Here is a 48,647-nt window from a genome sequence, read left to right as displayed (position 1 = left end):
TTGTCGATGGACGTGTTCGCCATGCCCGGCTAGTTCTCCGAGGGCTTCTCGTACTCGTGCATGTGCTACATCGGCCTCGTCATGACGGGCAACAACAACGTCGGCATGGGCAACCTGGGCAATAGCAACCTCGGCTTCGGCAGTACCGGCAATCATGACGTCGGTGTTGGGCTGACCGGCAATAACCAGGTCGGTTTCGGCGGCTTCAATTCCGGTAGCGGCAACATCGGCTTCGGCAACTCCGGCACCGGCAACATCGGCTTTTTCAACTCCGGCAACGGAAACCTGGGAATCGGCAACTCGGGCTTCCTCAACAACGGGTTTGGGAACTCGGGAAACATCAACACCGGCTTCGGCAACGGCGCCATGAGCGCGGGCCTGTGGCAATCAGTGCTGCAGAACAACGTGCCGGGCACGGCCGGCCTGGACGCCGGCTTGGCCAACTCCGCGAGCTACGCAACCGGTGGCACGGCAACCTTGAGCTCGAGCATTCTCAGCTCCGCCCTCGGTCAGACGGGCGGCGTGCACCCGGGTCTGGCAAACGCGCTCAACCCGGCCCCGGCCACACCCCCGGCGGCGACGCCGATCACTCCTCCCGCGGCAGTTGACCCCGGGGCCGCGAACAGCGGCGGCGCCACTGCCGGCACCGGCTCGCCGGCGAATGCCGGGCTGCGCAACCCGGGTAGCGGGTACACCGGTTTCTACAACTCGGGCAGCAACGACTCGGGTGTGCGCAACGCCCCGGTCCGTGAGCCGGTCAGCGGCGCTCCGGGCGTTCCCGGGTCGGGCATCCCCAAGTCGACCTTCTACCCCAGCCGCGAACCTGCCGACCCCGGCACCGGCATCAAGCTGCCGGTTCGGTCCGACTAGCCCGACTAGCCCAGCAGCGCCCATCGGCCCGTCTTTACCGGCGCCTATCCTCGATTGCATGGGCGCCAAAAAGGTAGACCTCACGCGGCTGGCCGCCGCCTTGGCCGATTATCCCTTCGCCTACCTGATCACCGTCGATGACGACTACCGCGCGCACACCGTGACCGTCGAGCCGGTACTGCGCGGGGTCGTCCTCGACGTGGGGCTGGTCGGCGGAGGAACCCGCAAGAACCTGGCGCAGCGCCGCGACGTGACGCTGCTATGGCCCGCGCGTGAGCCCGGCGGCTATTCGCTGATCGTTGACGGCAGCGCTGAAGTAGCACAAGCCGGTGAGGAGACCGTCCGTCTGGGGGTGGTGCCCACCCGCGCGCTGCTGCACCGCGAGGCCGACCCCGACTCCCCCGCAGCGGCCAAAGGCTGCCGCCACGACTGTGTGGTGTTCTCGGCGCCGTAGCGTGCCCTGCGCGCGTGTCCAGTCTGCGGCCATTGCGTCGAAACTGCGGTGGGCGTCTAGGTTGGCCCGGTCCTGCAGCCGGGTACGCAGTCTCGGCGCGCGAAAAAGCCCGGCCTGCAAAAGCAGGCCGGGCTTTTCGTACCGGGACTTAGAAGTCCATGCCTCCCATGTCGCCGCCACCGGGCATGGCGGCCTTTTCCTTCTCGGGCTTGTCGGCGACGACGGCCTCGGTGGTCAGGAACAGCCCCGCGATGGACGCCGCGTTCTGCAGCGCCGAACGGGTTACCTTGACCGGGTCGGCAACGCCGGCCTTGAGCAGGTCCTCGTACACACCGGTCGCGGCGTTGAGGCCATGCCCCGCGGGCAGGTTACGGACCTTCTCGGCGACCACGCCGGGCTCCAGGCCCGAGTTGAACGCGATCTGCTTCAGCGGGGCCTCCAGCGCCACCTTGACGATGTTTGCCCCGGTGGCTTCGTCGCCCTCGAGCTTGAGCTCGTCCAGCGTGGGCGCGGCCTGCAGCAGGGTTACGCCGCCGCCGGCGACGATGCCCTCCTCGACGGCCGCCTTGGCGTTGCGCACCGCGTCCTCGATGCGGTGCTTGCGCTCCTTGAGCTCCACCTCGGTGGCGGCACCGGCCTTGATCACCGCAACACCGCCGGCCAGCTTGGCCAGGCGCTCCTGCAGCTTCTCGCGGTCGTAGTCGGAGTCGCTGTTCTCGATCTCGGCGCGGATCTGCGCCACCCGCCCGGCGATGGCGTCGGAGTCACCGGCGCCCTCGACGATGGTGGTCTCGTCCTTGGTGACGACGACCTTGCGAGCCTTACCAAGCAGGCTCAGGTCGGCGTTCTCCAGGGTCAGGCCGACCTCCTCGCTGATCACCTGACCGCCGGTGAGGATCGCCATGTCCTGCAGCATCGCCTTGCGGCGGTCACCGAAGCCGGGCGCCTTGACCGCCACCGACTTGAAGGTGCCGCGGATCTTGTTGACGACCAGGGTGGACAGCGCCTCGCCCTCGACGTCCTCGGCGATGATCAGCAGCGGCTTGCCGGCCTGGATGACCTTCTCCAGCAGCGGCAGCAGGTCCTTGACGGTGGACACCTTGGAGCTGACCAGCAGGATGTAGGGGTCCTCCAGAACTGCTTCCTGACGCTCGGCGTCGGTGACGAAGTAGCCGGAGATGTAGCCCTTGTCGAACCGCATACCCTCGGTGAGCTCGAGCTGCAGGCCGAAGGTGTTGGACTCCTCGACGGTGATGACACCCTCGTTGCCCACCTTGTCCATCGCCTCGGCGATCAGGTCGCCGATCGACTGGTCACCCGCGGAGATGGCCGCGGTGGCAGCGATCTGCTCCTTGGTCTCGACCTCCTTGGCGCCCTTGAGCAGCGTCTCGGTGACCTTCTCGACTGCCTTCTCGATGCCGCGCTTCAGGCCCAGTGGGTTGGCGCCGGCCGCGACGTTGCGCAGGCCCTCTTTGACCAACGCCTGCGCGAGCACAGTGGCCGTGGTGGTGCCGTCGCCGGCGACGTCGTCGGTCTTCTTGGCGACTTCCTTGACCAGCTCGGCGCCGATCTTCTCGTACGGGTCCTCCAGTTCGATCTCCTTGGCGATGGAAACCCCATCGTTGGTGATCGTGGGGGCGCCCCACTTCTTCTCCAGGACGACGTTGCGACCCTTGGGTCCCAACGTCACCTTTACCGCGTCGGCGAGGGCATTGAGGCCCCGCTCGAGGCCGCGACGGGCCTCTTCGTCGTACGCAATTGTCTTGGCCATTGCGAAGTGATTCCTCCGGATTGGGAATGAAACTGGGGCCGCCGGGTGACGACCACCCCGTTACTTACGCTGGCCGGGCGCAGTGCCCGCGACGGACGATCGCAGCTGTTGCGGCTGGACCTCACCGTCCCGACCTAGCACTCGCCGGTGGAGAGTGCCAACGTCATTCTTAGCACTCGCCCATGCCGAGTGCAAGGAAGGGGTCGGTGATCGATTCCGGCAGCCTTCGCGCCCCGCATCACCTACTGGATCCAGTAGTCGCCGGGCACCATGGCGCGGGTGCGCTCGAAGAACGTCCGGCCGCTGTAGGGCAGTTGGGTGACGACCTTCCCGCTGGGATGCCGGAAGTAGTTGGCACACGCCAGCCACACCTTGCCTTCCATGGCGGCCTGGATCTCGTCGTTGTAGCGCCGCTGCGCCGCGGGCGTCACCTCGACGGTGCGCGCCCGGCGGCCGGTCAGCACGTCGAGGATGTGGCGGATGAAGGTCGTCTGCGCCTCGTGGATGTAGATGATCGAGTTGACCCCATTGGTGTTGGGGCCGTAGAGCATGAAGAAGTTCGGATACCCGGCGACCAGGGTGCCCAGATACGCCTCCGCGCCGTCGCGCCAATCCTCGCGGAGCCGACGGCCGCCGGTCCCGTAGACGTCGATGCTGGCCAGGTAGTCGGCGGCGTGAAACCCGGTGCCGTAGATGACGGTGTCGACGCGATGTTCGACGCCGTCGACGGTGCGCACGCCGTGTTCGGTCAGTTCGGCGATAGCGGTGGTTTCCAGGCTGACGTTGGGCAGCGAAAACGTGGGGTACCAGTCGCGCGACATCAGTGGCCGTTTACAGCCGACCGGATAGTCCGGAGTCAGCTTGGCGCGCAGTTCGGGGTCGGCCACCTTGCGCAGCAGGTAGCCGCGGGCCAGTTCGGTTGCCTCCCTGGTCTGCGCCGCGTCGATGTCGAAGCTGGACGACTCGTAGGAGTCGAAGGCCTCGTCGCGAAGTTTCCGGGCGGTGGCCGGGTCGCGCTCGAACAGCTCCTGCTGCTCGGCGGTGAACGGGATGTCGAATCGCGGGGAAATCCAGATCGGGGTCCGCTGGAACACGGTCAGGTGCGCGGCCTGCGCGGCGATCGCCGGCACGTACTGGATTGCGCTGGCGCCGGTGCCGATGGACGCCACCCGCTCGCCCGCCGTCGACTTGGTGTGATCCCAGCGCGCCGAATGGAACTGCCGGCCGCGAAACCGTTGCGCCCCTGGGATATCCGGGATGTTGGGCACGTCGAGCATCCCGACGGCGCTGATGAGGACGTCGGATTCATGCCGGCGGCCGTCGTCGGTGGTCAGCATCCAGCGCTTGCGGGCATCTGACCAGCGTGCCGTGGTGACCGCGGTGTTGGGCCGCAGCTGGGCCTGCAGTCCGTAGTCGGCAGCGACCTTCTCCAGATAGGCCAGGATCTCCGGCTGGTTCGCGTACGTCTTACTCCAGCGCGGGTTGGGCGCGAACGAATACGAGTACAGGTGCGACGGCACGTCACAGGCCGCGCCCGGGAACGTGTTGTGCCGCCAAGTGCCGCCGAAGCCTTCGGCGCGGTCGAAGATGGTGAAGTCGTACCCGCCGCCGGCGAGTTGGATGCCCATCGCGATGCCGCCGGCGCCGGCTCCGATCACCGCGACCCGCGGCTTCAGTGCCATTGCGCGAAATAGGGTCGTTCCGGCCGGCTCTTCTCGACCAGAATGAACACCACTCCCCACGGGTCGGCGAACCACGTGGTGCGGACCCGCGCCACCTCGGCGATCCCGTCGACCAGAAAGCGCACCCCTTTGCTTTCCAGGTCGGCGCGGGTGGCGTCGAGATCGTCGCAGATCAACGCGACGTGCGTCAGGCCGTGATCGCTCAGGGCCGCCGCGGCCCGTTGATCGGAACCTTCGACGTTGAGGTACTCGATGACCTCGAGGACGCGGTCGCCGTCGCCGGGCAGGCCGACGATCGCCGCCTTCATCGTGGGGTCGGACACCAGCTCGCCCATGTCGTCGCGAATGGCGTTACCGCCGATGACGAACGGTGGCGAGAGCACTTGCAGGCCCAGTACCTCGCGATAGAACGCCACCGCGGCCGCACAGTCGGGTACGCAGATGCCGGTGTGCGCCAAACCGGTAATCACGTTCTCAACTTTACTCAGGCCGTAGCGCCGGGCGCCGCCGTTGACGCCACTGAGTATCTTGTGCCCCATGACCTCTGACGTCTCGAAAAACGCCACGGCGAACCGCAAGTGGTCGCGAGCCGACATCCCGGATCAAAGCGGCCGGGTGGCCGTCGTCACCGGCGCCAACACCGGCCTGGGCTACCACACCGCCGCGGCGCTGGCCTTCCGTGGCGCGCACGTGGTGCTGGCGGTACGCAACCTGGAGAAGGGCAACGCCGCCCTGGCGCGCATCGTCGCCGCCGCGGGCCGAAATGCCCAGAAAGTAGACGTCACGCTGCAGCAGCTCGACCTGGGCTCGCTGGGTTCGGTGCGCGCCGCCGCCGAGGCGCTGCGTTCGGCGTATTCCCGGATCGACCTGCTGGTCAACAACGCCGGGGTGATGTGGACGCCCCGGCAGGTCACCGAGGACGGGTTCGAGATGCAGTTCGGCACCAACCATCTCGGTCACTTCGCGCTGACCGGCCTGCTGCTCGACCGGCTGCTGCCGGTGCGCGGTTCGCGGGTGGTGACGGTCAGCAGTCTGGGCCACCGGATTCGCGCCGCGATCCACTTCGACGACCTGCAATGGGAACAACGCTACGACCGCATCGCCGCCTACGGCCAGTCCAAACTGGCCAACCTGCTGTTCACCTACGAGTTGCAGCGCCGGCTGGCGGCAGATCCCAAGGCCGCCACCATCGCCGTCGCCGCCCACCCGGGCGGCTCCAACACCGAATTGGCGCGCCACCTGCCGCGGATTGTGCGACCGCTGTCCAACATCTTCGGGCCGGTGCTGTTCCAGAGCGCGGAGATGGGTGCGCTGCCGACACTGCGGGCCGCCGCCGACCCGTCCGTCAAGGGCGGGCAGTACTACGGTCCCGACGGTTTCGCCGAGCAACGCGGCCACCCCAAGCTGGTGCAGTCCAGCGCTGCCTCACACGACGAGGAGCTGCAACGCCGGCTGTGGGCGGTCTCCGAGGAACTGACCGGCGTCCACTTCCCGGTCTAGCGACCATAATGGCCGGGTGCGATCAGTAGCAGAACACCAGTTCATCGTCACCGACATGATCCGAGCACGTCCGGCGGTGACGGTTGCGCTCAGCGAAGCCCAGGGCCTGGTCCTGGCCGGCGACGTGATCGCTCCGCTGTCGCTGCCGGTGTTCGACAACTCGGCGATGGACGGGTACGCGGTTCGCGCCGAGGACACCGCGGGCGCGACGGCCGAGCATCCGGTGACGTTGCCGGTGGCCGAGGACATCCCAGCCGGGCGCACCGACGAACTGCGGCTGGCACGCGGCACCGCGCACCGCATCATGACGGGCGCGCCAATGCCGTCCGGTGCCACGGCTGTCGTCCCCGTCGAAGTCACCGACGGCGGGGTGCAGACGGTGGCGATCCGACAGCGGGCCATGCTGGGTAAGCACATCCGGCGCGCCGGCGAAGACGTCGCCGCCGGCACCACCGTGCTGCACGCCGGCCAACATGCGACGCCGGCCGCGCTCGGTTTGGCCGCGGCCCTGGGACTGCCCGAACTGACCGTGATTCCGCGCCAACGGGTGCTGGTGATCTCCACCGGATCCGAACTGGTGCCGCCGGGCAACCCGCTGCGGCCGGGGCAGATCTATGAGTCCAACGCCGTCATGCTGGCCGCCGCGGTGCGCGACGCGGGTGCCATGGTGGCGGCCACCGAGACCGCCGGCGACGACGTCGCGCAGTTCGCCGCGATCATCGAGCGCCGCGCGGCTGACGCCGACCTGATCATCACCAGCGGCGGCGTCAGCGCCGGGGCGTACGAAGTGGTCAAAGACGCCTTCGGGCGGGCCGGCGACCAGGGCGTGGAATTCGTCAAGGTGGCGATGCAGCCCGGGATGCCGCAGGGCGTCGGCGTGGTGGCGGGCACACCGATCGTGACCCTCCCGGGCAATCCGGTGAGCGCGCTGGTGTCCTTCGAGGTGTTCATCCGGCCGGCATTGCGCATGGCCATGGGTTTTCCCGATGCGTTCCGGCCGCGGCGGGCCGCGATGCTGACCGAGTCGGTGACCTCGCCGCGCGGCAAACGGCAGTTCCGGAGGGCGGTGCTGGACGCCGACAGCGGACAGGTCACCAGTTACGGCCCGCCGGCCTCCCACCATCTGCGCTGGCTGGCGTCGGCCAACGCGCTGCTGGACATACCGGAGGACGTCGTCGAGGTGTTCGCCGGAACCGAGGTGCAGGTCTGGGATCTGTCCTGATCTCAGTCCGCCGATCAGCGGCGGTCCCATCAGTTAGCCAGGGCCACCGGATCGACTCGGACACACCGCACGCCCGCCTTCCGTAAGATGACCGCGTGGCACGACGCCCCCGCCCTTCCGCTCAGGAGGGCACCTCCTTTCCGGAACCGACGTTGAGCCCGCAGCACCTGCTGGCGTTGGTGCGATCCACCGTTCCGCCGATCCACCCGGCGGGGCGGCCGTTCATCGCTGCCGGCCTGGCAGCGGCGTCGGCCGCGATTCTGGGTCAGGCCGCCACCGGACGTGATCTTCGCTGGCTGCGCCGGACGGGTCTGCTGGCCGCGGGTGCGTCTGCGGGCTTTTTCCGGCACCCCTCCCGGGTATCGCCGACCCGGCCGGGCGTCATCGTCGCGCCGGCGGACGGCGTGATTTGCGTGATCGACTCCGCGGCACCGCCCGCCGAACTCAGCATGGGCGCCGCACCGCTGCCCCGGGTCAGCATCTTCTTGTCGATTTTCGACGTCCACGTGCAGCGGTCACCGGTGAGCGGCGAAGTGATCGCCGTGCAACACCGGCCCGGTCGCTTCGGATCCGCTGACCTGCCCTCGGCCAGCGCCGACAACGAACGCACCAGTGTGCGGATCCGCACCTCTAGCGGCTCGCAGGTCTCAGAGGTCATAGTCGTGCAGATCGCCGGGTTGGTGGCACGCCGCATCGTGTGCGACGCACACGTCGGGGACAAGCTGTCGATCGGTGACACCTACGGCCTGATCCGGTTCGGCTCGCGGCTGGACACCTACCTGCCGCCCGGCGCGGAGCCCGTGGTCAGGGAGGGTCAGCGGGCGATCGCCGGCGAGACTGTACTGGCCGAGCTGCCATGACCACCAAGCCTCGGATCAGACGAGGGGTGAACCTGCATCTGTTGCCCAGTGCGATGACGGTGCTGTCCATCTGCGCGGGTTTGACCTCGATCAAGTTCGCCCTCGACCACAAGCCGATACCCGCGATGGCACTGATCGCCGTGGCCGCCATCCTCGACGCCCTCGACGGCCGGGTGGCCCGCATCCTGGACGCCCAGTCGCGGATGGGCGCCGAAATCGACTCCCTGGCCGATGCGGTCAACTTCGGCGTGACACCTGCGCTGGTGGTCTACGTAACGATGCTGTCCAAGTGGCCGGTCGGCTGGATGGTGGTGTTGCTGTATGCGGTATGTGTGGTGTTGCGGTTGGCCAGGTACAACGCGCAGCTAGACGACGGCACCTTGCCCCCCTACGCCAAGGAATTCTTCGTCGGAATGCCCGCACCGGCGGGCGCGGTGTCGATGATCGGTCTTATCGGCCTCAAATTGCAGTTCGGCGAGGGCTGGTGGACGTCGGTGTATTTTCTGGCCTTCTGGATCACCGGCACGTCGCTGCTCATGGTCAGTGCGATCCCCATGAAGAAGATCCACACCGTCGCGGTGCCGCCCAACCTGGCGGCCCCGCTGTTGGCGGTGCTGGCCATCGTGGCGGCCGCCTCCGTCCTGGCTCCTTACATCCTGATCTGGGTCATCATCATCTCGTACGTGTGCCACATCCCGTTCGCGGTACGCAGCAAGCGCTGGCTGGCCGAACATCCCGAGGTGTGGGGCGAAAAACCCAAGCAACGACGTGCCGCCCGGCGCGCGATCCGCCGAGCGCAACCGCACCGGCGGTCGATGGCGCGGCTGGGGCTGCGTAAGCCGGGCCGGCGGTTGTGACTCGTCCCGGTGATGCGTCGGCAACGCAGCTCACGCTGACTGCGCGGCTGAATACCTCGGCCGTCGACTCGCGCCGGGGTGTGGTGCGGCTGCACCCGAGCGCGATTGCCGCCCTGGGCATTCGGGAGTGGGACGCGGTATCGCTGACCGGGTCCCGAACCAGCGCAGCGGTGGCCGGCATGGCCGGCCCGCAGATTCCGGTCGGCACCATCCTGCTGGACGACGTCACGCTGTCCAACGCGGGAGTCCGAGAGGGCACCGCGGTGCTCGTCAACGCGGTCACCGTCTACGGCGCGCGAACGGTGACGCTGAGCGGCTCGACGCTGGCCTCTCAGTCGATCTCGCCGCTCACCTTGCGCCAAGCCCTGCTCGGCAAGGTGCTGACGGTCGGCGACGCGGTGTCACTGCTTCCCCGCGACCTGGGTCCTGGAACCTCCACGTCGACGGCCACCCGGGCATTGGCGGCTTCGGTCGGGATCAGCTGGACTTCGGAGCTGTTAACGGTGACCGGCGTCGATCCCGAAGGGCCGGTCAGCGTGCAGCCGAACTCCCTGGTGACCTGGGGCTCCGGGGTGCCCTACCGGGCGTCGACGGCCGCGGAGAAAGCCAGCGTCGCCACCCCGGAGATCCTGGTCGAAGAGCTCAAGGGCACCCAGCCGCAGGCCGCCAAGCTCACCGAATGGCTCAAGCTGGCGCTCGACGAGCCCCACCTGCTCAAGACTCTGGGGGCGGGCCCCAACCTGGGGGTGCTGGTGTCGGGTCCGGCCGGCGTCGGCAAGGTGACGTTGGTGCGCGCGGTGTGCGCCGGGCGCCGGCTGGTGGAGCTGGACGGACCGGAGGTCGGCGCGCTGGCTGCCGAAGACCGGCTCAAAGCCGTCGCCGCTGCCGTGAAGGCAGTCACGGCGGTGCGGGACGGCGGCGGGGTGCTGCTGATCATCGACGTCGACGCGTTGTTGCCGGCGACCGCCGAGCCGGTGGCCTCGCTGATCCTGGCCGAGTTGCGCACCGCGGTGGCCACCGACGGCGTGGCGGTGATCGCCACCACCGCCCGGCCCGACCAGATCGATGCGCGGCTGCGCGCACCCGAGCTGCTGGACCGGGAACTCGGTCTGCCGCTGCCCGACGCCGGCACCCGCAGGGCATTGCTGGAAGCGCTGCTCAAGCACGTCCCCACCGGCGACCTTGATCTCGACGAAATTGCCAGCCGCACACCGGGTTTCGTAGTTGCCGACCTGGCGGCGCTGCTGCGCGAGGGGGCATTGCGGGCCGCCTCGCGGGCCAGCGCGGACGGCCAGTCGCCGACGCTGAACCAGGAAGACCTGGTCGGCGCGCTGACCGTCATCCGGCCGCTGTCCCGCTCGGCCAGCGAAGAGGTCGCCGTCGGCAGCATCACGCTCGACGACGTCGGCGACATGGTCGAGGCCAAGCAGGCGCTGACCGAGTCGGTGTTGTGGCCGTTGCAGCACCCGGATACCTTCGCCCGGTTGGGGGTCGAGCCGCCCCGCGGGGTGTTGCTCTACGGCCCGCCCGGGTGTGGCAAGACCTTTGTGGTGCGTGCGCTGGCCAGTACCGGGCAGCTGAGCGTGCACGCGGTCAAGGGTTCCGAGCTGATGGACAAGTGGGTGGGCTCGTCGGAAAAGGCAGTGCGCGAATTGTTTCGGCGCGCCCGCGACTCCGCGCCGTCCCTGGTGTTTCTCGACGAAGTCGACGCGCTCGCACCTCGGCGCGGCCAAAGCTTCGACTCCGGAGTGAGCGACCGGGTGGTGGCGGCCCTGCTGACCGAGCTCGACGGCATCAACCCGCTGCGCGACGTCGTGGTGCTCGGCGCCACCAACCGGCCCGACCTGATCGACCCCGCGCTGCTGCGCCCGGGGCGGCTGGAACGCCTGGTGTTCGTCGAACCACCCGACGCGGCGGCGCGGCGCGAAATTCTGCGCACCGCCGGCAGATCGGTCCCGCTGGCCGCCGACGTCGACCTGGACGAGGTGGCCGCCGGGCTCGACGGGTACAGCGCCGCCGACTGCGTGGCCCTGCTCCGCGAGGCCGCCCTGACCGCGATGCGGCGTTCCATCGATGCCGCCGACGTCACCGCCGCGGACCTGGCCGCTGCCCGGGGAATCGTCCGGCCGTCGCTGGATCCGCTGCAGGTGCAGTCTTTGCGCGCGTTCGCCAAGACGTTGTGACGCCGCCCGGGGCCGGATGTTCGTCCTGCCCACCGCACTCGGAAATTCAGGGTGACCAGTGACCGGGAATGCCTGTCGACAAGTCGACTTGCGCAAGCCTTGGCTCTGTTCTCGGCCACACCACGCTCACCGAATCGATTGTCATGTCGCAGCATCGAGCGTGCGATGACGGCGTCGACTGTGCGCCCAGGGCGTCGACTGTGTATCCAGGGCGTCGACTGTGTATCCAGGGCGGAAGAAGTGCCCGATCACCGCCCTGGATGCAATATCGATGCCATAGACACACACTCGAAAACCCTCATGGCACACTCGGCGGCGCCAGGCTCCGACCCAACCGCGTCAGCAGGTGACAAAGGCGTTGCGCGCCTCAACTTGTCGCTCGAAGGCGGCTCGGCCAGGACTGCGCTGCGCGCGGTAACTGAATCAGCACCGCGCTACTCGGACAATTGAAATTCGACCATCGCGGCAATGGAATCCACCGCCTCCAGCATTGCGGTCAGCCGGTTGGCGGCCGTTGGCGCCGACAACACGGCGTAACGGTCGGCCGGTCCCATCGGTACTCGAGACGCCAACGTATACAAGAGTTTTCCAACCTCACCAGTGTCGTCGTACGTATAGCCCAGCACCACATCGCGATCCGGCAGGCGGACGCCGCGGACGGCCGCGATGCGCTGGAACAAATCCATGACCCGATTTTCAGCGTTGCGGAATTGGCTTTCCGTCACGCGATCTCCCGGTTCGTCCGGCCAAAGCACTACCCTCGCCCGCGGATAGGGATCGTCGGGTAGCCAGTCACACACCCGGATCCGCTCTCCTGTCCGGCAACGCAGTTGATAGCGACCCGCACCCTGATCGATGCATTCGCTGATGCTGGCCAGCGTTCCGACGTCATACCGGGAATCGCCGCCCCCCACTTCCCGCCCCCGCACGATGAGCACCACGCCAAACGGATCACCGGTGTCGATGCAGTGCCGCACCAGCGCGCTGTAACGCGGTTCGAAGATGCGTAACGGCAGCTCTTCGTCGGGCAGTAGCGCCGACTCGAGCGGGAACATCGCCAACTCGAACGGTTTTGTCGCCGTCATCCGACAGCCTCAAATGTCTAGTTCGGCAACCAGCGCATCGACGACGGCGCGCAGGTCGCCGTCATGGTCCTCGGCCACCCGCCGCTGCCGCTGATAGGAAGCACCCACCCGGGGGATATCGGCCACCGCGGCAAGCTCGTCGGCACAATTCAGCGACTTGGCGACCGGCTCCAGCCGGGTCAGCAGATCGTCGAGGTCCTCGGTGACCAGCCGCTCGTTACTGTCGGCGTCCAAGATGATCACAGCGTCCAGGCCGTAACGGGCGGCGCGCCACTTGTTTTCCTGGACATGCCAGGGGGGCATGGTGGGCAGCGTCTCACCGGCGTCGAGTCGGCGGTCCAGGTCGACCACCAGGCAATGGGTGAAGGCGACCAGCGCGCCGAGCTCACGCAAGTTGGAGATCCCGTCGCACACCCGCACCTCGATGGTACCGAGATGTGGTGAAGGTCTTATGTCCCAACGGATTTCGTCCATGTGGTCGATGATGCCGGTCTTCTTCTGGTCGTAGACGAAGCCTTCGAACTCGGCCCAGGTCTGGAACTGGAACGGCAACCCGGCGGTGGGCAGCTGCTGAAACATCATCGCCCGGTTACTGGCATAGCCGGTGTCTTCGCCGCCCCACCAGGGTGAGGACGCCGACAGCGCCAGCAGATGGGGGTAGTAGTTGAGCAGCGACGAGATGATCGGCATCACCTTGTTGGCCGACGAGATCCCGACGTGGACGTGCACGCCCCAGATCAGCATCTGGCGGCCCCACCATTGGGTGCGCTTGATCAGCTCGGCGTAGCGTGGCGCGTCGGTGAGCTTCTGGGTCGACCACCGCGCGAACGGGTGAGTGCCGGCGCAGAACAGCTCCATACCGCGGTCCCGGACGATCCGGCGCGCTGAGCCCAGGGTGTCACGCAGATCCTGCATCGCCTCGGCGGCACAGTCACAGATACCGCTGACCACCTCGACGGTGTTGCGCAGCAGTTCCTTGTGGACGCGCGGGTTTTCACCGATCTCGGCGATGACCGCGGTGGCTTCGTTGCTCAGATCTCGGGTATGCGCGTCGACCAGCGCGAACTCCCATTCGACACCGACAGTCGGCCGCGGTGACGGGGCGAAATCGATGCGGGCATCACCTTTACCGGGCGCCCTGTTGACCGGCGAGCTAGCCGGCACCGATGACACCACACGCCACCCGCTTGCCGGCGTCACCGGTGGTCATCGTGGTCTGATCGGGCCCCGGGGTTCCGTTGGCCTGGGTGTAACGGTCCGCCGGGATGTTGGCGAAGTTGTCGGCACCGGCGTGGATGATGATCGCGGTTTTCTCGCCGCTCACCAGGTCGTCCATCGTGAAGGCATCGGTGGTGGTCACCAGCATGCCGCTGCCGTCACCGCGCACCTGCAGCGACGTCAAGTCACCATTGGATTGACCGGCCTTGGCACGCCCGGGCACCTGAAAGTGCCCGCCGGCGGATAGGAAGTCGCCGGGAGCGCCGCCGGACGGAGCGACCGAATTGGGCTCGCACTTGCCCGCCTGGTGGATGTGCACGCCGTGGAAGCCGGGCGCGAGGCGGCCGGTGCCGGTTGTCGCGATCGTGATGGTCGCGAACCCGTTGGCGAACTCGAACTTGGCGGTCGCCACCTCGGTGCCGTCGGGCGCCCGCAGCTGAGTGGTCAAGCCCTGTGCGCCGGGCACCCCCTCCTGATGGCCCCGGCCCTCCGACGGCGCGGGTGATCCGGTCCAGATCGACGGCGTGGTACCCGGTGTCGTCGAGGCGTGTTGCGGTGATGAGCACGCGCTTACCAGCGCGACGCAAACGGCCGCGGACAGGGTGGACAGGGTGGTGGCTACGACGTGGCGGTGACCGGCGGGCATAGACATAGCGGAGAGCCTAGCCTGGCGCCCCCCTTACTACCGAGCGGGTCGAAACGACCCGCTGGGAAGTCGGGCTCAACCCGTGACGAGGACGATGACGCCGGGCGGTTGGTCGGCAACTTCGGCGATGCGCCGCTCGACGGGCGCTCCCAGTTTCTGTCCCACCGCGTCCGCGGTGGCCCGCTCGCCCTCGGCGTCGCCGTAGTAAACGGTGGTGACGGAGACTTCCGACACGGCGAGGTTGGTGACCTCGGTCACTTTGAAACCGGCCGCCTTGAGTTGGTCCGCGGTACGCCCGGCGACTCCCTCTTTGCCGGAGATGTTGTATACCCGCACCTCGGCCTGGTTCGCCGCGGGCTTGGCGCTGGTCGAGGTGGGCGCGGTGCTGGTGGTCGTCATGCCGGCCACCGTCGACGAGTCGTCATCGGATTTCCCGGACGAACCCAGAGCCTGCCAGCCAAGCAGCAGGAAGATGATGCCCAAGAACAGCAGCACCATCACCATGGCCCGCAGGGGAAGCCCCGTAGAGTCGGGTACGCGCTCGTTCATCGAGCCCACTGTAGCCAGGAGTGGCCCGAAACCTGTAACGGCGCGTCAAAAAGGTGGACGGGTGTCAGGTCACCTCGAAGCCGAGGCGACGCGCCGCCCGCGCCTTCTGACGGCTAGCTCGCAGCCGCCGCAGCCGTTTCACCAGCATGGGGTCCGCGGCCAGCGCCTCGGGTCGGTCAACCAGCGCGTTGAGCACTTGGTAATAGCGTGTCGCCGACATGGAGAACAGCTCTTTGATCGCTTCTTCCTTGGCGCCGGCGAACTTCCACCATTGACGTTCGAAAGCCAGGATGTCGTGCTCGCGACGGGTCAGACCTTCGGCAATGTCAGAGTCGTCCCCCGCTCGATTTGCCCGCGCCATAGCGCCGTCCATATTGCTTCCCCTGGGCCCTTCCGGCGAATGCTCACTTAGCTCGAATGACTTGACCTACAAAGGCGCATGTTCCGGCGAATATTGAACCACGCCCGGAACTGTTGCCCGGTTACCCTGACCCGCGAGTCGGCCGATTGGGTGCATTGTCCTGCTTCCCGCCGCGCTGGCCGCATCGACCCGGTCACCGGCTCCGGGACGTCGTCGACCGCTGCGTCACATCGCCACACCAGCCACCGGCGGCACCGGTACCCCGCGCCGGCCCGCCTAAGCTAGCCGACCATGGCAGTCGTTCCTATTCGCATCGTGGGCGATCCCGTCTTGCACACTCCGACGAAGCCGATACCGGTCGGCGCCGACGGATCGCTGCCGGCCGATCTGCCGCAGCTGATCACCGACATGTACGACACCATGGACGCCGCGTACGGCGTCGGCCTGGCCGCCAACCAGATCGGCTACGGACTGCGGGTGTTCGTCTACGACTGCGCCGAGGACCGCGGCAAAACCGCGCGCCGCCGAGGGGTGGTCATCAACCCGGTGCTCGAGACGTCCGAAATCCCCGAAACCATGCCCGACCCGGATAACGACGAGGAGGGTTGCCTGTCGGTTCCCGGCGAATCGTTTCCCACCGGGCGGGCCAAGTGGGCGCGGGTCACCGGCCTCGGCGCCGACGGCACGCCGGTCGACATCGAGGGCACCGGCCTGTTCGCGCGGATGCTGCAGCACGAAACCGGGCACCTGGATGGCTTCCTGTACCTGGACTGTCTCATCGGCCGGTATGCCCGCAGCGCCAAACGGGCGGTCAAGTCACACGGCTGGGGCGTACCCGGGCTGTCGTGGCTGCCGGGCGAGGGGCCCGACCCGTTCGGTCACTGATGGCGATCTCGTGGCCGGACGCCGGGACGCGGGTGACGGTTCGCTACCGCCGGCCGCCCGGGTCTGTCCCGCCGCTGACCGACGCGGTGGGCCAGCTGCTGACCGTCGCCCCGACGGTGCGGGTGCGGACCAAGACCGGCGCGACGGTCGACATCGCCCCCACCGATGTCGTGGCGGTGCGGGTTCTCACCGATGCTCCGGTGCGCACCGCGGAGATCCGGGCCGTCGAGCACGCGGCCGCCAAGGCCTGGCCCGGTGCGCAACGCTGCTGGCTGGACGGCTGGCTGCTGCGGGCCAGCCACGAAGCCACTCCCGCCGATTCGGCAGTGCCGCTGGACATCTCGGCCCGAGCGGGTACCGTCCCCGCGATCGCCGACTGGTACCGGGCCCGCGGGCGCACGCCTCGGCTGGCCATCCCGGACCGGCTGCTGCGCCAGCCGACCGGATGGGTGCCCGAACACACCGAACGCCTCCTGGTGCGCGACCTGATGCGCGATGTCGGCGACGCGAGCACCCGCCCGACCGACCGCTTGATCATCGTGTCCGCCCGTCCCGACGACACCTGGCTGCGGCTCGACGACCGCCGGATACCCGTTGACGTCTTAACCGCCGTCGACGACGGTGAACTTGCTTTCGGCAGCTACCCCGGGGTGGCCGCGCGCGCGGCCGTCACCGACGCGCCGGACGGCACTCGGTGGGTGGGGCTGTGGGCAACCGGCGACCAGTCCCGCGCCGCGCCACTGTATGAAGCGCTGCTGGCTTGGGGCGCTCGGCGCGGCGCGACCCGCGCCTACCTGAGCGTGCCGGGCGCCGGCCCGGCCCAACCCCTGGGTTTCGGGCTGCACCATCGCCGCCGCTACCTGCGGCCACCCGATAGCCTCTAGCCATGCCCGAGGGCACCATCCGGCTGGCCACTTGGAACGTGAATTCGATTCGCACCCGCCTGGACCGCGTCCTGGACTGGCTTGCCCGCGCCGAGGTCGACGTATTGGCCATGCAGGAGACCAAGTGCGCCGACGGACAGTTCCCCGCGCTGCCACTGTTCGAACTCGGCTACGAGGTCGCACATGTCGGTTTCGATCAATGGAACGGCGTGGCAATCGCATCGCGGGTCGGTATCGACGATGTCCGGATCGGCTTCGACGGCCAACCCACCTGGAGCCGTAAGCCGGAGGTGGCGGCCACGGCGGAAGCCCGCGCCCTGGGCGCCACCTGCGGCGGTGTCCGGGTGTGGAGCCTGTACGTGCCCAACGGTCGCGCCCTGGGTGATCCGCATTACACCTACAAGTTGGATTGGCTTGCGGCGCTAAAGAATACGGCTGAAGGCTGGTTACGCGACGATCCCGCCGCCGCCATCGCGCTGGCCGGTGACTGGAACATCGCCCCGACCGACGACGACGTGTGGAGCACCGAGTTCTATGCCGGGGCCACGCATGTCTCGGCACCGGAGCGCAAGGCGTTCAATGCCATAGTCGAGGCCCAATTCGCTGACCTGGTAAGGCCTTTCGCCCCCGGACCGGGGGTCTACACCTACTGGGACTACACCCAGCTGCGCTTTCCGAAGCGGCAGGGAATGCGGATCGACTTCATCCTCGGCTCCCCCGCACTGGCGCGCCGCGTCGTCGACGCGCAGATCGTCCGCGAGGAGCGCAAGGGTAAGGCGCCCAGTGACCACGCGCCGGTCTTCGTCGATATACGCGACGACTCGACTACATAACCGGCAGACACTCTCCAGTCACTCTTCGTTGTCCTGGCGTTGGTAACGTGGCAGGCTTTTAGTAGACATGCGTGCTGTGAAGTGTGCGGCCCAGAGTAGATAAACGATTACAAGCCAGGGAGTCATCATGGGAGTCGTCGGCGGAGCGGTCCGCAGCGTTGGTCGAACGGTGAGTCAGGCCGCCACGGTGACCACGGCTGCCGCGGGCGCCGTCGGCGGCGCGGCGGTCAACGGCGTTGTCGGCGGCGTAAAAGGAGTCGCGGAGGGCGTGCAGCGCGGACTCAGCACCGGCACCAAGTCGACGCCGGCGGCCGCGTTGGCCATCGGCGCGCTCGGCGTCACCGGAATTGTCGAGTGGCCGATCCTGTTGGCCGTCGGGGGCGGCGCGTTGTTGTTGCGCCGGATGAACAAGAAACCCGGGGACTCCGGGCCGCCGGTGAAGGCGAAACTGACCTCGGTACCTAGCGAGTCCGAGCCGGAAAAAGCTCCACCACAGAAGACAACCGCCAAGGCACCGGCCAAGAAGGCGAGCGGGCGCCGGGCAGGTAGCACCGAGCTGCGCAGCACCAACTGACGGCGGTGTTGAGCACCCGTTGAGCATTGCCAAGTCCATAACACGGTCTCTGCCGCTGCGCGCCCTCGCGACTGGCATTCAGGCGACCACCGCGCTTACCGTCGCATCGGTCACGGTCGCCGCGGACGTCGCCGAAACGTTGGGTAAGACGGCGGGTTCGGTCACCAAGGTGTGTTTCGAGGCGTGTTTGGAGGCCGGCACGGCGCCGCTGCGCGACGGGGCCAAGGCGGTTTCCGGCGAGCTGTCCCGCGAAACACTGAGCCGGCACTGCTGGCGCGGTGACGACCGCGCCTGGATCGAAGTGCGGGGCCTCGGCGACGACGGCGAACTCGGCCGCCTCGTGCTCGAATCGATACGGGCCCACCCCGGCGTGGCGTCGGCCGGCCTGAACTACCCGTTATCCCGTGTCGTCGTCGACATCGACGGGCCGGCGACAACGCTGCGGGAGCTGTGCCGCGTCGTCGCCGACGCTGAAAATCGTTACCGCTCAACGCAAGACAATTACCACCGCACACCCGCGGCCAGCCTGCCGGGCGATGGTGTGGTGCTGGCGACCCGGGCGGTGACCCTGGCCGCCAACGCCGCCGGGCTGGGCCTGGCGGTCGGTGGCCGGGCCCTGCGCTGGCCCCGATTGCCGAGCAGCCTGCTCGCGGGCGTGGTGGCGTTCGACTACCAGCCGCGATTACGCGGCCTGCTCGAAGACCGCATCGGCGCGGCCGCGACCGACACCGTCATGACCTTAGCCGTCGCCGCGGCAGAGACACTCACGCAGGCGCCGGCGTCGTTGTCGGTGGGCCTGGTGATGCAGACGCTCAAAGCCGCCGAATCCCGTGCCGCGGCGCGGGCCTGGCACTACCACGAACCACTGTTGGCGCGGCATGCGGACCAAGCCCCGATCGAGCCCGTCCGCCGGCCCGCGCCTACCGTCGAGCGCGCTACCGGTCGTTTTGCGCTCATCCAGGCGATCAGCGCCGGTCTGGTCGGCGCCAGCACCCGCAACCTGGACATGGCCGCCACCGCCGCGCTGGTGGCCACCCCCAAGGCCAGCCGAACCGCACCAGAGGCGTTCGCCGCCGCGCTCGGGCAAGGGCTGGCCGATCGCCATCGGGTCTTGCCGTTGCGCCCGGAGGGCCTGCGCCGCCTGAGCAAGGTCGACGCGATCGTCGTCGACCCTCGGGTGTTGTGCACCGAAAAGCTGCGGGTGGCCCGCATCGCCGGCGCCGAGCAGGACGAGCTGTCGTCGGCCTGGAACCGCGCACAGCTGCTCCTGGAAAACAACGGTCTTCCTCCCGGCTGGCACCAGGTACCCGGAATGCCTTCCAGCACAAGGGCATCCAGTGTCAGAGCGCTTTTTCTGCCGGCCCACGACCCATTCGCCGCGGCCGTGGTCGCCGAGGCACATCGCACCACAGCGGAGCTGGTCTCGGTGGACGACGGCTCGTTGGGCGAGCTTCGGCCGGCATTCGACGATATCCGGCCGTTGCCGAACGGAGCGCAGAGCAGCTCGATCGACGACGCCCTGGCCGGCGCGGTCGCCGATCTGCAAAAGGCCGGCCGGACCGTTGCGGTGTTGTCTTCGATTGGCGGGCAAGCCATTTCGTCGGCAGATGTGGCATTGGGGGTATTGCCGCACGCCGCGGCGGGCCCGACGTGGCATGCCGACGTATTGCTGCCCGACCTCGCCGCCGCCTGGCGCATGATGCACGCAATTCCAGCGGCCCGGGAAGCACGTCGGCGGGGAATCGAAATCTCCGGTGGCGCATCAGCTTTGGGCGCATTGCTGATGCTGCCCGGGGTCCGTGGGCTGGGCCCGGGACCCGTGACCACCGGAGCGGCGGCGGGGATGCTGTCGGGATACCTGTTGGCGCGCAAGATCGTCGGGGCGCGGCCGCCGCGCCCGGCGGCCTTCCACGAGTGGCACGCGATGTCCCCCGAGCAGGTCCGTAAACTCCTGCCGTCACCGGATGACCCGGAGCAGCCGGCGCCGGAGCGCGCCACACTGGCCACCCGCGCCATCGCCGGCGGCATTCACACGGCACAGCGCGGAGCCCGGCTCACCGTGGGGCCCGCGCAGGCAGTCGGACAGTTCCTCGGCGCGGTGCGTGCGGAGTTGTCCGACCCGCTGACCCCCATGCTGGCGCTGGGCGCCACCGCCAGCGCGGTGCTGGGGTCGCCCGTCGACGCGGTGATGGTCGGCTCGGTGCTCACCGGTAACTCGGTACTCGCCGCGACCCAGCGGTTGCGCGCCGAAAGCCGTCTGAATCGCCTTCTGGCACTACAGGTTCCGCCGGCCAGGAAGGTGGTGGCCGGTCCGGACGGACAGCGGGTGTACCGCGACGTCATCGCCGAGCAATTGCAGCCGGGCGATGTCATCGAGGTGCGAACCCACGAGGTGGTCCCGGCCGACGCCCGGGTGATCGAGGAGGTCGACATCGAGGTTGACGAATCCGCGCTCACCGGCGAATCGCTGTCGGTGACCAAACAGGTCGACGCCACGCCGGGTGCGGACCTGGCCGAGCGCCGCTGCATGTTGTACGCGGGCACTACCGTCGTCGCGGGCACCGCGGTCGCGGTGGTGACCGCCGTCGGCGCCGATACCCAAGAACGGCGCGCGGCCGAACTCGTTTCCAGCGACCTGTCCAATGTCGGTCTGCAATATCAGTTGAGCCAGCTCACCAACCGGGCCTGGCCGGTCAGCATGACCGGCGGCGCCGTGGTCACCGGGCTGGGCCTGCTGCGTCGCCAGGGCCTGCGGCAGGCGGTGGCCAGCGGCATCGCGGTCACGGTCGCCGCCGTCCCGGAAGGCATGCCGCTGGTGGCGACGCTGGCACAGCAGGCGTCGGCGCGGCGGCTGACCCAGTTCGGCGCGCTGGTTCGGATCCCGCGTTCGGTGGAGGCGCTCGGCCGGGTCGACATGGTCTGCTTCGACAAGACCGGGACACTCAGCGAGAACCGGCTGCGGGTGGCCAAGGTGCGCCCGGCGCCCGGGTTCAGCGGCGATGAGGTGCTGCGCTGTGCCGTGCACGCCGCGCCGGCCACCAACGGCGGCCCACAGCTGCATGCCACCGATGTCGCCATCGTCGAGGCGGCGCCGTCCGGCGTGGCCGGCAACGGGGACCCCCCGGATGCTCACCTCCCGTTCCGCTCGGGCAGGTCGTTCTCGGCCTCGGTGTCGGGCACCGAGCTGACCGTCAAAGGTGCGCCCGAGGTGGTGTTGGCCGCCTGCGGCGCCGACGGCCCCGACATGGACCAGACGGTCGCCGGACTGGCCGCCGATGGGCTGCGGGTGATCGCGGTGGCGCGCCGGCAGCTCGACCCGCAGCAGGCCCGGTCGGTTCTCGACGACCCCGACGAGATCGCCCGCTTCTGTCGTGACGGCCTGTCCCTGGTGGGCTTCCTCGGGCTGTCGGACACCCCCCGCGGCCCGGCCGCCCAACTGCTCGCGGACCTGCACGAACACGGGCTCGACGTGCGGCTGATCACCGGCGATCACCCGATCACCGCCGCGGCGATCGCGCAGGAACTGGGTATGTCGGTGGCCCCGGATCAGATCATCAGCGGTGCGCAGTGGGATGCCTTGTCGCGCAAGGACCAGGAACAGGCGGTGGCCGAGCGGACCATCTTCGCCCGGATGACCCCGGAGAACAAGGTGCAGATCGTGCAGACGCTGGAACGCAGCGGGCGGGTCTGCGCGATGGTCGGCGACGGCTCCAACGACGCCGCCGCGATTCGGGCCGCCACCGTCGGGATCGGGGTGGTCTCGCACGGTAGTGACCCTGCGCGGGTCGCCGCCGACATGGTGCTGATCGACGGACGCATCGAATCGCTGCTTCCCGCCATCCTGGAGGGTCGTCAATTGTGGCAGCGGGTCCAGGCGGCGGTGTCGGTGTTGCTGGGCGGCAACGCCGGCGAGGTGGCGTTCGCCATCATCGGCAGTGCCATCAGCGGAACGTCGCCGTTGAACACCCGACAGCTGCTGCTGGTGAACATGCTGACCGACGCGTTGCCCGCCGCGGCGCTGGCGGTCAGCAAACCCCGCGACCCGGCCAGCCCGGACGCCCGCGGCCCGGACCAGCGCGCGCTGTGGCAGGCGGTCGGCGTCCGCGGGGCAACCACGGCTGCCGCGGCCACCGCGGCGTGGACCATGGCGAGGTTCACCGGCCTGCCGCGCCGCGCATCGACGGTGGGACTGGTCGCACTGGTCGCGGCGCAGCTGGGCCAAACCCTGCTGGACTCACATGACTGGCTGGTGGTGCTCACCGCGCTGGGCTCACTGGCCGCGATGGGAACCCTGATCAGCATTCCCCTGGTCAGCCAGCTGCTCGGCTGCACCCCACTCGGCCCGGTCGGGTGGGCACAGGGCCTGGGGTCGGCCGCCGCCGCGACCGCCGCGATGGCCGTTCTGAACCGCATTCTGGACAGTACGGATGCGGAACCGGATCCATCGGACCCGTCGGCACCCGAGCGGCGTACCCCGCCGGCACCGGGCGAGGGGCCGGCTTGCGCTCCACGATCTCCACGAACCCCACCCGCCACAGCAGCGCATAAAGCTCCCGCAACGGCACGCTCAGCACCGCGGCAATCGACGAAACCAGCGGATCGGCCAGGGCGTCGGTCGTCGACATACTCCCGACGGTGACCCTACGACACTGCTCGGCGGCAAACCCTTCGTTACTGAAAGGCAAATGATGGTAGAAAAGAAGGCTCGTCGCGGAACATCGCAGCGTGAAGCCGTGAAGAAAATCAGAGAGGGCGAGACCTTCGTGGTTAATCTTCCGTTGGTGGGACAACTAGAAGTGCCCCGGCCCGAACAACTGGCTTACTACGGCGGCCTGGCCGCGCTGGCCGCCCTCGAACTCATCGACTGGCCGGTCGCCTTGGTGATCGCGACCGGCCACGTCCTGGCGAGCAACCACCACAACCGGCTCCTGGAAGAGCTCGGCGAGGCGATGGAAGAGGCCTGATCACGGCCCAATCAGGCCTGGTCAGTTCCCCGTCAGGGTGCCGCCGCATCGTCGAACTGCAGCGCAACCCGGGTTCCGCCGGCAGTGCGGACGGTGTCGACGCGGTCAGCGAGCCCGCTCATCAGGGTGAGCCCACGTCCGCGCCGCTGGCTGCGCAGGCTGGCCGAGGAATCACCTGCCCATCGGCCGGAGTCGCTGACGGTGACCACGACCCGGTCCCGGTGCAGGAAAGCCTCGATGGAGACGGTTTTGCGGGCATCGCAGCCGCTGCCGTGTTCGATTGCGTTGGTCACCGCTTCTCCCGTGGCCAGCAGGATTTTGTCGCTACCGGCGGGTGCGATGTCGATGGTTGCCAACCAGTCCCGCAGGCGCTGCCGAGCGCCCGGGATTTCCGCCGGGACAGCGTGCAACACGGTGGCGAAACTGTGCGTCCCGACATGGCTGGGCCGAAGCGCCAGCACCACGACGTCGTCGCGGTAGCCATCCAGGGGGCGCATGCGGTGCAGCAACTCGGCGCAGACCGCATCGACGGGCAGCCCGGCGCACGCTGCGGCCGCGGTTTGCAGACGGGCGAATCCCTGGTCGAGCGTCTCCCCGGCCCGCTCGATCAATCCGTCGGTATAGAGCAGAATCAAACTTCCTGCCGGTAGCTCGGCGTGTCCGGTGGCCACGGTCGAGTCTTCTCCGTACGTGGCCACCGGGGGACGCCGGCCCGATCGGAGATAGACCGGGCGACCGTCCGCGGAGACCAACAGCGGATAGGGATGCCCGGCACACAGGTACCTCATGGCGCCGCCCCCGGGTCTGGCGTCCGATGGGGCGTCGATGACGGCGTAGGCAACGGTGGCGCCGCGGGCGCCGGCGATGGTAGCCCCATATTTGTCCAGCGCCGCCAGCACATCCGACGGCTCGGCCGACGTGAGCGCGGAGGCAGCCACCGCCGCACGCAGTCGGCTCATCACGATCGCGGCCGGCAGACCATGCCCGACGACGTCACCCACCGAGATCCCGATCGTGCCGTCGCCATTCAACGGCGTCACCGAATACCAGTCGCCGCCAACCCGCATCGCTTCACCCGCCGGTTGGTACACCGCGGCCACCGCCGCGGCCGTCGACCCGCGATTCAGGTCGAGAAGGTGCTCCTGGAAGGAGACGGCAATCCGATGTTCCTGGGCTCTGAGCAGCACCCGGTCCAGTGCGGATTGAGTGAATTCGGCTATCCGGGTGAACACGTCGAGTTCGGCGGCGTCGAACTGGCGCGGCGTCGGCCAGAGCAGGATCAGCACTCCGATCACACGGCCGGTGCGACCGCGCAACGGGTGGGCGACGCAGGCGCGCACACTGGCCGCGGTGTCCTGCACGGCGTGTTGATAGCGCGGCGGGAGCGCCAGGGTGTCGCTGACGACCATGGGTGTTCCGCGGCGGATGACGTCGGGCCCGACCAGGGGGCTGTTCAGCGAGACCACGTGATAGCGGTCGCGCACTTCGGCGGGAAGCCCGCCGGCGTACTCGAAGCGGGCGTAATCGCCGTCGACAACCCCGATTCCGACGGCGGCCGGGTCCGCACCGAACCGGGAGTCGAGCATTGCCGCCAGTATTCCGGCCACCGAGTCCGTGGCCTGCAGCGCGGCGTCAAGCTCGGCCAGGCCGACGGCCAGCCCCTGCCGCCTGCGCTCGCGGTCGACGGCGGCCAGCCGCGACTTCACCCGCTCGACGAGTTCCTGGGACCGGAACGGCTTGGGCAGGTAGTCGTCGGCACCGCCGGCGAGGCCCTCGCTGACGGCTTCGGCGCCGGCCCGGGCGGACAGCATGATCACCGGCGTGGCCGCCAGGACCGGATCATCGCGGATGGCCGCGACGAATTCGAATCCGTCCAGGGACGGTATCATGACGTCGGTCACGATCACGTCCGGGTGCAGCCGGCGAGTCGCGTCCAGCGCCGCCTCGCCGTCGGCGACCAGAACGGTCTGCCAGTGCGGCGACAACACCCGGTCCAGGTAGGCCCGCATGTCGGCGTTGTCGTCGACGATCAGCACCACCCCGCGCCCCGGGGCACGGCTGACCTCCGGGCGTGGCGTGGTGCTGATCGACGACCCCAACCACTGGCTGGCCTCCTCCACATACGGATTGTTCGCGTCCTTCGGCCGGGTGAACGACGGGTCGACCGCGGTGTCGCCCAGCGACGACGGAAGCCGAATGGTCACGGTGGTACCGCGGCCCGGTTCACTGTCGATCTGCACCGTGCCGCGCTGCAGCTCGACCAGGCCGCGCACCAGGGACAGGCCGATGCCGGTGCCCTCCGCACTGCGCCCGCTGACGTTCGCGGCCCGGTAGAAGCGCTCGAACAGACGGCCCAGGTCGTGTCCGGCAATCCCGACCCCGGTGTCGCGCACCGCAAAGCGGCAGTGCGTGCCTTCGCTGCGCACCTCGACCGTGATCGATCCGGTCAGCGTGTACTTGACCGCGTTGGACAGCAGGTTGAGCACGATCGTCTCCCACATGTCCGGATCGACATCGGCTAACACCGGATGACAGTCCAGCACCAGGTCGAGACCTGCGCGCGCACACAGCTCGCTGAACGAGGAGGCGATATCGGAGGTCAACGCCCCCACGTCGGTGCATGCCAGCGTCGCGTTCGCACGGCCGGCTTCGATACGGGAGAAGTCCAGCAGCGAGTCCACCATCCGCTGCAGACGCCGCGCGTTACGTCGCGCGGTGCCTAGCCGTTCGGCCAGGAGCGTGCCGGATCCCGCGTCGGTCTGCGCGTCGTCGAGCGGCCCGAGCAGCAGCGTCAAGGGCGTGCGGAACTCGTGGCTGACGTTGGTCAAAAAGGCTGTCTTCGCCCGATCCAGTTCGGCCAGCGCATCGGCTCGCCGCCGTTGCTGCTCATAGGAGAGCGCGGCCGCGAACGCCGCGGACAGCTGGTCGGCGAGCAGCTGGCAGAAGCTCTGATACAGCGGGTCCAGCGGACGGCGCGGATTCGTCCCCACTACCAGCGCACCCGGGGCCGAGTTCTCGCCGAGCGGCAGCACCAGCGCCTGCCTCGGGCAGTCCTGGGTGAAAACGGTGTCGATGCCGGGCATCAGCTCGTCGAGGTGGTCGACGACGTGCGCCGTCTCCCGCGATCGCGACGCCGCATCCCACCCGGTCAGCAACGCCAGGTCGGCGGGTAACACCGAACGCATCGACGGCGTGGCGCCGCGCAGCGTGGCCCCGTCCCTGTCGGTGTCGGAACCGTCTCGCACGTAGACCGCGATGAACGGCAGATCCTCTGGCTGGCTGGCACAGGCGGTGACGGCTGCGCTCACCGTGTCCTCGATGGTCCGGGTCTCCATGGTCGCCGACGCCACGGCATTGAGCAGGTGCAGGCGGCGCTCGCTCAGCACCCGCTGGGTGGTCTCGATGACGGCGCAGAAGACGGCCGTGACGGCACCGCGGCCGCCGATGATCGGGCTGTAGGTGAACGTGAAGTACCGCTCCTGCGGCGTGCCCGCGGTCACCAGCGGCAACATCAAGTCGTCCGACCAGGTGGCCTTGCCGGTCGCCACGACCCCGGCCAGCATCGGCCCGATTTCTGTCCATATCTCCGGCCACACCTGCCGGCCGGGAGCGCCCAGAGCCGCCGGGTGCTTGTCACCCAGGATGTGCGCGTACGCGTCGTTGTACATCAGGAACAGCTCTGTCGGGTCCAACCACAAGACGATGGGAAACCGCGATGTCAAAGCCACCGCCACCGCCGCACGAATCTCGGGTGACCAGTCGGCGGGCGGACCGAGCGGATGAGCCGGCCAGTCGAATTCAGCGAAACAGCGGCCCATTTCGCCGCCCAACGGGACCGCGGCCGCCAAGTCACCGGGTAGCTGTCGCCTACCGGAGGTGCTGGGCGGGGGCGGCTCGCTCATCGCGCCTGTTCAGATTCCTTGGGTGGGCACGTCCGCAGGGCTTCCGACATGGTGGGGTAGATCTTGAGTATCCGGTCCAGCTCGGTCACCCTGATCGGCTGGGTGACCTGACCGTGGCCGGCGACCAGCCGGACCGACGTCCCGGCGGCGATGCCCTGCTCGTGGCAATCCAGCACCGCGTTCAATCCCGCGCTTCCGAAGAAAGTCACCGGTTGCAAATCGATGACGAGCAGGCGGGCGGGGTGGCTGGCGGCCAGCTGCAGGGCCGCAATCAGATGGGCGGTGAGTTCGTCCACGGTCGTCGAGTCGATATCGCCCTCGGCACGCACCACAACGGCGTCCTGGCAAACCTCATGTCCGACCGCCAGCAGGTCCATGGCCTTCACTCCGCCCGCGAATATGTCGAATTCCGGTAGTTAACTGGGGCGGGGCGCCCGACCCACGCCTGCGCCGTCCTAGATTGCTACAGCCTAACCCGAGCCTAACCCGGTCCAGCCGGGATGCGTTCATGCACCGTGAGCAACAGATGGTCGAACTGGCTTTGGACGGTCGCCGAGGGCGCCGGCAAGGTGGCGACTTCGGCGACCAATTGCTTTGCCAGCGCGCGCACTTTGGTATTCGTCTCCTGCGACCGCCACTGCAGGACACGGAAGGCCTGCTCGGGGCTGACCCGGTACACGGCCATCAGCACACCCTTGGCCTGCTCGATCGCCGCGCGGTTCTCGAAGAGGTCGGGCAGGGCCTCGTCGAGCACTTCCTGCCGGGCTTCGTCGAAGGTGTCGGTGAGGTCGATGTAATAGCCGGCGGTGCCCACTACCGCACCCGAATCGTCGTGCATGCGATCGGCCACGACGATCGCGTCGTGCACGTTGCCCGCGGTGTCGACGAATCGATGACGGCTCGAAAACGAGCCACCCGAGCGCAACGCGTAGTCGAGTAAGTCCTGGACATGGGCGCGGTCGTCGGGATGTTTGTGCGACAGCAGCAGCTTCGTCGTCGGCACAACCGATCCGGGTTCGTAGCCATGCATTCGTGCCACTTCGTCGGACCACTCCCAACGTTGACCAACGAACCAGAATCGAAAACCGCCGACATTCAAGTACTTACTGAGCCCGGCGGTCGTTTCGCCGCCGGTCGGATGGTCACGGCAGTCGGGCAGGTGCACGTCTGAAATCATCCCACTTTAGGTGCCGACCGGCCAGCACGCGCCAGACGCCCCTGCACAGCGGCGCCGCGCTGCGCTAGCGTTGGGTACATCAACCAAATCCACGCGGGAGCGCACCCCCAGTGCGCTGAGAGGACGGCTCGGGGCCGTCGACCGTACGAACCTGACCGGATAATGCCGGCGTAGGGAGATGACAATGACCGTGACCACCGAACCGTCGGCGGCTTCCGTGACCACCGGCCCCATCGCGGGCAGCAGCAAGACTTATCGCGCACTGGACGGGGTACCCGGCGCGCGTGTGCCGTTTCGGCGGGTGCACCTTTCCACCGGGGATCACTTCGACCTCTACGACACCTCCGGTCCCTACACCGATCCCGATGCGGTCATCGATCTGACCGCCGGCCTGCCGGGGCGGCCCGGGGTGGTCCGCGACCGCGGCACCCAGCTGCAGCGCGCCCGCGCCGGCGAGATCACGGCCGAGATGGCGTTCATCGCCGCCCGCGAAGACCTGCCGGCCGAGTTGGTCCGCGACGAGGTCGCCCGCGGCCGGGCGGTGATCCCGGCCAACCACAACCATCCCGAGAGCGAGCCGATGATCATCGGCAAGGCGTTCGCCGTCAAGGTCAACGCGAACATCGGCAATTCGGCGGTGACGTCCTCGATCGCCGAGGAGGTCGACAAGATGGTGTGGGCCACCCGCTGGGGCGCCGACACCATCATGGACCTGTCCACCGGTAAGAACATCCACGAAACCCGCGAGTGGATCCTGCGCAATTCGCCGGTGCCGGTCGGCACGGTGCCGATCTACCAGGCGCTGGAGAAGGTCAAGGGCGACCCGACCGAACTGACGTGGGAAATCTACCGCGACACCGTGATTGAGCAGTGCGAACAGGGTGTCGACTACATGACCGTGCACGCCGGGGTGCTGCTGCGCTATGTCCCGCTGACCGCCAAGCGGGTCACCGGCATCGTGTCCCGCGGCGGGTCGATCATGGCGGCCTGGTGCCTGGCCCATCACCGAGAGTCGTTCCTGTACACGAACTTTGAAGAGTTGTGCGATATTTTCGCGCATTACGACGTCACGTTCTCGCTGGGCGACGGGTTGCGGCCGGGTTCGATCGCCGACGCCAACGACGCCGCGCAGTTTGCCGAGCTGCGCACCCTGGGCGAGCTGACCAAGATCGCGAAAGCCCATGGCGCACAGGTGATGATCGAAGGACCGGGTCACATACCCATGCACAAGATCGTCGAGAACGTGCGCCTGGAAGAGGAACTGTGCGAGGAGGCCCCGTTTTACACGCTGGGGCCCCTGGCCACCGACATCGCGCCGGCCTACGACCACATCACCTCGGCCATCGGCGCGGCGATCATCGCCCAGGCCGGCACGGCGATGCTGTGCTACGTCACGCCGAAGGAACACCTCGGTTTGCCCGACCGCAAGGACGTCAAGGACGGGGTGATCGCCTACAAGATCGCCGCCCACTCGGCCGACCTCGCCAAGGGTCACCCCCGCGCCCAGGAGCGCGATGACGCGTTATCCACTGCTCGGTTCGAATTCCGGTGGAATGACCAGTTCGCCTTGTCGCTGGATCCCGACACCGCACGGGAATTCCACGACGAGACGCTGCCCGCCGAACCGGCCAAGACCGCACACTTCTGCTCGATGTGCGGGCCCAAGTTCTGCTCGATGCGCATCACGCAGGACGTGCGCGACTTTGCCGCCAAACACGGGCTGGAGACCGAAGAGGACATCGAAGCCATGCTGGCCGAAGGGATGGCCGAGAAGTCCCGCGAGTTCGCCGAGCACGGCAACCGGGTGTATCTGCCGATCACACAGCGGTGATCGCAAGCGCGGCGGGGCCGGGCGCTGGGGGCACCTCCCGCTCGCGGGGGCCGGGTCACCCCTCGTCCGACACAGTGAATTATCTGCCCGTGCCGCCGCCGGGGACGACCCCGCTGCGGGTGCTGACGATCGCCGGGTCGGACTCCGGCGGGGGCGCCGGTATCCAGGCCGATATGCGGGCCATGGCGTTGCTCGGCGTGCATGCGTGCGTCGCCGTCACCGCCGTTACCGTGCAGAACACGTTGGGCGTCAAGAGCTTTCACGAGGTGCCCGCCGATGTTGTCGTCGGCCAGGTCGAGGCCGTGGTCACCGACATCGGTATCCAGGGCGCCAAGACGGGGATGCTGGCGTCGTCGCGCATCATTTCGGCGGTGGCCGCAACGTGGCGCCGGCTCGAGTTGGGCGTCCCGCTCGTCGTCGACCCGGTCTGCGTATCCATGCACGGCAACCCGCTGCTGGCCGCGTCGGACCTGGATTCGCTTCGCGCTGAACTGTTTCCGCTGGCCACGCTGGTGACGCCGAATCTGGACGAGGTGCGCCTGCTGGTGGATATCGACGTGGTGGACGGCGAATCGCAGCGCGCGGCGGCCAAAGCCCTGCATGCCCTGGGTCCGCGCTGGGCGCTGGTCAAGGGCGGGCATCTGCGGTCGTCGGAGCGCAGCTGCGATCTGCTCTACGGTGGGGCCGACTATTACGAGTTCGACGCGGCGCGAGTGAGTACGGGCAACGACCACGGCGGCGGCGACACCCTGGCCGCCGCGGTCGCTTGTGCGCTGGCGCACGGGTTCACCGTGCCCGACGCGGTGGCCTTCGGAAAGCGTTGGGTCACCGAATGTTTGCGCGCCGCCTACCCGCTGGGGGCCGGTCATGGCCCGGTCTCGCCATTGTTTCGGCTGTCATGAACCTCGACCGGATTTCGGGCATCGCGCATGAACCCGACGGCCGCGCGAACGGCATCGCGGTGCTGACTCATGGTGCTGGTGGCAGCCGTGACTCTGTTCTACTGCAACAGCTTTGCGACGAATGGGCACGTCGTGGCTGGCTGGCGGTCCGGTATAACCTGCCCTACCGTCGCCGCCGACCGAAAGGCCCACCGTCGGGCGCGGCAGAATCCGACCGAGTGGGCATCGTCGAAGCGATCGAGTGGTGTCGCGGGCTGGTCGACGGCCCGTTGATTGCGGGTGGACATTCCTACGGAGGCCGGCAGACGTCGATGGTGGTGGCTGCCGGTGGCGCAGCGGTGGACGTCCTGACGCTGTTTTCCTATCCGGTGCACCCGCCCGGCAAACCGGATCGCGCCCGCACCGAGCATCTGCCGAGCATCACCGTGCCCACGGTGTTCACCCACGGCAGCTCCGACCCCTTCGGCACCATCACAGAGCTGCGCGATGCCGCGGCGCTGATCAACGCGCCCACCGAGATCGTCGAGATCACCGGCGCCCGACACGATTTGGGCTCGAAGACCGTCGACGTCGCCGCGCTGGCGGTCGACGCGGCGCTAAGTCTCTTGTCCGGCTGACCGAGTCGCCGGCTTGCGGCCCCGCTAAAGCTAAAAGGGCGGAGGTTCGTCGTCTACGACGACCGGGATGTCCTCCGACTGCTGCTGGGCGGCGACTCGCTCGCGGATCTGGTGGTTTTTTCGCCTTTCGGCGGCGATGTAGCGAGCACGGTTCTGCGCCCGGCTGGTGGCCCGCAGCGGCATCTTCGCAGTACGGTCGCCACAGCGCGCGCTGGCTTGCGAGGCTTGCCGGGGTGCCTCGCCGGTAGGCGCACACAAGCTGGGAAACAGCAGCGTGCTGCCCGGGGTGGTGACGTAGGTATCTCCGGACGGGGAGGTCCAGATCACCGTGCCGTCGGGCAGCTGTTTGTCGCGCCATCCCCAGAAGGTCTTCAGCAAATGATGTTGGCGGCAAAGGCATTTCAAGTTTGAGGCATGGGTGGCACCGCCGTCGCCATAGGGAATGGTGTGGTCGATGTCGGTGTGCATTGCCGGGCGGTCGCAGCCGGGAAACCGGCACGTCAAATCCCGGCAGCGGACAAAATCAGCCAACGTCCGCGACGGGGTGTAGCCGCCCTCGGGAGCCGCATCGATCGGGTGCACGACCGGACGCAGGCGCGCCGACTCGGCCAGCTCGGCGAGCAATTCTGCCGGGATGAGGCCCTCGGCGCCGACCAATGCGCCGGGAGTTGTCGAGGTGCCAGCCACGCTGGCCCGGTCGGCGACCACGTGGATGACCACCGGCCGCGGCGCCGGCGTCGTCCCGGTAGGGCAGGCCGACTGCCCGCAGCGACACACCAGCCGCTCGGCCCCGACCGCCAACGCCCCCAGTGCGTCGGCGCGGCGCTGGGCGCGGGTACGCGGGTCATCAGCGCATACCGCGGCGGCCAACGCATCCAGCCGCGCATCGAGCGCCATTGCATCGCTGGTGACCATCCTGCCGCCGACTTCGGTGAGACCGTTGTCGCTGCCCCAGATCGAGAACTCCCGCTCCGCCTGCCGCTCCCGGGCGCGCCGCACGGCATCACGATCCGCACGCGCAACGACCCGGTCGATATAGGCCGACAGGCGCGAGCGTGTCAACGACGGCCATCGGCTCGCCTTCACGGCAAGCTCGGCGTCCACTGCGGCCATTACCTCGGGATCTTCGATCAGCTCGGTGCGATACACCATCGTCTGGAACATCGCGTAGGTGATGTCGCCGGCCAGTAGCGCCGCGCCGGACTTCGGCAGCCGGTTGCGCATGGCGCGTGAATAGTGCAGATAGCTCGACGCCAACGCCTGGCTGATCCGCAATGCCGCCGCGACCTCCGCACTCACCGCATCCCAGGTATCGGTCCCCCACGACTCGCAGTCGCCAGAAGCCCTCAGTCGCAACACATCCAGCTCGCCGATGGCGGCCAGCCGCTCACCAGCGGACCGGTTTTCCGCCCGCGACGCCGCGCAAAGCCGGTCCACGATGGCGGCAGATGCCGGTGTGGTCGGCGGATGGCACCGCTCGAACATGGCAGTGAACCTCTCGATCACCTCAGGGTGCGAAACGGCGCCGCTGGTATCGAACATACATTCGATTCTATACGGCTCCACTGACATGAGCGCATCGACCGCGATCCGAGCCGGGTCGGCACCGGCCCGCCCGGGTGTGGGGTCAACGACTCGGCCGGAGACACGCGGCACCGAGGGCTTACCTGCTCCGCCCACTGCAGCAAGTCCGCGCACCGAGCCCGGCCCCAGTGACGGCGCTACTGTCGAGGATTGGCGAATCGGCAATGCCCGCAATCACATTCGTGACCATTCGAGATCATCGCCGGTAGGCGCACGACGCCAGGACCGAGCAGCGCAGTCACCGCTGCTGAGTCGCCGGAATACATCGACCGACTACTGCCCTTGCCCGGCCCAGGCCAACAAGCGCAATCACGGAACGCTATCCCACTGCTGTTCGGGTGCATCGGCGTTGCACCAGCGGGTGGAGACCCAAGCCCCGGGACCAGGGCCGCCGAGAACGGCGAGGCAGCCGCCAAGGTCATTGTTGATCTGGCCGTTGGGCTGGATTGTCCAATGCTGGCTGATCCAATTGGTACAGGGATTGAGCTTCGCCCACAGACTCTCCCCCGGTTGTTGCAGGCACTCCCCGGGAAAGGCCACGCTCTCGATCTCTCGGTCACCGTTGACATTCCAGCGCTGGAAGTCCGTGCCATTGCAGGGGTTGATCACCACAGGAGTGAACCAGCTGCCACTCGGGGCGTCCAGACAGAAGTCGCCCAATCGGCTTTTCAACTGGACCGGACCGTCGGCGCTCGCCGTGCCGGCGCACAGCACCGCGACGCCCAACACCGCACCCGCGAGGGCAAGGACACGGGTCCGGCACACACTGGCCGTCAACACGGTTCACGCATCCCGAGTCCATTATCACTTGGCGCAGCTCCACCGACCGCACGGCGCAGCCCGCACCGAAACCGCCGCCGCCGCAGCCAGTTTGCCACGGATAACGAGATCCCCACTTTAGCCTGCGTCAAACCACTTCGCATCTGGTGATGCGTTCCCCGCCGGGACTCCCGCATGGCGGGCGCGCCCGCACCGCCGAGTATCACCGGCCAATCCTGCTCCGGGCAACGGCCTTCCGGGTGATCTAACGAGTGCGCTACAGCGCGTAACGCGAGTAGCAGGCCTCCATATCGCCACCCACCCCGGCGCGGAATGCCGCAATCCGGGTGAACCCGGCCGGCACGCTGATCCCGTCGGCGTCGCTGGCCACCATGTGGTTGGTCAGCAATCCGGAAACGGCTTCGTCGAGATCACCGGCGGTCAGAATGAGTTGCTGACCGGAAGGCAGGTCGATCGGCTCGGCCATTTTCCGGTGCGCAACGCCGGTCAGGCAGGCCGTCCGCAGGGCGGTCCACGGACTCTGCATCGCCAGCCCGCGTTCATGCTGCGCCGCCAGTGCATATCTCGACATCACGATCGACAACGCGGTGTCATCGCCCTGCGGCAACGACTGTTCGTCGGTGCCGGCGACCTTTCCCATGGTCGCCAACGCCGCCAGGTCGACGACGATCGTGTTGCTGGCCGGACAGTACGACGCCGGCGGGCTGGGCTTGGCGTCGCGGCAGCCGGTCGCCTGGTAGGACAGCGTGGGCGGATTCTTGGGCGAAAAGACCTTGCCCATCAGCTCCATCAGCGTCTTCAGGGTGTCTTCGTTGATCGCGACCTCACCGGTCTCCTGGTTCCCGCTGCTGTCGACCCGCAGGCCGGTCGGCAGGTCACCACGGCGCCGCTCGATCTCGGCCTTGTTGATCGCCGCACACGCCTCGGTCCCACTGAGGAAGCCCATCTGGAAGGCGCTGACGCGGTCCAGGGCGGACCCGTGTTCGTCGTCGTTTTCCGCATCCGCGTCCATCACCGGGTCGCGGGTGGTGATGATTCCAGCGAGCACGTGGTCGAGCCCGTCCGCGGTGCTCAACGTGAAGCGCGGCGACTTGCCCGCGGCCACCCAGTACAAATAGACGCCGGCGAAGCAATCCGCTTGTTGCTCACGGACAATGGTGGCGTCGTTGCGGGTCACCAACTTCGCCATCACCTGAAGGGCATGCCCGAACTCGTGTGCTAACACGCCGGTGACGGATATCTCGCCGAAATACTTCTCGGCGACCGGCATGAATACCCCTCGGTCCCAGGCGATGATGTTGCAGCGGGAGGTAAAGAACGCGTTCACCAGCTGGTAGGTCTCGTTGTGGCAGACCATCGGGCTGCTGGGGTCGTTGGAGTCATAAGACACCAGTTTGTCGACGGGTCTGAACGTGCCCTTGAGGGCTTCGCTGTAGACGCCTTTCCAGTAATCCTGGATGTCGTTGACCGACAGCAACGACAACTTGTCGATCGGTCCGTTGTTGGTGTTGATCACCGTGCCGCTCGGAGCGGGCCCGTCGGGACGGGGGCCGCTGGGACCGTTGGTCGCGGGCAGACCTCCGACCCGAAACGGGTCGTTGAGGATCGACAGCCCACGTCCCTCCACCAGGGTGGTACAGCCGGCCACCACCAGCACGGCACCCAGGCCGGCCGCCGCGGCGCGCAGTGATGCGGCCAGCCCGCGTGTGCGTCGCCGCCGCAACTGACGTCTTGCCCCACCGCAGTTATCCATGTAATCGACCCCGATCCCGACTGGCCTGCACCCAAGGGTCCCAGTTTAGATCGGTTGATCGGAAGTCAGTGCGCAAACCAAGCAGCGACGCCGCAAAAAGTCCGGGTGCCGCGTACGGCCCGAGCAGGCCGGTGGCACAACGGTTTAAACTCGCCGGACCTGCCGGACTCCGCCCGGCGCGGCAGCCGCTACGACACCGGCGCGCGATGGCGCTTGTCGTGTGGGGTGACACCGTTGACGCCCGCGATGGACTGCGCATAGCTGCCCACCGCGAACGCCACCGCCGAACCCATCACGGCCAATGCTTCCCCGTTGAGGTTGTCGGCGGTGTCCCGGGCACTCAGATAGTTGGGATCGAATGCGACGCCTGCCTGACCGCCCCAAAGACGGGCCTGCACAGTGGTTTTCGCCTGAGAGGCGCCGGTGGTCAGCCCGCCGATCGGCACCCCGGCGACCAGGAAGGGATGGTAGTCGGCACTGGCGGTCAACGGCATGTCAGCGGGCCGCTTACCCGCCAAGTTCACATAGCCGGCAAGGGTGCGCTCGATGCCGGCCGAACCTTCCGGCACATCGGCCGGTACCACACCGGAACCCGGTGGGCCGGACTGGTCGCCGTCGTCGGTGAAGAATCCCGCGTTGGGCGAGCCAAGCATGTCGAAATTCAGGTACATCGCGAGGTTGTTGAGCTGTTCGCCATTCAGACCGAAGACGTAGTCCATCGCACCGGTGAGCCCGGCGCCCCAGAAGGCGAACCGCACCGCATTGTTGACCGGCGGCAGCGGCCCCAACTGCAGCGCCGTTTCCAGCACCGCGGCCACCCCGGACCCGCCGTCGTTGATGCCCGGTCCTCCGGCTGGGCTGTCGAGATGCGAGCCGAGCATGATCACCTCATTCGGCGTCCCGGTTTTGGTCTGCGCCAGCACATTCCGCGAGGTGATCTTGACGTTCTCGGTGTCCAGCACCAGCCGCACCGGGGCGGTTGCGCGTCCCAGGGCAGCGGCGACGTTGGCGTCGACCACCGCGACGGGCACGGTGAGCTGGTTGTAATAGCCAGGGCTGAAGAGGGTCGGTGGGCTTCCCTGTCTCGTGGGCTCACTCACCACAATCAACCCGATAGCACCCTTGGCGAGCGCGCTGTTCTGCTTGTCGACGACCGAACAGCGGGTATCGTCCACCACCGCGATCGCGCTCTTGGGCAGCACGGACGGGTAGTCGCCGACGGCGCAACCGGCCGGTTGGGTGGGCCGTACCGGCTGGCCGGTCAGGCCACCGGGTGGCGTCCGAACCAGCAGCGAGGCCTGGTCGACGGGATAACTGCGGCCGGCGACCGTCAGCGCCGGTTTACCCTGCGACGCGGTGTACACTCGCTCGAACTGCGGGGTCGATACCTCAAACCCCTTGGTGCGCAGCGCATTCGCCACATAGTCAACGCTGGCGTCGTAGCCACGCGTACCCGTCGCCCGGTTGCCGTTGTTGGCGTTGGCGATGGCCTGCAGTGCACGTAGGTGGGTGAACATCCCGTCGGCGGTGACCTTGCCGGCCAACATGCGACCCAGGTCAGGCGCCGCGGCCGGCGGCGGCTTGGGCGCCGAGCACGCGGCCAGCAGGCAGGCCAGCAGCAGAGTCGCTATCGGGCCCCGGATCATGGCTTGACGAGCACGTGACGGGTGCGATCCTCTATCGGGGGAACACCGTTACGGCCGGTCAGGTCCTGCGCATACAGGCCCACGGCGTAGGCGACACCGGCGCCCTGGATGCCCAGCGCCGTGCGGTCGATGTGCTCTAGGGTGTCACCCTTTTGGTGATAGTTGGGATCGAAAGGCTCGTTTGCGGTGCCGCCCCACAGCTTTGCCTGCTCGTCGGTCTTCTTGGCCTCCGCACCGGCGAACAGCCCGCCGGACGGGATCCCCGCCAAGGTGAATCCGTCATAGTCGGAACGACCGTCGAATGCCGTGTCCTGCGCGGTCTTGCCGGCCAACTTCAAATACCCGACCAACAGCCGCTCGATCCCGGCCGAGCCTTCCGGCACCACCGGCTGGCCACGGCTGTCCAGCGGCAGCGACAGGTCTCCGTCATAGGTGAAGTAGCCCGGATTGGGGGAAGCCAGCATGTCGAAGTTCAGATAGAGGGCGATGTTCTTCAGCGCGTCGAGATTGAGCGACTCTACATAGTTGCGGGAACCGATCAGCCCCAGCTCCTCGGCGCCCCAGAATCCGAACCGCACCGCGTTGTGCACCTGTGGCGAGTTACCCAGTTGCACTGCGGTTTCCAGGACCGCGGCCACTCCGGAGCCATTGTCGTTGATACCGGGACCCTCGGCCACGCTGTCCAAATGGGCGCCGGCCATCACCACATCGGTGGTGGACCCGGTTTTGGTCTGCGCGATGACGTTGCGCGCCTTGAAACTCTGGGTGCTCGCCGCGAGTTTGACGGTTGTCGGCCCGGACTTCGCGCGCAGCTGCATGCCCACCGACTTGGTGACACCGACGACCGGGATCTTGACGTCGGTGTTGACCCCCAGAGTGCCGCCCATCGACTGCTCGTCGACGTTGTCGACGATGATCAGCGCCGCGACGCCCTGCTGGGCGGCGACGTCTTCTTTCTGGGCGAACTCGCAGCTGCCACGGTCCACCAGCGCGACCGCACCCCGTGCCGGCAGTTTGTCGTAGTCGGCGGCGGTGCAGCCCGGGCTGTCGTCGGTGGGAACCGACAGCAACGGTCCGCTTACTCCGTCCGGGGCGGTGCCGAGGCTGTATTCCAGCGCACGTGCCTCCACGGTCACGCCACCGACGGTCACCGACCCCTTCTCGGCGTGGAACACCCGGGCCGAAAACTCGGGTGTCTGCACGTCAAAACCGCTGTTGCGCAAGGTGTTGACGACGTAGTCGACGCTGGCCTCATAGCCCGGGGTGCCCACCGCCCGGGTGCCGTTGTTGGCGTTGGCGATGTCCTGCAGTTTGGCAAGATGCGTCACCATCGCTTCGGTATGCACCCGGTTGTGCAACGCGTCGGCGAACTCGGCCGCGGCCGGATTGCCGGTAAAGGCCTGGGGACAGCCCGACGAATGAACACAACCGACCACCAGCAGGGCAATGACCACCACCACGGACATTGCCGGGGTCCTTGATTTGTTCGCCATCGCGCCCAGATTAGACCGCGGTCCAGCCGCGGCGCCGCTTGACACCCATCCGGCGGGCGATCGATCCGGCCTTAGTGAATGCGGGTGAGCCCAGACGAACTCAGACAGGCACGGCCTCAGACGAACAAAGCGCTGAACGGCGCAACTGGGATGTTGCGCACCACGAACCAGGCCAGCACCAGCGACAACGTCACCAGGGCCGACCAGCGACTGCGCTGCCAGCCGCGTATTCGCCGACCCACCAGCCGACCATACGTCCACGCCAGGTAGGCCCACACCAAGAGCACCACCGCCGCCAGGCCGAGAGCGTTGAATCTGGCGGCGGCCAACAGATTGCCGTGCAGCAGGCTGTACAGCATTCGCAGGCTGCCACAGCCCGGGCAATCGATTCCCAGCAATGCCTTGGTGGGGCATACCGGAAGCGGACCGTTCGGCGTCGTCGGGTCACCCACCCAGATAACGGCGCACACCGACATGGTGGCCGCGGCCACCAGCAGTGGCGCACCCAACCGCAACGGCACCGACCCTTGGTGGGTCACCATGTACTCGCCTTAGAACATCCCCACGAGCATGGCCGCGCTCGACGTCCCGGCGTTCAGCGCACCGACCGCCATCAAGATGCCGTAGATGACGATCACGATTACGCCGGCGATGGCCGACCACATCACGAACTTCTTGGCGCTGTCGGCGGCCGCCTGGGCCTCCGCATAGCGCCCCTGTGCCCACAGCCCACTGACCTGGGTGGACTTGACGATCGCAACGATCCCAAGCGGAAGACAGCAGAACAACGTCACCAGAATGGACCACACCAAGTAGTTGTCAGGTTGTTGCCCGGCAGGCGGCTGCTGCGGCGGGTAACCAGGCGGTGGTGGTTGTGTCATGAAAACTCCAGATCACGAGAAGTTAGCTGGCCTAAAGCGGTGCCTACCATACCCGAGAGCCGCCCTGACGGCACCACCTAATGGGAAAAATCCGCGGGGCGGCGGGCAGTCGCTGAACCACATCGGTGCCGCAATGCGGCGCACTTGTCCGAATCGGCTCGACCCGGATTCCCCCGGGGGCAATCGTTTACCGCTGCCACCAGGGTCGGCAGGAGCCAGAAGCCGTGGTGGGACTCGGGTGAAAGATGTTGTCTTACTGATGATTTCACCAACCGTCGGCACCAGCGCGCAGCCGTGTTGGCACCTTGACCAACGTCCGCCGCACACCGAAATTAATGTCACGACAGACAATTTCCCACAGAATATGTGTAGGCGCAGACATGCCCTATAACGGCCCTATAACGGTCCGCCCATACCGATCGGCAAAGCCCTGTTTTCCGACCATCGACACCAATACACTCACCGATGTCAACGCAGCCGCATCGTCGGTCCGACACACCAAGGAGTCAAGGATGTCTCACTTCACCACCGCGCTGCGAGCCGCGACGGCTGCAGCACTCATGGGTAGCCTCGCCTGCCTGGGTAGTGCGACCGCGAATGCGGACCCTACCGGCACTGCGTCCGACGTCAACACGCTCGCCGGTTCGGTGTCGAAGGGTTACGGACTGAACAACTGCACGCCCCAGACGATCACCAGTGGCGAACTCGCCGCGCTTTCCTGCGGGCAGAACCCCGACGCCGCGGGACCCGCCCTGGCCAAGTACATCCTCTTCGCCACCCCCGACGACATGAACGGATCATTCAAGGCCAGCATCAAGGACGAAACCCTCACCGCGTGCGGGGACAGCGGCCAGTCGCCGACCACCTGGCGCCAGGGCAGCGCGGGCGCCACGGCCGGACAGGTGGCCTGCGGCACCTACCAGGGTGCCGCCGAGATCATCTGGACCACCGACGCCAAGAACGTGCTCAGCTACATCCGTGCCGGCAATTCGGATGTCCCCGCGCTGTACCAGTGGTGGCGGACCAACGGCTGACGCTTACAGTTGGGCCGCAACCAGTTTCGCGACCGCGCGCATCCCGGCGGCATTGGGGTGCAGCGGCGCCGGCCGCGCCGGTAGCGGCACCCTCAACCGCGCGGGCTTTTCCGTCCACGGCTCGGGCGACCATGCGTGGTGGTCGCGGCTGGCTGCCGCGGCGCGCACGACCTCACAGCCGGTGAGCGCGGCGGCGTCGGCGGTAAGTCGTTCCAGCGTTGCCGCGACGTGGCGGCCGAGCTCGCTGTCCGCCGCGGACAGTGGCGCAGCCGCGATCCCAGCCGGGGGCAACACCGTGAGGTAGTCGACGAACAGTACCCGCGCCCGCGGCGCCCGCCGCCGTAACGAACGACCGACCTCGCACAGCGAATCGAATACCTGGCCCAGGGCCTGATCGCGGTTGTTACTGTCGCGCAGTTCGGCTATCCGCGCGCCGAGCAGCGGCAGGCGCCGCGCCGGTCGCGGCAATGCCGCGGCCATCAGCAGCGGAATGTAGCCGACGTCGTTGCCGCCGATGGTGACCGTGACCAACGACTCCGAGCCGTCCAGCGCGGTTATCTGCGGTGGCGCGCCGTGCTGGTGATCGGCGAGCACATTGGCGGTGGTGGCGCCGGAGTAGGTGACGTCCACCAACTCCAGGTGTTGTTGTTCGGCGACCAGGTGCGGGTAGTTGCGGGCCGATCGGCCGGATCGCCACGGCGCGCCGGCCGCGCGCGGCCCGATACCCGGACCGGCTGCCATCGAACTGCCAAGCGCCACGTAGCGTTTGGTGCGAGTGGTCATAGCTCGGGGCTGGAGGCCTGTGCCCAAAAGCGTTTCGGGATCCTGCCGGCACGGCGCGCCAGATGGCCGGCGGTGACGGCCGCGGCCATCGCGGCGGCCATCGCCGGGGGATCTGCGGCCCGGGTCACCGCGGTGGCCAACAACACCGCGTCACAACCCAATTCCATTGCCAGCGCCGCGTCGCTGGCGGTGCCGATGCCCGCGTCGAGGACCACCGGAACTCCGGCCTGCGCTACGATCATCTCGATATTGTGCGGGTTGGTGATGCCGAGGCCGGTGCCGATCGGTGAGCCCAGCGGCATCACCGCCGCGCAACCGGCGTCCTCGAGGCGGCGGGCCAGCACCGGGTCGTCATTGGTGTACGGCAGCACCACAAACCCGTCGTCGACCAATTGCTCCGCGGCCCTGACCAATTCGATAGCGTCCGGCAGCAGGGTGCGCTCGTCGGCGATCACCTCCAGCTTGACCCAGTTGGTGTCCAGCGCCTCGCGGGCCAGCTGCGCGGTCAGCACCGCCTCGGCGGCACTGCGGCACCCGGCGGTGTTGGGCAGCGGCGTGATACCCAGCCGGTTGAGCAGGTCGAGCAGACCGGTTCCGCCCTCGGCGTCGACCCGGCGGATCGCCACGGTGGTCAGCTCGGTACCCGAGGCGACCAACGCCTCTTCCAGCACCGCCAGATTCGACGCTCCCCCGGTACCCATGATCAGCCGCGACGCGAAACTGCGGTCGCCGATCGTCAGTTTGTCACCCACGTCAACCACCCTGCACCGCCGTCACCACCTCGAGCCGATCACCTTCGGAAAGCATTGTCGCCCAGTCAGATCGAGGAAGCACCGCGCAGTCTAGGGCCACCGCAACGCCGCGGTCCGGGAAACCCAGCGACTGCAGCAGCGCGGCAACGGTGGTCTGCTCGTCGACCTCCACCTGCTGCTCGTTGACGACGACGATCATGCGCTCGCTCCGACCGCAGCGAGTTCGGACATGATCTGCTCGGCCGTCCACGGCGCCAACAGGAATCCCGACCGGCCATGGCCCGCGGCGACCAGGGTCCGCGCGTCCAGGCGTTGCACGATCGGCAGGTTGTCGGGCGTCATCGGCCGCAGTCCCGCCGAGCACTCGGCCAATTCGTACTCACCCAGGGCCGGCAGCACCGCGCACGCGTCGTCCAGCAGGTCACGCACGCCCGACACCACCGGCGCGGTGTCGCGGCCGTGTTCATACTGGGTGGCGCCCACCACCACCCCGTCCGCGCGCGGCACCAGATACACCTGACGACCATGGACCCGTGCGCGAATCACTCTGTGCGGCAACGTCATACAGCCTTTACGCCAGCGCAGCCGTAACACCTCGCCCTTCACCGGGCGCACCGGCAGGCCGGGCCACAACGCGGGAGCGTCGATGCCGTTGGCGATCACCACCGCGTCACCCTCCGCGTCGGACAACCCGGTCACCGGAGCAGCCCAGGCGACGCCGAGTCGCTCACAGTCCACGGTCAGCGCGTCGAGCACTGCGCGGTTGTCCACCGCCAATTCGGTGGGCGCGCGAAAGCCGTGCCGGATGCCTTGTGCCAGCAGGGGTTCGACGTCGCGGACGGCCGACTCCCACACCACCGGGTGTCCTTGCCGCGACAACCAGTCGGCAACGGTATGCAGGTCGGCGACGTCGGCCCGGTCGACGGCCACCACCAGCGACTCGCGGGCGGTGACCACGTCTGACGGCAGCCCGTCCAGGAAACCGCCGTGGTGCCACAGCCGCAGCGACTCCAGCCCGAGCCGCAACAACCGTTCCTCACCGGGCCAGGCTTCGCTGTGCGGGGCGATCATGCCGCCGGCGACCCATGACGCGCCGGGATCGGCGCTGCGATGCACCCGCACCGACCATCCGGCCCGGGCCGCCCGGCGCGCCACCGACAACCCGATGACGCCGCCGCCGATGACGGCCAACGACCCCGCGGGTGTGGGTGCTGACATCCTTGCTCCCTTCGCCGGCATGACCCGGATCAGGTGTGACGGTCAGGACAGGTCCAAGGTGCCCACTCTCAGTCCCGCTCATTACCCGGGACTCCCGTGCCTAACAGGGGTTCTTCTGGGTTCCAAACTAGCGCGCTAGCGTCGCAGTGTGCAGTCCCGTCTGGCTCGTCTGGCTCGTCTGGCTCGTCTAGCCGAGGCGAGGCTCTATTTGTGTACCGACGCCCGTCGGGAGCGCGGCGATCTGGCCGAGTTCGCCGACGCCGCGCTGGCCGGCGGCGTGGACATCATCCAGCTGCGCGACAAGGGCTCGGCCGCCGAACAGCGGTTCGGCCCGTTAGAGGCGCTCGACGAGCTGGCCGCCTGCGAAATCCTCGCCGACGCGGCCCGCCGGCACGGCGCCCTGTTCGCGGTCAACGATCGGGCTGACATCGCCGTGGCCGCCGGCGCCGACGTGCTGCACCTGGGTCAGCGCGACCTGCCGTCGAGCATCGCGCGAGAGATCGTCGGGCCCGACGTGCTGATCGGCAGGTCCACCCACGACCGCGACCAGGTTGCCGCGGCCGCCGTCGGGGATGCCGACTACTTTTGCGTCGGACCGTGCTGGCCCACTCCGACCAAGCCGGGGCGCCCGGCGCCGGGGCTGGACCTGGTGCGGGCCGCCGCCGCAATCGGTGGCGACAAACCGTGGTTCGCGATCGGCGGTATCGACGCGCCGCGGCTGCCCGACGTCGTGGCCGCCGGTGGCCGCCGGATCGTGGTGGTGCGGGCCATCACGGCGGCCGACAACCCGAAGGCGGCCGCCGAACAGCTCAGGTCAGCGCTTCCAGCAACGAGCTGACCCGAGGGCTCAGCTGCGACGGCGCCAGGTCCGCGTCGCCCGGCAGGCACCACACGAACACCCCGTCCTCGATTTCCACCGTGCACGGCAGCCGTCGCCGGCGTTCGTCGCCCCGGCGCAGCGGCACGGTGACCGGGGCGGTGCGCAGCAGCTGCCAGCTGGCGGCGAATCCGGGATGCAGCGGCAGCTCGGTCACATCGTCCTCGGCAACCCAGCGCAGCTCGGCGCTTTCCCGGTTGGGCACGGTGGGCAGCAACTCGTCGGTGTCGGCGACGACCGTCGTATAGGTCCAGGCCGTGCCGCGTGGGTTGGCCGTCACCAGCACCGCCCGCACGGTAAGGCGCTCGGCGGCCAGGCCCGCCTCTTCCCGCGCTTCACGGACCGCGGTCTGCTCCGGAGTCTCATGGCTGTCCCGGGCGCCGCCCGGCAGGCCCCAGGTGCCGCCCTGATGGCTCCACACCGCCCGGTGCTGCAGCAGCACCGCGGGGCTGCCGTCAGGTAACGGGGCCCTAAGTAGCAGCCCGGCCGAGCCGAATCGGCCCCAGAAGTGGGCGCCGTTGTCGGATACCACCCATCCGTCCCCGTCGCCCTGCACCAACTCAGGATATGCACGCGATTAGGGTAATTAGGTCTGCCTCCCCACATCTGTCGGCGCATTCTCTTAGAATTCGCTTATCCGGGTTGGTGACTTCGCCGAACAAGCCGAATAGATATCGAAAGCCGAGGTCGGAGCAGACGTGACGGTTGAGCTGGCGCACCCGTCGACCGAGCCGCTGGGATCGCGGTCGCCCGCTGAACCGGCCCATCCGCGCTGGTGGTTCGTCTCGACGACACCCGGGCGGATCCTGACCATCGGCATCGTGCTGGCAGCTCTGGGCGTGTCCAGCGCGTTCGCCACGTCGACGACGATCAACCACCGTCAGCAGGTGCTGACCACCGTGCTGGAACATACCGAGCCGCTGTCGTTTGCGGCCGGACGGCTCTACACCACGCTGTCGGTGGCCGACGCCGCGGCAGCCACCGCATTCATCGCCCAGGCCGAACCCCGCGCTGTCCGGCTGCGCTACGAGCAGGCCATCACCGACGCGGCGGTGGCGGTAACCCGCGCGTCGAGCGGGCTCACCGATGAGTCGTTGGTGCAATTGCTGGGCCGGATCAACGCCGAACTGGCGGTCTACACCGGCCTCATCGAGATCGCACGCACCAACAACCGGGCGGGTAACCCGGTCGGGTCGTCGTACCTGTCGGAGGCATCGGGGCTGATGCAGTCGACGATCCTGCCCGACGCGCAACAGCTGTACCAGGCGACGTCGGAACGGGTCGACACGGAAACCACCGCATCCACCCAGATCCCGGCGCCGGTGATCCTGGTCGTCACCACCACGGTGGTCTTCGGCGCCTTCTCGCATCGCTGGCTGGCCCGGCGCACCCGCAGACGGATCAATCCCGGTCTTGTCGTCGGTGCGCTCGGTATCCTTGTGATGGTGGTGTGGGTCGGAACCGCATTGACAATCTCTACGGCCGCCAGCCGTAGCGCCAAAGACACGGCGGCGGAGTCGCTCAAGACCGTTACCAACCTGGCGATCACCGCCCAGCAGGCGCGAGCCGACGAGACGCTGTCGCTGATCCGGCGCGGCGACGAGGAAATCCGCAAGCAGTCGTTCTACCAGCGCATCGAGGCCATGCATCACCAGCTCGACGCCTACATGGCTCGCCGCGACGCCGTCGACAAACCGGATCTGCAGGGCGCCGATCAGCTGCTGGTCCGCTGGCAGCAGGCCAACGACCGGATCAACTCCTACATCTCGGTCGGCAACTATCGCGCCGCCATCCAGGTTGCGTTGGGCAAGGGCGAGGACGACGCCACGCCCGCGTTCGACAAGCTCGACGAAGCCTTGACCAAAGCAATGGAGCAAAGCCGTAACCGGCTGCGCAACGACGTCCTCAATGCGCGTCGCGGACTGGCCGGCGCCCAGGTGGGCGGGGTGGTGCTCAGTGTGGGCGCAGCCGTCGCCGTCGCACTCGGACTGTGGCCCAGGCTGAAAGAATATCGGTGATGAAGGGCCTGCCCAGTTTCTCGAGGGCAGCATCGCCTGTCGCGCTCCTGGCCGCCGCGGTCCTGCTCGCCGGTTGCGGCCACTCCGAATCGCTGAAAGTGGAGACGACGCCGACGCTCCCGTATCCCACGCCGGTCGGGATGGAGGTGATGCCGCCCGAGCCGCCGCTACCGCCGGACGCGGCGAGCCAGGACTGCAACCCGACCGCCAGCTTGCGCCCGTTTCGCACCAAAGCCGAGGCCGATGCCGCGGTGGCCAATATCCACGAGCGGGGCCGGTTGATCGTCGGGCTCGACATCGGCAGCAACCTGTTCAGCTTCCGCGACCCGATCACCGGGGACATCACCGGATTTGACGTCGACATCGCCGGGGAGGTGGCGCGTGACATCTTCGGCAGCCCGTCACACGTCGAGTACCGGATCTTGTCGGCCGCGGAGCGCATCACCGCGTTGCAGACTTCCCAGGTCGACGTCGTCGTCAAGACCATGACCATCACCTGTGAGCGACGCAAGCTGGTGAACTTTTCCACCGTCTACCTGGATGCCAACCAGCGCATCCTGGCCCCCCGTGACTCGTCCATCGCGAAGGTGTCGGACCTGTCCGGCAAGCGGGTCTGTGTGGCCAGGGGCACCACGTCGTTGCGCCGTATTCGCGAGATCGCGCCGCCGCCGGTCATCGTGTCGGTGGTGAACTGGGCCGACTGCCTGGTGGCGATGCAGCAGCGGCAGATCGATGCCGTCAGCACCGACGACTCGATTCTGGCCGGGCTGGTGGAAGAAGACCCTTATCTGCACATCGTCGGGCCCGACATGGCCAACCAGCCCTATGGCATCGGGATCAATCTGGACAACACCGGGCTGGTCCGGTTCGTCAACGGGACACTCGAACGGATCCGCACCGACGGCACTTGGAACACGTTGTACCGCAAGTGGTTATCGGTCCTCGGTCCGGCACCGGTGCCACCCCAGCCGAGGTATCTGGATTGATGTCGCCGAAGCCCGCGCACCACGACTCAGCCACCGGCGATCAGGAAGGCCGGCAAGATCTGGCTCCCGGTACGCAGTCGGTCGACGTGCAGACCGGCGCAGCCGCCGGCAGCCGGCCCCCGGCGACTCAGGCGATTTTCCGTCCCGATTTCGACGATGACGACGACGACGACTTGTCCATCTCGCTGCGCGCCATGGACACCCAGCCGCAGGAGCGAATGTCGGCTGCGACGCGGGCACTGCCGCCGGTCAGGAAGCTCGGCGGCGGCCTGGTGGAGATTCCGCGGGTACCGGATATCGATCCGCTCAAGGCCCTGATGACCGACCCGGTGGTTCCCGAGTCGAAGCGGTTCTGCTGGAACTGTGGACGCCCGGTCGGTCGCAGCGGCGCGGAGGGCACGGGCGCCTCGGAGGGCTGGTGCCCGTACTGCGGCAGTCCGTACTCGTTTTTGCCGCAACTGAGCCCAGGCGACATCATCGCTGGTCAGTACGAGGTCAAGGGCTGCATCGCGCACGGTGGAATGGGCTGGGTGTATCTGGCCCTCGACCACAATGTCAACGACCGTCCGGTGGTGCTCAAAGGCCTGGTGCACTCCGGGGACGCCGAGGCGCAGGCGATCGCGATGGCGGAACGGAAGTTCCTCGCCGAAGTGGTGCACCCGTCGATCGTGCAGATCTTCAACTTCGTCGAGCACACCGACCGGCAGGGGGATCCGGTCGGCTACATCGTCATGGAGTACATCGGCGGGCAGTCGCTGCGGCGCGGCCGCGGCGAAAAACTGCCGGTCGCCGAGGCGATCGCCTACATCCTGGAAATCCTGCCGGCACTGAGTTATCTGCATTCGATCGGCCTGGTCTACAACGACTTGAAGCCGGAAAACATCATGCTCACCGAGGAGCAGCTCAAGCTGATCGATCTGGGTGCGGTGTCGCGGATCAACTCGTTCGGATATCTCTACGGCACTCCCGGCTTCCAGGCGCCCGAGATCGTGCGGACCGGTCCGACCGTGGCCAC

General features: G+C 67.8%; 44 protein-coding genes, 1 pseudogene and 1 riboswitch. Of the genes and pseudogenes, 21 read left to right on the top strand and 24 right to left on the bottom strand.

Annotated features, from left to right (window positions below; translation table 11 throughout):
* Positions 1 to 60: 60 nt before the first annotated feature.
* Positions 61 to 870, top strand: a complete 810-nt coding sequence (locus BST40_RS12730) for a pentapeptide repeat-containing protein (RefSeq protein WP_083154431.1) — start codon at positions 61 to 63, stop codon at positions 868 to 870.
* A gap of 58 nt (positions 871 to 928) precedes the next feature.
* Positions 929 to 1,324 carry a hypothetical protein gene (locus BST40_RS12725; protein ID WP_075546259.1) on the top strand — a complete coding sequence of 132 codons (396 nt, stop codon included), beginning with the start codon at positions 929 to 931 and terminating at the stop codon, positions 1,322 to 1,324.
* 148 nt (positions 1,325 to 1,472) lie between these two features.
* Here BST40_RS12725 and groL read toward each other — a convergent pair whose 3' ends face one another.
* The 3 genes from groL to BST40_RS12710 form a co-directional block, all read right to left on the bottom strand.
* Complete coding sequence (groL, locus tag BST40_RS12720) at positions 1,473 to 3,095, bottom strand: chaperonin GroEL (protein WP_075546260.1); 1,623 nt, start codon at positions 3,093 to 3,095, stop codon at positions 1,473 to 1,475.
* A gap of 242 nt (positions 3,096 to 3,337) precedes the next feature.
* Positions 3,338 to 4,777 carry a flavin-containing monooxygenase gene (locus BST40_RS12715; protein WP_075546261.1) on the bottom strand — a complete coding sequence of 480 codons (1,440 nt, stop codon included), beginning with the start codon at positions 4,775 to 4,777 and terminating at the stop codon, positions 3,338 to 3,340.
* Entirely contained in the window at positions 4,768 to 5,316 is a 549-nt protein-coding gene (locus tag BST40_RS12710) for a VOC family protein (protein WP_240316558.1), read from the bottom strand. The genes BST40_RS12715 and BST40_RS12710 overlap by 10 nt, the downstream gene beginning before the upstream one ends.
* Between BST40_RS12710 and BST40_RS12705 the strand changes: the two genes are divergently transcribed.
* The 5 genes from BST40_RS12705 (at position 5,315) to BST40_RS12685 (ending at position 11,399) form a co-directional block, all read left to right on the top strand.
* Entirely contained in the window at positions 5,315 to 6,277 is a 963-nt protein-coding gene (locus BST40_RS12705) for an SDR family NAD(P)-dependent oxidoreductase (protein WP_075546262.1), read from the top strand. The two genes, BST40_RS12710 and BST40_RS12705, sit on opposite strands and share 2 nt — an antisense overlap.
* Before the next feature lie 16 nt (positions 6,278 to 6,293).
* Positions 6,294 to 7,499, top strand: coding sequence for a molybdopterin molybdotransferase MoeA (gene moeA / locus BST40_RS12700; protein WP_075546263.1), 1,206 nt, complete (start codon positions 6,294 to 6,296; stop codon positions 7,497 to 7,499).
* 95 nt (positions 7,500 to 7,594) lie between these two features.
* Entirely contained in the window at positions 7,595 to 8,359 is a 765-nt protein-coding gene (locus BST40_RS12695; RefSeq protein ID WP_082275323.1) for a phosphatidylserine decarboxylase, read from the top strand.
* A complete protein-coding gene (pssA, locus tag BST40_RS12690) occupies positions 8,356 to 9,216 on the top strand; it encodes a CDP-diacylglycerol--serine O-phosphatidyltransferase (protein WP_075546264.1) in 861 nt (286 codons plus the stop codon). The genes BST40_RS12695 and pssA overlap by 4 nt, the downstream gene beginning before the upstream one ends.
* Positions 9,213 to 11,399 carry an AAA family ATPase gene (locus BST40_RS12685; RefSeq protein ID WP_083154430.1) on the top strand — a complete coding sequence of 729 codons (2,187 nt, stop codon included), beginning with the start codon at positions 9,213 to 9,215 and terminating at the stop codon, positions 11,397 to 11,399. The genes pssA and BST40_RS12685 overlap by 4 nt, the downstream gene beginning before the upstream one ends.
* A 434-nt stretch (positions 11,400 to 11,833) precedes the next feature.
* Here BST40_RS12685 and BST40_RS12680 read toward each other — a convergent pair whose 3' ends face one another.
* From BST40_RS12680 to BST40_RS12660, 5 genes are all read right to left on the bottom strand, one after another.
* Positions 11,834 to 12,484 carry an LON peptidase substrate-binding domain-containing protein gene (locus BST40_RS12680; protein WP_075546266.1) on the bottom strand — a complete coding sequence of 217 codons (651 nt, stop codon included), beginning with the start codon at positions 12,482 to 12,484 and terminating at the stop codon, positions 11,834 to 11,836.
* 9 nt (positions 12,485 to 12,493) lie between these two features.
* Positions 12,494 to 13,657, bottom strand: coding sequence for a glutamate--cysteine ligase (locus BST40_RS12675; protein WP_099185049.1), 1,164 nt, complete (start codon positions 13,655 to 13,657; stop codon positions 12,494 to 12,496).
* A complete protein-coding gene (gene sodC / locus BST40_RS12670; RefSeq protein WP_075546267.1) occupies positions 13,638 to 14,354 on the bottom strand; it encodes a superoxide dismutase[Cu-Zn] in 717 nt (238 codons plus the stop codon). The genes BST40_RS12675 and sodC overlap by 20 nt, the downstream gene beginning before the upstream one ends.
* A 69-nt stretch (positions 14,355 to 14,423) precedes the next feature.
* Positions 14,424 to 14,897, bottom strand: a complete 474-nt coding sequence (locus BST40_RS12665; protein ID WP_075546268.1) for a LytR C-terminal domain-containing protein — start codon at positions 14,895 to 14,897, stop codon at positions 14,424 to 14,426.
* A gap of 64 nt (positions 14,898 to 14,961) precedes the next feature.
* Positions 14,962 to 15,270: a nucleoid-associated protein NapA gene (locus tag BST40_RS12660; RefSeq protein ID WP_023370272.1), complete on the bottom strand. Its 309-nt coding sequence runs from the start codon at positions 15,268 to 15,270 to the stop codon at positions 14,962 to 14,964.
* Positions 15,271 to 15,549: 279 nt separating this feature from the next.
* Between BST40_RS12660 and BST40_RS12655 the strand changes: the two genes are divergently transcribed.
* The 5 genes and pseudogenes from BST40_RS12655 to BST40_RS32855 all read left to right on the top strand — a co-directional run.
* Positions 15,550 to 16,143, top strand: coding sequence for a peptide deformylase (locus BST40_RS12655; RefSeq protein WP_075546269.1), 594 nt, complete (start codon positions 15,550 to 15,552; stop codon positions 16,141 to 16,143).
* Entirely contained in the window at positions 16,143 to 17,027 is an 885-nt protein-coding gene (locus BST40_RS12650) for an N-acetylglutamate synthase, CG3035 family (RefSeq protein ID WP_083154428.1), read from the top strand. Before BST40_RS12655 ends, BST40_RS12650 begins: the two co-directional genes overlap by 1 nt.
* 17 nt (positions 17,028 to 17,044) lie before the next feature.
* Entirely contained in the window at positions 17,045 to 17,860 is an 816-nt protein-coding gene (locus tag BST40_RS12645) for an exodeoxyribonuclease III (RefSeq protein WP_176357533.1), read from the top strand.
* Positions 17,861 to 17,987: 127 nt separating this feature from the next.
* Positions 17,988 to 18,434 carry a hypothetical protein gene (locus tag BST40_RS12640; RefSeq protein WP_075546272.1) on the top strand — a complete coding sequence of 149 codons (447 nt, stop codon included), beginning with the start codon at positions 17,988 to 17,990 and terminating at the stop codon, positions 18,432 to 18,434.
* Positions 18,435 to 19,167: 733 nt separating this feature from the next.
* Positions 19,168 to 22,782, top strand: a pseudogene (locus tag BST40_RS32855) (HAD-IC family P-type ATPase); the annotation flags it as partial.
* On the opposite strand, the gene BST40_RS31675 reads toward BST40_RS32855, so the two are convergent.
* On the bottom strand, positions 22,745 to 23,059 hold the full coding sequence (locus BST40_RS31675) for an Rv1535 domain-containing protein (protein WP_239988051.1): 315 nt from the start codon (positions 23,057 to 23,059) through the stop codon (positions 22,745 to 22,747). The pseudogene BST40_RS32855 and the gene BST40_RS31675 sit on opposite strands and share 38 nt — an antisense overlap.
* A gap of 63 nt (positions 23,060 to 23,122) precedes the next feature.
* Between BST40_RS31675 and BST40_RS12630 the strand changes: the two genes are divergently transcribed.
* Entirely contained in the window at positions 23,123 to 23,398 is a 276-nt protein-coding gene (locus BST40_RS12630; RefSeq protein ID WP_089025118.1) for a hypothetical protein, read from the top strand.
* Between the two features lie 32 nt (positions 23,399 to 23,430).
* Here BST40_RS12630 and BST40_RS12625 read toward each other — a convergent pair whose 3' ends face one another.
* From BST40_RS12625 to BST40_RS12615, 3 genes are all read right to left on the bottom strand, one after another.
* Positions 23,431 to 27,300 carry a SpoIIE family protein phosphatase gene (locus BST40_RS12625; protein WP_083154425.1) on the bottom strand — a complete coding sequence of 1,290 codons (3,870 nt, stop codon included), beginning with the start codon at positions 27,298 to 27,300 and terminating at the stop codon, positions 23,431 to 23,433.
* Positions 27,297 to 27,677, bottom strand: a complete 381-nt coding sequence (locus tag BST40_RS12620) for an STAS domain-containing protein (protein WP_075546274.1) — start codon at positions 27,675 to 27,677, stop codon at positions 27,297 to 27,299. The genes BST40_RS12625 and BST40_RS12620 overlap by 4 nt, the downstream gene beginning before the upstream one ends.
* 104 nt (positions 27,678 to 27,781) lie before the next feature.
* Entirely contained in the window at positions 27,782 to 28,477 is a 696-nt protein-coding gene (locus tag BST40_RS12615) for a PAS and ANTAR domain-containing protein (protein ID WP_075546275.1), read from the bottom strand.
* A gap of 83 nt (positions 28,478 to 28,560) precedes the next feature.
* Positions 28,561 to 28,671: riboswitch (TPP riboswitch) on the top strand.
* On the opposite strand from BST40_RS12615, the gene thiC reads away from it, so the two are divergent.
* The 3 genes from thiC to BST40_RS12600 all read left to right on the top strand — a co-directional run bounded on the left by thiC (position 28,662) and on the right by BST40_RS12600 (position 31,827).
* Entirely contained in the window at positions 28,662 to 30,308 is a 1,647-nt protein-coding gene (gene thiC, locus BST40_RS12610; RefSeq protein WP_083154434.1) for a phosphomethylpyrimidine synthase ThiC, read from the top strand. (Overlaps the previous riboswitch by 10 nt.)
* A gap of 74 nt (positions 30,309 to 30,382) precedes the next feature.
* Positions 30,383 to 31,210, top strand: coding sequence for a bifunctional hydroxymethylpyrimidine kinase/phosphomethylpyrimidine kinase (gene thiD / locus BST40_RS12605; RefSeq protein WP_083154423.1), 828 nt, complete (start codon positions 30,383 to 30,385; stop codon positions 31,208 to 31,210).
* Positions 31,207 to 31,827, top strand: a complete 621-nt coding sequence (locus BST40_RS12600) for an alpha/beta hydrolase family protein (RefSeq protein ID WP_075546277.1) — start codon at positions 31,207 to 31,209, stop codon at positions 31,825 to 31,827. The genes thiD and BST40_RS12600 overlap by 4 nt, the downstream gene beginning before the upstream one ends.
* 30 nt (positions 31,828 to 31,857) lie before the next feature.
* Here BST40_RS12600 and BST40_RS12595 read toward each other — a convergent pair whose 3' ends face one another.
* The 7 genes from BST40_RS12595 to BST40_RS12565 all read right to left on the bottom strand — a co-directional run bounded on the left by BST40_RS12595 (position 31,858) and on the right by BST40_RS12565 (position 39,964).
* The gene (locus BST40_RS12595) at positions 31,858 to 33,369 is read right to left on the bottom strand and encodes an HNH endonuclease signature motif containing protein (protein WP_083154421.1); all 1,512 of its coding nucleotides are present in this window, start codon (positions 33,367 to 33,369) and stop codon (positions 31,858 to 31,860) included.
* Between the two features lie 351 nt (positions 33,370 to 33,720).
* A complete protein-coding gene (locus BST40_RS12590) occupies positions 33,721 to 34,191 on the bottom strand; it encodes an Rv1419 family lectin (RefSeq protein ID WP_075546279.1) in 471 nt (156 codons plus the stop codon).
* Between the two features lie 256 nt (positions 34,192 to 34,447).
* Complete coding sequence (locus BST40_RS12585; protein ID WP_075546280.1) at positions 34,448 to 35,944, bottom strand: neutral zinc metallopeptidase; 1,497 nt, start codon at positions 35,942 to 35,944, stop codon at positions 34,448 to 34,450.
* Between the two features lie 188 nt (positions 35,945 to 36,132).
* Positions 36,133 to 37,590, bottom strand: coding sequence for a M28 family peptidase (locus tag BST40_RS12580; RefSeq protein ID WP_083154419.1), 1,458 nt, complete (start codon positions 37,588 to 37,590; stop codon positions 36,133 to 36,135).
* Positions 37,587 to 39,083, bottom strand: coding sequence for a M28 family metallopeptidase (locus BST40_RS12575; protein ID WP_083154418.1), 1,497 nt, complete (start codon positions 39,081 to 39,083; stop codon positions 37,587 to 37,589). Before BST40_RS12575 ends, BST40_RS12580 begins: the two co-directional genes overlap by 4 nt.
* A gap of 116 nt (positions 39,084 to 39,199) precedes the next feature.
* Positions 39,200 to 39,625, bottom strand: coding sequence for a DUF2752 domain-containing protein (locus BST40_RS12570; RefSeq protein WP_075546283.1), 426 nt, complete (start codon positions 39,623 to 39,625; stop codon positions 39,200 to 39,202).
* A gap of 9 nt (positions 39,626 to 39,634) precedes the next feature.
* Positions 39,635 to 39,964 carry a CD225/dispanin family protein gene (locus BST40_RS12565; protein WP_075509523.1) on the bottom strand — a complete coding sequence of 110 codons (330 nt, stop codon included), beginning with the start codon at positions 39,962 to 39,964 and terminating at the stop codon, positions 39,635 to 39,637.
* Between the two features lie 512 nt (positions 39,965 to 40,476).
* Between BST40_RS12565 and BST40_RS12560 the strand changes: the two genes are divergently transcribed.
* Positions 40,477 to 40,998, top strand: coding sequence for a serine/threonine protein kinase (locus BST40_RS12560; protein WP_083154416.1), 522 nt, complete (start codon positions 40,477 to 40,479; stop codon positions 40,996 to 40,998).
* 3 nt (positions 40,999 to 41,001) lie between these two features.
* Here the strand turns inward: BST40_RS12560 and BST40_RS12555 are convergent, their stop codons facing one another.
* Genes BST40_RS12555 through thiO form a run of 4 tightly spaced genes read right to left on the bottom strand, consistent with a single transcriptional unit; the run spans position 41,002 to position 43,751 of the window.
* Complete coding sequence (locus tag BST40_RS12555) at positions 41,002 to 41,781, bottom strand: SGNH/GDSL hydrolase family protein (protein ID WP_244174370.1); 780 nt, start codon at positions 41,779 to 41,781, stop codon at positions 41,002 to 41,004.
* Positions 41,778 to 42,533, bottom strand: a complete 756-nt coding sequence (thiG, locus tag BST40_RS12550; RefSeq protein ID WP_075546286.1) for a thiazole synthase — start codon at positions 42,531 to 42,533, stop codon at positions 41,778 to 41,780. The genes BST40_RS12555 and thiG overlap by 4 nt, the downstream gene beginning before the upstream one ends.
* A 1-nt stretch (position 42,534) precedes the next feature.
* Complete coding sequence (thiS, locus tag BST40_RS12545; RefSeq protein ID WP_075546287.1) at positions 42,535 to 42,732, bottom strand: sulfur carrier protein ThiS; 198 nt, start codon at positions 42,730 to 42,732, stop codon at positions 42,535 to 42,537.
* Positions 42,729 to 43,751, bottom strand: coding sequence for a glycine oxidase ThiO (gene thiO / locus BST40_RS12540; RefSeq protein WP_075546288.1), 1,023 nt, complete (start codon positions 43,749 to 43,751; stop codon positions 42,729 to 42,731). Before thiO ends, thiS begins: the two co-directional genes overlap by 4 nt.
* A 178-nt stretch (positions 43,752 to 43,929) precedes the next feature.
* Here thiO and thiE point away from each other — a divergent pair, with 178 nt between their 5' ends.
* Entirely contained in the window at positions 43,930 to 44,589 is a 660-nt protein-coding gene (gene thiE, locus BST40_RS12535) for a thiamine phosphate synthase (RefSeq protein WP_089025117.1), read from the top strand.
* On the opposite strand, the gene BST40_RS12530 is transcribed toward thiE, so the two are convergent.
* On the bottom strand, positions 44,561 to 45,184 hold the full coding sequence (locus BST40_RS12530) for an NUDIX hydrolase (RefSeq protein WP_075546289.1): 624 nt from the start codon (positions 45,182 to 45,184) through the stop codon (positions 44,561 to 44,563). The genes thiE and BST40_RS12530 overlap by 29 nt on opposite strands.
* A 142-nt stretch (positions 45,185 to 45,326) precedes the next feature.
* On the opposite strand from BST40_RS12530, the gene glnX reads away from it, so the two are divergent.
* From glnX to BST40_RS12515, 3 genes are all read left to right on the top strand, one after another.
* On the top strand, positions 45,327 to 46,646 hold the full coding sequence (glnX, locus tag BST40_RS12525) for a protein kinase G-activating protein GlnX (RefSeq protein ID WP_075546290.1): 1,320 nt from the start codon (positions 45,327 to 45,329) through the stop codon (positions 46,644 to 46,646).
* Positions 46,646 to 47,632, top strand: a complete 987-nt coding sequence (locus tag BST40_RS12520; protein WP_075546291.1) for a glutamate ABC transporter substrate-binding protein — start codon at positions 46,646 to 46,648, stop codon at positions 47,630 to 47,632. The genes glnX and BST40_RS12520 overlap by 1 nt, the downstream gene beginning before the upstream one ends.
* On the top strand, positions 47,632 to 48,647 hold a 1,016-nt coding region (locus BST40_RS12515; protein ID WP_158084013.1), incomplete at its 3' end, for a serine/threonine protein kinase. The genes BST40_RS12520 and BST40_RS12515, both read left to right, overlap by 1 nt.

This window comes from Mycobacterium persicum (assembly GCF_002086675.1).
Classification (GTDB): domain Bacteria; phylum Actinomycetota; class Actinomycetes; order Mycobacteriales; family Mycobacteriaceae; genus Mycobacterium; species Mycobacterium persicum.
The sequence above is the reverse complement of the archived record's forward strand: the minus strand, read 5'-3'. Positions and strand labels throughout refer to the sequence as shown.

Excerpts from the sequence above, each read along its gene's own strand:
- thiS (WP_075546287.1), bottom strand. The coding sequence starts at position 42,732 with ATGATCGTCGTCGTCAACGAGCAGCAGGTGGAGGTCGACGAGCAGACC.
- BST40_RS12600 (WP_075546277.1), top strand. The coding sequence starts at position 31,207 with ATGAACCTCGACCGGATTTCGGGCATCGCGCATGAACCCGACGGCCGC.
- BST40_RS12730 (WP_083154431.1), top strand. The coding sequence starts at position 61 with ATGTGCTACATCGGCCTCGTCATGACGGGCAACAACAACGTCGGCATG.
- BST40_RS31675 (WP_239988051.1), bottom strand. The coding sequence starts at position 23,059 with ATGTCGACGACCGACGCCCTGGCCGATCCGCTGGTTTCGTCGATTGCC.
- BST40_RS12615 (WP_075546275.1), bottom strand. The coding sequence starts at position 28,477 with ATGATTTCAGACGTGCACCTGCCCGACTGCCGTGACCATCCGACCGGC.
- pssA (WP_075546264.1), top strand. The coding sequence starts at position 8,356 with ATGACCACCAAGCCTCGGATCAGACGAGGGGTGAACCTGCATCTGTTG.
- BST40_RS12595 (WP_083154421.1), bottom strand. The coding sequence starts at position 33,369 with ATGTTCGATACCAGCGGCGCCGTTTCGCACCCTGAGGTGATCGAGAGG.
- BST40_RS12640 (WP_075546272.1), top strand. The coding sequence starts at position 17,988 with ATGGGAGTCGTCGGCGGAGCGGTCCGCAGCGTTGGTCGAACGGTGAGT.
- BST40_RS12725 (WP_075546259.1), top strand. The coding sequence starts at position 929 with ATGGGCGCCAAAAAGGTAGACCTCACGCGGCTGGCCGCCGCCTTGGCC.
- BST40_RS12705 (WP_075546262.1), top strand. The coding sequence starts at position 5,315 with ATGACCTCTGACGTCTCGAAAAACGCCACGGCGAACCGCAAGTGGTCG.
- BST40_RS12555 (WP_244174370.1), bottom strand. The coding sequence starts at position 41,781 with ATGACCACTCGCACCAAACGCTACGTGGCGCTTGGCAGTTCGATGGCA.
- BST40_RS12580 (WP_083154419.1), bottom strand. The coding sequence starts at position 37,590 with ATGATCCGGGGCCCGATAGCGACTCTGCTGCTGGCCTGCCTGCTGGCC.
- BST40_RS12665 (WP_075546268.1), bottom strand. The coding sequence starts at position 14,897 with ATGAACGAGCGCGTACCCGACTCTACGGGGCTTCCCCTGCGGGCCATG.
- BST40_RS12630 (WP_089025118.1), top strand. The coding sequence starts at position 23,123 with ATGGTAGAAAAGAAGGCTCGTCGCGGAACATCGCAGCGTGAAGCCGTG.
- BST40_RS12710 (WP_240316558.1), bottom strand. The coding sequence starts at position 5,316 with ATGGGGCACAAGATACTCAGTGGCGTCAACGGCGGCGCCCGGCGCTAC.
- BST40_RS12560 (WP_083154416.1), top strand. The coding sequence starts at position 40,477 with ATGTCTCACTTCACCACCGCGCTGCGAGCCGCGACGGCTGCAGCACTC.
- BST40_RS12680 (WP_075546266.1), bottom strand. The coding sequence starts at position 12,484 with ATGACGGCGACAAAACCGTTCGAGTTGGCGATGTTCCCGCTCGAGTCG.
- BST40_RS12655 (WP_075546269.1), top strand. The coding sequence starts at position 15,550 with ATGGCAGTCGTTCCTATTCGCATCGTGGGCGATCCCGTCTTGCACACT.
- BST40_RS12570 (WP_075546283.1), bottom strand. The coding sequence starts at position 39,625 with ATGGTGACCCACCAAGGGTCGGTGCCGTTGCGGTTGGGTGCGCCACTG.
- BST40_RS12620 (WP_075546274.1), bottom strand. The coding sequence starts at position 27,677 with ATGGACCTGCTGGCGGTCGGACATGAGGTTTGCCAGGACGCCGTTGTG.
- BST40_RS12575 (WP_083154418.1), bottom strand. The coding sequence starts at position 39,083 with ATGGCGAACAAATCAAGGACCCCGGCAATGTCCGTGGTGGTGGTCATT.
- BST40_RS12585 (WP_075546280.1), bottom strand. The coding sequence starts at position 35,944 with ATGGATAACTGCGGTGGGGCAAGACGTCAGTTGCGGCGGCGACGCACA.
- BST40_RS12660 (WP_023370272.1), bottom strand. The coding sequence starts at position 15,270 with ATGGACGGCGCTATGGCGCGGGCAAATCGAGCGGGGGACGACTCTGAC.
- thiO (WP_075546288.1), bottom strand. The coding sequence starts at position 43,751 with ATGTCAGCACCCACACCCGCGGGGTCGTTGGCCGTCATCGGCGGCGGC.
- BST40_RS12565 (WP_075509523.1), bottom strand. The coding sequence starts at position 39,964 with ATGACACAACCACCACCGCCTGGTTACCCGCCGCAGCAGCCGCCTGCC.
- BST40_RS12520 (WP_075546291.1), top strand. The coding sequence starts at position 46,646 with ATGAAGGGCCTGCCCAGTTTCTCGAGGGCAGCATCGCCTGTCGCGCTC.
- BST40_RS12650 (WP_083154428.1), top strand. The coding sequence starts at position 16,143 with ATGGCGATCTCGTGGCCGGACGCCGGGACGCGGGTGACGGTTCGCTAC.
- thiC (WP_083154434.1), top strand. The coding sequence starts at position 28,662 with ATGACCGTGACCACCGAACCGTCGGCGGCTTCCGTGACCACCGGCCCC.
- BST40_RS12715 (WP_075546261.1), bottom strand. The coding sequence starts at position 4,777 with ATGGCACTGAAGCCGCGGGTCGCGGTGATCGGAGCCGGCGCCGGCGGC.
- sodC (WP_075546267.1), bottom strand. The coding sequence starts at position 14,354 with ATGTCTATGCCCGCCGGTCACCGCCACGTCGTAGCCACCACCCTGTCC.
- BST40_RS12625 (WP_083154425.1), bottom strand. The coding sequence starts at position 27,300 with ATGAGCGAGCCGCCCCCGCCCAGCACCTCCGGTAGGCGACAGCTACCC.
- groL (WP_075546260.1), bottom strand. The coding sequence starts at position 3,095 with ATGGCCAAGACAATTGCGTACGACGAAGAGGCCCGTCGCGGCCTCGAG.